This window comes from Streptomyces sp. NPDC052687, from assembly GCF_040678395.1.
GTDB lineage: Bacteria > Actinomycetota > Actinomycetes > Streptomycetales > Streptomycetaceae > Streptomyces.
The window spans coordinates 222618-279972 of record NZ_JBFATR010000001.1; the positions used below are offsets into that span (position 1 = coordinate 222618).

Annotated in this window: 48 protein-coding genes (2 of these 48 only partly in view); 29 read left to right on the forward strand and 19 right to left on the reverse strand. The window is 73.3% G+C overall.

Annotated features, from left to right (window positions below):
- Positions 1-851, reverse strand: partial view of a type I pantothenate kinase gene (gene coaA / locus AB0K92_RS01185; protein ID WP_365918184.1) — the 5' portion only. It extends 118 nt beyond the left edge of the window; only the first 851 of its 969 coding nucleotides appear in the window; the start codon lies at positions 849-851; its stop codon lies beyond the left edge, outside the window.
- Positions 852-1053: 202 nt separating this feature from the next.
- Here coaA and AB0K92_RS01190 point away from each other — a divergent pair, with 202 nt between their 5' ends.
- Complete coding sequence (locus tag AB0K92_RS01190) at positions 1054-2253, forward strand: ATP-binding cassette domain-containing protein (protein ID WP_365918186.1); 1200 nt, start codon at positions 1054-1056, stop codon at positions 2251-2253.
- A complete protein-coding gene (locus AB0K92_RS01195) occupies positions 2250-3077 on the forward strand; it encodes an ABC transporter permease (RefSeq protein WP_365918188.1) in 828 nt (275 codons plus the stop codon). The genes AB0K92_RS01190 and AB0K92_RS01195 overlap by 4 nt, the downstream gene beginning before the upstream one ends.
- Before the next feature lie 68 nt (positions 3078-3145).
- On the opposite strand, the gene AB0K92_RS01200 is transcribed toward AB0K92_RS01195, so the two are convergent.
- On the reverse strand, positions 3146-3556 hold the full coding sequence (locus tag AB0K92_RS01200; RefSeq protein ID WP_365918190.1) for a hypothetical protein: 411 nt from the start codon (positions 3554-3556) through the stop codon (positions 3146-3148).
- A gap of 229 nt (positions 3557-3785) precedes the next feature.
- Here AB0K92_RS01200 and glmS point away from each other — a divergent pair, with 229 nt between their 5' ends.
- Positions 3786-5633 carry a glutamine--fructose-6-phosphate transaminase (isomerizing) gene (gene glmS / locus AB0K92_RS01205; protein WP_365918192.1) on the forward strand — a complete coding sequence of 616 codons (1848 nt, stop codon included), beginning with the start codon at positions 3786-3788 and terminating at the stop codon, positions 5631-5633.
- 41 nt (positions 5634-5674) lie between these two features.
- Here the strand turns inward: glmS and AB0K92_RS01210 are convergent, their stop codons facing one another.
- Positions 5675-7456: an insulinase family protein gene (locus AB0K92_RS01210; RefSeq protein WP_365918194.1), complete on the reverse strand. Its 1782-nt coding sequence runs from the start codon at positions 7454-7456 to the stop codon at positions 5675-5677.
- Between the two features lie 13 nt (positions 7457-7469).
- Positions 7470-8438, reverse strand: a complete 969-nt coding sequence (locus tag AB0K92_RS01215; protein WP_365918196.1) for a hypothetical protein — start codon at positions 8436-8438, stop codon at positions 7470-7472.
- 131 nt (positions 8439-8569) lie between these two features.
- Between AB0K92_RS01215 and AB0K92_RS01220 the strand changes: the two genes are divergently transcribed.
- Positions 8570-8941 (forward strand): holo-ACP synthase, encoded by a 372-nt coding sequence (locus AB0K92_RS01220; protein ID WP_365918198.1) that lies wholly within the window; start codon positions 8570-8572, stop codon positions 8939-8941.
- 70 nt (positions 8942-9011) lie between these two features.
- Here AB0K92_RS01220 and AB0K92_RS01225 read toward each other — a convergent pair whose 3' ends face one another.
- Positions 9012-10181, reverse strand: a complete 1170-nt coding sequence (locus tag AB0K92_RS01225) for a hypothetical protein (protein WP_365918200.1) — start codon at positions 10179-10181, stop codon at positions 9012-9014.
- Between the two features lie 183 nt (positions 10182-10364).
- On the opposite strand from AB0K92_RS01225, the gene AB0K92_RS01230 reads away from it, so the two are divergent.
- From AB0K92_RS01230 to AB0K92_RS01255, 6 genes are all read left to right on the forward strand, one after another.
- The gene (locus tag AB0K92_RS01230; protein ID WP_365918202.1) at positions 10365-11813 is read left to right on the forward strand and encodes an NAD(P)H-hydrate dehydratase; all 1449 of its coding nucleotides are present in this window, start codon (positions 10365-10367) and stop codon (positions 11811-11813) included.
- 361 nt (positions 11814-12174) lie between these two features.
- Positions 12175-13062 carry a L,D-transpeptidase gene (locus tag AB0K92_RS01235; RefSeq protein ID WP_365918204.1) on the forward strand — a complete coding sequence of 296 codons (888 nt, stop codon included), beginning with the start codon at positions 12175-12177 and terminating at the stop codon, positions 13060-13062.
- 52 nt (positions 13063-13114) lie between these two features.
- The gene (gene alr / locus AB0K92_RS01240; RefSeq protein ID WP_365918206.1) at positions 13115-14320 is read left to right on the forward strand and encodes an alanine racemase; all 1206 of its coding nucleotides are present in this window, start codon (positions 13115-13117) and stop codon (positions 14318-14320) included.
- A gap of 148 nt (positions 14321-14468) precedes the next feature.
- Positions 14469-15725, forward strand: coding sequence for an alpha/beta hydrolase (locus tag AB0K92_RS01245; protein WP_365918208.1), 1257 nt, complete (start codon positions 14469-14471; stop codon positions 15723-15725).
- Entirely contained in the window at positions 15691-16215 is a 525-nt protein-coding gene (gene tsaE / locus AB0K92_RS01250; protein WP_365918211.1) for a tRNA (adenosine(37)-N6)-threonylcarbamoyltransferase complex ATPase subunit type 1 TsaE, read from the forward strand. The genes AB0K92_RS01245 and tsaE overlap by 35 nt, the downstream gene beginning before the upstream one ends.
- Before the next feature lie 157 nt (positions 16216-16372).
- Positions 16373-16549 (forward strand): hypothetical protein, encoded by a 177-nt coding sequence (locus AB0K92_RS01255; RefSeq protein WP_365918213.1) that lies wholly within the window; start codon positions 16373-16375, stop codon positions 16547-16549.
- Between the two features lie 41 nt (positions 16550-16590).
- Here the strand turns inward: AB0K92_RS01255 and AB0K92_RS01260 are convergent, their stop codons facing one another.
- Entirely contained in the window at positions 16591-17145 is a 555-nt protein-coding gene (locus tag AB0K92_RS01260; protein WP_365918215.1) for a hypothetical protein, read from the reverse strand.
- A 131-nt stretch (positions 17146-17276) separates the two neighbouring features.
- On the opposite strand from AB0K92_RS01260, the gene tsaB reads away from it, so the two are divergent.
- The 4 genes from tsaB to AB0K92_RS01280 are packed head-to-tail and all read left to right on the forward strand — an operon-like array spanning position 17277 to position 19891.
- On the forward strand, positions 17277-17930 hold the full coding sequence (gene tsaB / locus AB0K92_RS01265) for a tRNA (adenosine(37)-N6)-threonylcarbamoyltransferase complex dimerization subunit type 1 TsaB (protein WP_365918218.1): 654 nt from the start codon (positions 17277-17279) through the stop codon (positions 17928-17930).
- 29 nt (positions 17931-17959) lie between these two features.
- On the forward strand, positions 17960-18535 hold the full coding sequence (rimI, locus tag AB0K92_RS01270; RefSeq protein WP_365918738.1) for a ribosomal protein S18-alanine N-acetyltransferase: 576 nt from the start codon (positions 17960-17962) through the stop codon (positions 18533-18535).
- Positions 18528-19625, forward strand: coding sequence for a tRNA (adenosine(37)-N6)-threonylcarbamoyltransferase complex transferase subunit TsaD (tsaD, locus tag AB0K92_RS01275; RefSeq protein ID WP_166001620.1), 1098 nt, complete (start codon positions 18528-18530; stop codon positions 19623-19625). Before rimI ends, tsaD begins: the two co-directional genes overlap by 8 nt.
- Positions 19622-19891, forward strand: a complete 270-nt coding sequence (locus AB0K92_RS01280) for a hypothetical protein (protein WP_365918221.1) — start codon at positions 19622-19624, stop codon at positions 19889-19891. The genes tsaD and AB0K92_RS01280 overlap by 4 nt, the downstream gene beginning before the upstream one ends.
- A 3-nt stretch (positions 19892-19894) precedes the next feature.
- Here the strand turns inward: AB0K92_RS01280 and AB0K92_RS01285 are convergent, their stop codons facing one another.
- The 4 genes from AB0K92_RS01285 to AB0K92_RS01300 are packed head-to-tail and all read right to left on the reverse strand — an operon-like array spanning position 19895 to position 25383.
- Positions 19895-22207 (reverse strand): glycoside hydrolase family 3 N-terminal domain-containing protein, encoded by a 2313-nt coding sequence (locus tag AB0K92_RS01285; RefSeq protein ID WP_365918223.1) that lies wholly within the window; start codon positions 22205-22207, stop codon positions 19895-19897.
- Positions 22208-22245: 38 nt separating this feature from the next.
- Positions 22246-23136 carry a carbohydrate ABC transporter permease gene (locus tag AB0K92_RS01290; protein ID WP_365918740.1) on the reverse strand — a complete coding sequence of 297 codons (891 nt, stop codon included), beginning with the start codon at positions 23134-23136 and terminating at the stop codon, positions 22246-22248.
- Positions 23137-23155: 19 nt separating this feature from the next.
- Entirely contained in the window at positions 23156-24058 is a 903-nt protein-coding gene (locus AB0K92_RS01295; RefSeq protein WP_166001627.1) for a sugar ABC transporter permease, read from the reverse strand.
- On the reverse strand, positions 24055-25383 hold the full coding sequence (locus AB0K92_RS01300) for an extracellular solute-binding protein (protein ID WP_365918225.1): 1329 nt from the start codon (positions 25381-25383) through the stop codon (positions 24055-24057). Before AB0K92_RS01300 ends, AB0K92_RS01295 begins: the two co-directional genes overlap by 4 nt.
- A gap of 166 nt (positions 25384-25549) precedes the next feature.
- On the opposite strand from AB0K92_RS01300, the gene AB0K92_RS01305 reads away from it, so the two are divergent.
- Complete coding sequence (locus AB0K92_RS01305; RefSeq protein WP_166001631.1) at positions 25550-26599, forward strand: LacI family DNA-binding transcriptional regulator; 1050 nt, start codon at positions 25550-25552, stop codon at positions 26597-26599.
- Positions 26600-27347: 748 nt separating this feature from the next.
- Here AB0K92_RS01305 and AB0K92_RS01310 read toward each other — a convergent pair.
- Positions 27348-28574, reverse strand: a complete 1227-nt coding sequence (locus tag AB0K92_RS01310) for a glycosyltransferase (protein WP_365918227.1) — start codon at positions 28572-28574, stop codon at positions 27348-27350.
- A gap of 254 nt (positions 28575-28828) precedes the next feature.
- A complete protein-coding gene (locus tag AB0K92_RS01315; RefSeq protein WP_365918229.1) occupies positions 28829-30283 on the reverse strand; it encodes a hypothetical protein in 1455 nt (484 codons plus the stop codon).
- Between the two features lie 272 nt (positions 30284-30555).
- Here AB0K92_RS01315 and AB0K92_RS01320 point away from each other — a divergent pair, with 272 nt between their 5' ends.
- Together AB0K92_RS01320 and AB0K92_RS01325 are read left to right on the forward strand one after the other, a co-directional pair.
- Positions 30556-31920 (forward strand): endo-1,4-beta-xylanase, encoded by a 1365-nt coding sequence (locus AB0K92_RS01320; RefSeq protein WP_365918231.1) that lies wholly within the window; start codon positions 30556-30558, stop codon positions 31918-31920.
- A 250-nt stretch (positions 31921-32170) separates the two neighbouring features.
- Complete coding sequence (locus tag AB0K92_RS01325; protein ID WP_365918233.1) at positions 32171-33184, forward strand: LCP family protein; 1014 nt, start codon at positions 32171-32173, stop codon at positions 33182-33184.
- On the opposite strand, the gene AB0K92_RS01330 is transcribed toward AB0K92_RS01325, so the two are convergent.
- Complete coding sequence (locus AB0K92_RS01330; RefSeq protein ID WP_365918742.1) at positions 33173-34378, reverse strand: methyltransferase domain-containing protein; 1206 nt, start codon at positions 34376-34378, stop codon at positions 33173-33175. The genes AB0K92_RS01325 and AB0K92_RS01330 overlap by 12 nt on opposite strands.
- Positions 34379-34480: 102 nt before the next feature.
- On the opposite strand from AB0K92_RS01330, the gene AB0K92_RS01335 reads away from it, so the two are divergent.
- The 4 genes from AB0K92_RS01335 to groL all read left to right on the forward strand — a co-directional run bounded on the left by AB0K92_RS01335 (position 34481) and on the right by groL (position 38715).
- A complete protein-coding gene (locus tag AB0K92_RS01335) occupies positions 34481-35398 on the forward strand; it encodes a polysaccharide deacetylase family protein (protein ID WP_365918235.1) in 918 nt (305 codons plus the stop codon).
- Between the two features lie 254 nt (positions 35399-35652).
- The gene (locus tag AB0K92_RS01340; RefSeq protein ID WP_365918744.1) at positions 35653-36363 is read left to right on the forward strand and encodes a polysaccharide deacetylase family protein; all 711 of its coding nucleotides are present in this window, start codon (positions 35653-35655) and stop codon (positions 36361-36363) included.
- Positions 36364-36661: 298 nt separating this feature from the next.
- Positions 36662-36970, forward strand: a complete 309-nt coding sequence (groES, locus tag AB0K92_RS01345; RefSeq protein WP_071364926.1) for a co-chaperone GroES — start codon at positions 36662-36664, stop codon at positions 36968-36970.
- Between the two features lie 116 nt (positions 36971-37086).
- A complete protein-coding gene (gene groL / locus AB0K92_RS01350) occupies positions 37087-38715 on the forward strand; it encodes a chaperonin GroEL (protein WP_166001643.1) in 1629 nt (542 codons plus the stop codon).
- A gap of 73 nt (positions 38716-38788) precedes the next feature.
- On the opposite strand, the gene AB0K92_RS01355 is transcribed toward groL, so the two are convergent.
- From AB0K92_RS01355 to AB0K92_RS01365, 3 genes are read right to left on the reverse strand one after another with little or no spacing between them, the layout of a single operon-like run.
- Positions 38789-39499, reverse strand: coding sequence for an ester cyclase (locus AB0K92_RS01355; RefSeq protein WP_365918238.1), 711 nt, complete (start codon positions 39497-39499; stop codon positions 38789-38791).
- 56 nt (positions 39500-39555) lie between these two features.
- Complete coding sequence (locus tag AB0K92_RS01360; RefSeq protein ID WP_365918240.1) at positions 39556-40344, reverse strand: SDR family oxidoreductase; 789 nt, start codon at positions 40342-40344, stop codon at positions 39556-39558.
- A 51-nt stretch (positions 40345-40395) separates the two neighbouring features.
- Positions 40396-41088 (reverse strand): MOSC domain-containing protein, encoded by a 693-nt coding sequence (locus AB0K92_RS01365; RefSeq protein WP_365918242.1) that lies wholly within the window; start codon positions 41086-41088, stop codon positions 40396-40398.
- Between the two features lie 79 nt (positions 41089-41167).
- Between AB0K92_RS01365 and AB0K92_RS01370 the strand changes: the two genes are divergently transcribed.
- Positions 41168-42064 (forward strand): LysR family transcriptional regulator, encoded by an 897-nt coding sequence (locus tag AB0K92_RS01370; protein WP_365918244.1) that lies wholly within the window; start codon positions 41168-41170, stop codon positions 42062-42064.
- A 143-nt stretch (positions 42065-42207) separates the two neighbouring features.
- Here the strand turns inward: AB0K92_RS01370 and AB0K92_RS01375 are convergent, their stop codons facing one another.
- Positions 42208-42537, reverse strand: coding sequence for a WhiB family transcriptional regulator (locus AB0K92_RS01375; protein WP_166001650.1), 330 nt, complete (start codon positions 42535-42537; stop codon positions 42208-42210).
- A 379-nt stretch (positions 42538-42916) separates the two neighbouring features.
- Here AB0K92_RS01375 and AB0K92_RS01380 point away from each other — a divergent pair, with 379 nt between their 5' ends.
- From AB0K92_RS01380 to AB0K92_RS01395, 4 genes are all read left to right on the forward strand, one after another.
- Positions 42917-43528 (forward strand): response regulator transcription factor, encoded by a 612-nt coding sequence (locus AB0K92_RS01380; protein WP_003948568.1) that lies wholly within the window; start codon positions 42917-42919, stop codon positions 43526-43528.
- 1538 nt (positions 43529-45066) lie between these two features.
- On the forward strand, positions 45067-45654 hold the full coding sequence (locus AB0K92_RS01385; RefSeq protein ID WP_166001652.1) for a sigma-70 family RNA polymerase sigma factor: 588 nt from the start codon (positions 45067-45069) through the stop codon (positions 45652-45654).
- A 145-nt stretch (positions 45655-45799) separates the two neighbouring features.
- Positions 45800-47305: an IMP dehydrogenase gene (gene guaB / locus AB0K92_RS01390; protein ID WP_365918247.1), complete on the forward strand. Its 1506-nt coding sequence runs from the start codon at positions 45800-45802 to the stop codon at positions 47303-47305.
- A 104-nt stretch (positions 47306-47409) separates the two neighbouring features.
- Complete coding sequence (locus AB0K92_RS01395) at positions 47410-48534, forward strand: GuaB3 family IMP dehydrogenase-related protein (RefSeq protein ID WP_166001656.1); 1125 nt, start codon at positions 47410-47412, stop codon at positions 48532-48534.
- A gap of 114 nt (positions 48535-48648) precedes the next feature.
- On the opposite strand, the gene AB0K92_RS01400 is transcribed toward AB0K92_RS01395, so the two are convergent.
- Both AB0K92_RS01400 and AB0K92_RS01405 read right to left on the reverse strand, forming a co-directional pair.
- Positions 48649-49218, reverse strand: coding sequence for a hypothetical protein (locus AB0K92_RS01400; RefSeq protein ID WP_365918250.1), 570 nt, complete (start codon positions 49216-49218; stop codon positions 48649-48651).
- Positions 49219-49340: 122 nt separating this feature from the next.
- On the reverse strand, positions 49341-50549 hold the full coding sequence (locus tag AB0K92_RS01405) for a nucleotide sugar dehydrogenase (RefSeq protein WP_365918252.1): 1209 nt from the start codon (positions 50547-50549) through the stop codon (positions 49341-49343).
- A gap of 309 nt (positions 50550-50858) precedes the next feature.
- On the opposite strand from AB0K92_RS01405, the gene AB0K92_RS01410 reads away from it, so the two are divergent.
- The 3 genes from AB0K92_RS01410 to AB0K92_RS01420 form a co-directional block, all read left to right on the forward strand.
- Positions 50859-52565: a glycerol-3-phosphate dehydrogenase/oxidase gene (locus AB0K92_RS01410; protein ID WP_365918254.1), complete on the forward strand. Its 1707-nt coding sequence runs from the start codon at positions 50859-50861 to the stop codon at positions 52563-52565.
- Between the two features lie 426 nt (positions 52566-52991).
- Complete coding sequence (locus AB0K92_RS01415) at positions 52992-55010, forward strand: serine/threonine-protein kinase (protein ID WP_365918256.1); 2019 nt, start codon at positions 52992-52994, stop codon at positions 55008-55010.
- Positions 55011-55177: 167 nt separating this feature from the next.
- Positions 55178-57355, forward strand: the 5' portion of a protein-coding gene (locus tag AB0K92_RS01420) for a protein kinase (RefSeq protein ID WP_365918258.1). 708 nt of this gene lie beyond the right edge of the window; the window shows 2178 of its 2886 coding nt (coding positions 1-2178); the start codon lies at positions 55178-55180; its stop codon lies off the right edge, out of view.

Sequence of the window (57355 nt, forward strand, 5' to 3'; positions counted from 1 at the left end):
CGCCACATCGTGCGGGCGTAGTCCAGGGCCTCCTGCTCCGACACCTGGGTGTACTTGCGGAAGTAGGACGAGGGGTTCTGGAAGGCGGTCTCGCGCAGCTTGCGGAACCGGCTGAGGTACCAGCGCTCGATGTCCTCGGCGCGGGCGTCGACGTACACGCTGAAGTCGAAGTAGTCGGCGAGGCCGACGCGGGTGCGGCCGTCCTTGCCGGGCAGGGCGGGCTGGAGGACGTTCAGGCCCTCGACGATCAGGATGTCGGGGCGGCGTACGACCAGGCGCTCGCCGGGCACGATGTCGTAGATCAGGTGGGAGTAGACGGGGGCGGAGACCTCGTCCTTGCCGGCCTTGATGTCGGCGACGAAACGGGTCAGGGCGCGGCGGTCGTAGGACTCGGGGAAGCCCTTGCGGGACATCAGGCCGCGGGCCTGGAGCTCCTTGGTGGGCAGCAGGAAGCCGTCGGTGGTGACCAGTTCGACGCGCGGGTGCTCCGGCCAGCGGGAGAGCAGGGCCTGGAGCAGGCGGGCGACCGTGGACTTGCCGACGGCGACCGAGCCGGCCACCCCTATCACGAAGGGCGTGCCGGACTGCGAGCCCTGTTCCCCGAGAAAGGTGTTGAGCGCGCCGCGCAGGCCGTCGGTGGCGCCGACGTAGAGGTTGAGCAGCCGGGACAGCGGGAGGTAGATGTCCCGGACCTCGTCGAGGTCGATGACGTCGCCCAGACCGCGCAGCTTCTCGACCTCCTCCGCGGTGAGCGGCAGCGGCGTCTTGTCGCGCAGCGCGCTCCACTCGGCGCGGGTGAGGTCGACGTAGGGAGTCGCCTCCGGGCGGGGCCGGTGGGCGCTCCGGGGCATCGGGGAGACCGGAGAGATCACAGTCCATTGTTACGGGAGTACGAACAGAGGGTGAGGTGGGATCCGTCACGCGCGGGGAGGGGCGTCGGCGGGGGCGGCGGGATAGGGAGGAATCGGGACGAACGGGGGAATGTCAGTGGCGTGCGTCACAGTTGTGGGAGAGGTGGGCCAGCCGGGTCCACCGACCCCGAAGGGGTGACCCATGACGGATGCGACGACGTATGCGATAGAGGCGGAAGGCCTGGTCAAACGGTTCAAGGAGACGGAGGCGCTGGCCGGTGTCGATCTGGCCGCCCGCAAGGGCACGGTGCTCGGGCTGCTGGGTCCCAACGGCGCCGGGAAGACCACCGCGGTGCGGATCTTCGCCACCCTGCTGCGGCCGGACGGCGGGACGGCCCGGGTGGCCGGGCACGACGTGGTCCGGGAGGCCGGGGTGGTGCGGGCCACGGTCGGCCTGACCGGGCAGTACGCCGCGGTGGACGAGAACCTGACCGGCACGGAGAACCTGCTGCTCATCGGGCGTCTGCTGGGGCTGCCGCGGCGGGACGCGAAGGCGAGGGCGGCGGAGCTGCTGGAGCGTTTCCGGCTGACGTACGCGGGCGGGCGGGCCGTGAAGACCTACTCGGGCGGGATGCGGCGCCGCCTCGACCTCGCGGCCAGTCTCGTGGGGCGGCCCGGCATCCTCTTCCTCGACGAGCCGACCACCGGCCTCGACCCGCACAGCCGCGGTGAGCTGTGGGACATGCTGCGCGGGCTGGTCGCGGACGGCGCCACGGCGCTGCTGACCACGCAGTATCTGAACGAGGCGGATGTGCTGGCCGACGACATCGTGGTGATCGACAAGGGCCGGGTGATCGCCGAAGGCACCCCCGACCAGCTGAAGTCGCAGGTCGGAGGGCAGGTGCTGGAGCTGCGGCCGGTCCTCGGGCAGGACCTCGCGCGGGCGCACGCCCTGGTGGCGGGGGCGGCCGGGCCGCAGGCCCGGATCGAGGGCGAGACGATCACCGCCCCGGTGAAGGACCCCGAGCTGATGCCGGCCGTCGTACGCGCCCTGGACCGCGAGGGCATCGCGGTCAGCGAGCTGGCGCTGCGCCGCTCCTCCCTCGACGAGGTGTTCCTGGCCCTGACCGGCCACCGCGCGGAGCCGGTCGCCCGCGGGGGCGAGGGCGGCGCGTCGGCGGGCGAGGGCGGCGCGTCGGCGGGGGAGGGCGAGGGCGCTGTCGGCGCGGCCGGCGGGGGCGGCCGGGACGGCAGGGACGTCGGGGACGGCAGGGACGTCGGGGACGGCGCGGACGTCGGGGACGGTGAGATCGAGGACGCGGAGGTGACCGCGCGCGAGGACGAGGGCGCCGCCGGCCGGGAGGAAGGGAACGCGCCGCGGAAGGCGGTGACGCGGCCATGACCGCCACGACGGCCGCCACCGGGACCGTCCCGGCCCCGCCGGTCAGCGCCTCCGGGCGGGTGCGTCCCCTCGCCGCGCTGCGGCAGACGTTCACGATGGCCTGGCGCAGCCTGGTCGCCGTGAAGCACAACCCGCTCGAACTGGTCGACTACAGCATCACGCCGATCATGTTCGTGTTCCTCTTCACCTATGTGCTGGGCGGTCAGATGGCCGGCTCCCCCGACGCGTATCTGAAGTACGCGCTGCCCGGGATCATCGTGCAGAACACGCTGTTCATGACGATGTACACGGCGATGGCGCTCAACACCGACCTCACCAAGGGCGTCTTCGACCGGCTGCGCAGCCTGCCGATCGCCCGTTCCGCCCCGCTGATCGGACGGATCACCGCGGATCTCGCCAAGCACGTCTGGGCCATGCTGCTGATGATCGGCCTCGGGCTGCTGCTCGGCTTCCGGGTCACCGGAGGGCTCGACGGGTTCCTGCTCGGCACGGTGCTGCTGGTGGTGTTCGCCGCGGCCGTGTCGTGGAGCGCGGTGCTGATCGGGATGCTCGCCGGGGACGCGGAGAAGGTGCAGGCCTTCGGCTTCACCCTGATCTTCCCGATCACCTTCACCAGCAGTGCGTTCGTCGTGGTCGACACCATGCCGGGCTGGCTCCAGGCGTTCAGCGACGTCAATCCGGTCACCCACCTGTCCGACGCCTTCCGCGGATTGCTGCTGGGCGGGCCGGTGGCGGAGCCGGTGCTGTGGTCGCTGGTCTGGGCGGCGGGCATCGCGCTGGTGTTCTATCCGCTGGCCATGCGGGCGTATCGGGCGAAGACGTGAGGGGGCGTCAAGACGGCTGTGCAGCACGGGGCGAGCCGAAGCCGGCGCGGCCCCTCGCAGGGAAGAGGTCAGGCCAGCGGATACCGGAACGGACCCGCGACGCCCTCGAAGGCTTCGAGGGTGATCTCCGGGACGAAGACGGAGTCGTCCGCCATGCCCTCGGGCAGGTGTGCACGCATGTCCTCGCGGCACAGGAACGTGCCGCCGGGGACCAGGATGCCCGCACCGAGCCGGTCCGCCAGTGCGATGACGGTCTTCCACACCTCCCCGGCCTGCGGCCGCTCCACCCCGACGAAGTGCTCGTGGACGCCGACCTCGGCCTCGCTGCCGTCCGCGGCGCGGATCCAGAACTCCACACCGTCGTCGGACACCTTCTCCGGCGCGGCGAGCAGCGGCGAGAGGAGCGCCCGGACCACGTCCGGGTCGGGCGCCGCCGGCTCGGCGCGCGAGAACCTGTAGAGACTCAGGGTGTAGCTCATCGCGCCTGCCTCCCTCGTCCGGACGCGCACGCGACCGCACATGACCGCACCTGACGGCGCATGACGGTGCACGTGACCGCCTTGACGTTACGCCAGCGCGAAGGGCGTCCGCATGCGGCCGGACACCCGGTGGCGTTTGCGTGTGGCGTCTGCGTACCCCCGCGGGAATTTCCGATTTCGGGCAGGGGAAGGCGGGTTCGGCGGGTGGAACGGCCGTAGGCTGCCGGGCATGTGCGGAATCGTGGGATACGTGGGGTCGCAGTCGGCGCTCGATGTCGTGATGGCCGGGCTGAAGCGGCTGGAGTACCGGGGATACGACTCGGCCGGGGTCGCCGTGCTCGCGGACGGCGGGCTGGCGGCGGCGAAGCGGGCCGGGAAACTGGTCAATCTGGAGAAGGAGCTGTCGGAGCGGCCGCTGCCGGCCGGCTCCACCGGCATCGGGCACACCCGGTGGGCCACGCACGGCGGCCCGACCGACGCCAACGCCCACCCGCACCTCGACAACGCGGGCCGGGTCGCCGTCGTCCACAACGGCATCATCGAGAACTTCGCCGAACTGCGCGCCGAGCTGGCCGAGCGCGGGCACGAACTGGCCTCCGAGACCGACACCGAGGTCGTCGCCCATCTGCTCGCCGAGGAGTTCTCCTCCTGCGCGGACCTCGCCGAGGCGATGCGGCTGGTGTGCCGGCGGCTGGAGGGCGCGTTCACGCTGGTCGCGGTGCACGCCGACGAGCCGGACGTGGTGGTCGGCGCCCGCCGCAACTCGCCGCTGGTCGTCGGCGTCGGCGAGGACGAGGCCTTCCTCGCCTCCGACGTCGCCGCGTTCATCGCCCACACCCGCGACGCCGTCGAACTCGGCCAGGACCAGGTCGTCGAGCTGCGCCGGGACGGCGTGACCATCACCGGCTTCGACGGCCGCCCCGCCGACGTGCGCTCCTACCACGTCGACTGGGACGCCTCCGCCGCCGAGAAGGGCGGCTACGACTACTTCATGCTCAAGGAGATCGCCGAACAGCCCAAGGCGGTCGCCGACACCCTCCTCGGGCGCATCGACGCCGCCGGCTCGCTCACCCTGGACGAGGTGCGCATCCCGGCGAGCGTGCTGCGCGAGGTCGACAAGGTCGTCATCGTCGCCTGCGGTACGGCCTTCCACGCCGGGCTCATCGCCAAGTACGCCATCGAGCACTGGACGCGGATCCCCTGCGAGGTGGAGCTGGCCAGCGAGTTCCGCTACCGCGACCCGATCCTCGACCCGCAGACCCTGGTCATCGCCATCTCCCAGTCCGGCGAGACCATGGACACCCTGATGGCCCTGCGCCACGCCCGCGAGCAGGGCTCCAAGGTGCTCGCCATCTGCAACACCAACGGCTCCACCATCCCGCGCGAGTCCGACGCCGTGCTCTACACGCACGCCGGACCGGAGGTCGCCGTCGCGTCGACGAAGGCGTTCCTGACCCAGCTGGTCGCCTGCTATCTGGTCGCCCTCTACCTGGGCCAGGTGCGCGGCACCAAGTGGGGCGACGAGATCCGCGGCGTCGTGCGGGAGCTGTCCGAGGTCTCCGGCGCGGTCGAGCGGGTGCTGGAGACCATGGAGCCGGTGCGCGAACTGGCCCGCACCCTCGCGCACAAGGACACCGTGCTGTTCCTGGGCCGCCACGTGGGCTACCCGGTGGCCCTGGAAGGCGCCCTCAAGCTCAAGGAACTCGCCTACATGCACGCCGAGGGCTTCGCGGCCGGCGAGCTGAAGCACGGGCCGATCGCGCTGATCGAGGAGGACCTGCCGGTGGTCGTGGTCGTGCCGTCGCCGCGCGGACGGTCCGTGCTGCACGACAAGATCGTCTCCAACATCCAGGAGATCCGCGCCCGCGGCGCCCGCACCATCGTGATCGCCGAGGAGGGCGACGAGGCGGTCGTCCCGTACGCCGACCACCTCATCAGCGTCCCCGCCACGCCCACCCTGCTCCAGCCGCTGGTCGCGACCGTGCCGCTGCAGGTCTTCGCCTGCGAGCTGGCGACCGCCCGCGGCAACGAGGTCGACCAGCCGCGCAACCTGGCGAAGTCGGTCACCGTGGAGTAGCCGCGGGCCACCGGGCGAGCCGGTCCCAGGGCCCGCCCGGGTCAGTGGCCCCTGCGCCGCGGCTCCCGCAGCAGCTTCCAGCTCACGAACAGCAGCGGCAGCTCCAGCCCCCAGATGCCGACCACCGCGTCCCACTCGGGACGCGCGGCACCGGCCTCGTCGACGGTGACGAGCAGACACAGCAGCCCCCACACCACCGTGAGGGCGGCGGCGACCAGGAACCCGGTCTGCCACGCCCAGGCGGCCGCCCCGCGGCGCCGGGGCGCGCGGCCGGAGCCCTTCGGGCGCTCGCTCGGGCGGGGGATGTCCTCCGGGTCCCGGGCCGGGAGCCGGACCACCGCACTCGCCGGCACGGCCGCGTCGATCGCCGCGATGCGGTCGGGTCCGACACCCCGGTAGAGGGTCGGTTCCACCGACACGCAGAAGCCGTCGTGCCCGGTCAGGCTGCGGGCCCCGTCGGGCCGCGCGGACATCGCCGCGACGGCGTCGTACCGGACGGTCACCGGCCCGCCCGGGGTCAGCAGGCTGACGCCCTCCGCGCCCATCACCAGGGTGACCCGCTCGTCCTCCAGGGAGGCGTGCCGGCTGCCGGTCACGGCGTGCGCCGAGTACTGCGGGGCGAGGGTGAAGCCCGCCCAGTCGGCGCCCCGCCCCGGCACCTGGAGCAGTCCGGAGTCCCACGCCTCGCGGGCCACCTCGCGCAGATCGCCGACGGTGACCGCCGCCAGCTCGGCCCGGTGCTGGTCGGGGGAGAGGATCCGGTGGCCGAGCAGCAGGCTCAGCGCGTACGACGGCAGGGCGGCCGCGCCGAGGTCCGGCACGTCGTACATCTTCAGGATCTTGCCGCGTACGGTGTCCAGCTCGGCCTGCTCGATCCGTCCCGCGCGCAGCCGCGCGAGCGTGTCGACGAACCCGCCGACGACGGCGTCCTGCTTCTGCGGCAGGGCGTCCGCGTACGCGGTCAGGGTCGCGAACCGGGCGTCGCGCGGGGAGTAGTCCGCCTCCGCCGTGTAGGAGTAGCCGCCCTCCTGGCGCAGGTCCTGGAAGAGGGCGCGGCCGAGGACGTCGGCGAAGACGGAGGCGGCGGTGGTGCGGCGCAGCACCGAGGTGAACACGACATGGCCGTCGTCGCCGTGGATGTACGCCGGGGTGACCGGCAGCGCGCTGGTCGCCGCGGGCGCCGGAATCCGGGTGCCGGCGGGGAGGGTGAGGTCCAGGCCCTCGGGGACCCGGTCGCTGGTGATCCACAGCACCGCGTTGTCCCGGGTGAACCGGGTCTGCGCCCAGTGCCGGACCTGGTCGGCGGTGAGGTTCCAGGTGCCCAGCTCGCGGTAGCTGGACAGGCCGTAGCCCTGCGCGCCGTACCGCCACAGCGGCATCTGGGAGTTGACGCCCTGGCCGCGCCCGGCGGCCTCGGTGCGCAGGATCTCCTTCTCGGTCTCCAGCCGGTCCAGCGGCAGATCGCGCAGGGACGCGCAGACGGCGTTCAGGTGCGCGACGACCTCCTGCTCGCTGCCGGTGACGTGGAAGAGGGTGTAGGTGTTGGCGGTGGCGCCGTTGTAGTGCAGGTCCGTCAGGCCCAGCCGGTGCAGCGCGAGATGCTCCACCAGGTGGGTGATGCCGCTGGTGGCGAGGGTCTCGTCGGCGCGGCCCACCCGGAAGAAGAGACCGGCGGTGATCTCGCCGCCCTGCGCCGGGGCGTAGAGGGTGGGGATGCCCTGGGTGGTGGTGTGCGCGACCAGCCCGGAGAGCACGTCGAGGCCCGCGGTGCCCGTGGCGCCCGTGGCGCCGCCGCCCGTGACGCCGGTGATGTCGGTGGTCATGTCTGCCGGCCCCTCAGCTCGTCGCCATCGCGGACTTGCGGTACTTCCTGAACGCGGCCTTCGGATCGGACAGATACGACCACGGGAAGTCGCTGGCCCGGTCGCCGAGGATCGCGAAGTGCCGCTGCGCGTCCTCGAAGTGGCCGCCGAGGGAGAACGCCATCGCGAACGCGCTGTGCGCGCCGATCCAGTGCCAGCCGGGCCGGTAGTCGGGGTGCAGCACCGACACCTGCGCGGCGAACCGCAGATCGTCGCGGACCGGCACGCCCCGCATGTACGCGCCCGCGTCGGGGCCGTCCAGCTCCAGCCAGCGCTCCAGGTGGGCGAGCGCGACCAGGGCACCGGTGTGCGCGCCGTCGGGCGCGGCCGTGGTGGCCTCGCGGGCGAAACCGTGCGCGGCGTCCCAGGAGCCGCCCCACTTCGGGCACAGCTGCTGGAGCAGCTGCGTCTGCGCCGGATAGTGGTGGGGGTGGTGGGCGCTGAGCCGGTCGTAGCGGCGGCGCGCCTCGGCCTGGCCGAGCTGGAGCCCGCGCGCGGTGATCAGCCGTACGGTCCAGGCGGGGGCGTACCACGGCGCTTGCGCGCACACCTCGATCAGGATCTGCTCGGCCTTGCGCAGCCACGCGTGGAACTGCGCGAACTGGTCCTGGGACACATGCTCGGCGCGCAGGTCGCTGCGGATGCCCCAGCCGATGCGGACGTACCGGTCGGCGAGCAGGGTGCGCGGCAGCGGATCGGCCGGGTGCTCGGCGGCGGCCCGCTCCAGCATCGTCTCGACGCCCTCCTCCTCGGCGAGCAGCCCGACGGCGAAGCTCACCTGCTCCGGCGAGTCCAGGGCGGCGAAGTACGCCCGTACGGCGTTCCAGTCGCCGCCGCGGGCGGCGGTGCGCAGCGGGAGGAGTCCGGGAAGGGTGTCGTACGGATCGAAGTACGGCCCCGTTCCGGGCACCGCGCCCGGTATGCCGCTGGTGGTCCTGCTCATTCCTCCGCCCCCTGGCTGTCGCCGGCAGCGCCGGGCGCGCGAACTGGCCCCCCAGGGCGCGCCGGCGTGTGTGTGAAGTCGCCGCAGGCTAGCAGCCCGGAAGGGGCGCGTCCGAGCTTAGGGTGCTGGGCATGAGCATCATCGGAGTCGGTATCGACGTCGCCGAGATCGACCGGTTCGCCGCGTCGCTGGAACGCACCCCCGGTCTGGCCCGGCGGCTGTTCCGGGACCGGGAAATGCTGCTGCCCAGCGGCGAACGCCGGGGCCCGGCCTCCCTCGCCGCCCGGTTCGCCGCGAAGGAGGCCGTCGCCAAGGCCCTGGGGGCCCCGCCCGGACTGCTCTGGACCGACGCCGAGGTCTACGTCGAGGACAGCGGCCGCCCCCGGCTGCGGGTCACCGGGACGGTCGCGGCCCGGGCGGCGGAACTCGGCGTGCGGTCCTGGCACGTGTCGCTCAGCCATGACGCGGGGGTGGCGTCCGCGGTGGTCATCGCGGAGGGCTGAGCGGGGGCGGGGCCGGGCCGGCGCGGAATCCGTGGCAGACGCGGGAATCCGTGTCCGCGCGGAACCCGTGTCAGCAGATGGACTGGGAGCTGTTGACCAGGGTGTTGTTGCGGAAGGTGGTGTTCTCGCCGCAAGGGCTCTCGCGAATCGCGGAGTTGGTCACCGTCAGGTTCTGGATGGTGATGTCCCGGTTGTTCGGGAACTCGGAGCGGGCCGCCAGCCGGATCTCGCCGCCGCCGGTGACGGTGCCGGACTGGGCGGCGAGGGTGACGTTGTAGCAGTTCTCCACGAGTACCGCGTTGTTGCCGGTGTTCGACAGCGTCACCCGGTCGATGACCGCGCCGCCGCTCTCGGAGACGCAGAACACGCCGCGCCCGCCGCCGCGCGCGACGACCTCCCCGACGCGGATGTTCACCGGGTACGAGCTGCCGATCCGGCCGTTGCGGTTGGCCATGCGGAAGGCGGCGTAACCGGTGCCCGTGCCCGCGTTCTCGGCGTCCACCCTGCCCACGGTCGCGTTGACGGTCTGGTTGAGCAGCAGCCCGGACTCGCCGACGTTGCGGGCGGTGACCGTGCCGACGGTGAGGCCGTCGACGCCGTACGTCTCCACCGCGTGGCTGGAGGCGCCGGAGACGTAGACGCTGTCGATGCGGACGTTGCGCGTCCACTGGCTGGTGTCGCCGCGGTTGTCGACACGCACGCCGAGCCCGGAGGACAGGCGCATGTCGATCTGGCCGAGGGTGGCGTTGGTGACGTTGCGCAGGAAGACGCCGTAGAGCGGGGTGCCGGTGACGTTGAGGTGCTGCACCTCGATGTCGCGGGTGCCGCGGGAGTAGACGGGGGCCTGGTCGCCGCTGCCGGTGCCGGTGACGTTGATGGTGCCGCAGACGTCGAGGACCGTGTAGCTGGGCAGGGAGATGCGGGAGCCGGCCGGCATCGACCCGGAGCCGCGCACCACCACCCGCTCCTTGGCGGTGCGCCCGGCGGTCAGGCTGTTCACGGCCGCCTGCACGGCCGCCCGCAGGTCCGTGCCGGTGTGCACGACCGTGCCGGAGCGGCGGACCGTCCACGTACTGCCGTTCAGCACGGCCTCGGCCTGGTAGGAGCCGTCACCGCAGGCGGCGGCCGCGCCGGTAGCCGCGTCGGTGGCGGCCGTGGCGCTCGGGGCGGACAGGGTGCCGGCGGTGGCGAGGAGGGCGGCGGCGCCGGTGGCGGCGAGGAGTGCGGCTCTGCGTCCCATGCGGGTGCGTCCTCTCGTCGAACCGATTCGACTGAATCGATTCATCCTGTGGGGGGCCGGGAGTGTGGCAAGGAGACGCCGGGGCGTCAATGGGTAAGGCGGGTACGGCGGGAAGGATGAGGCAGGAGATCCGGCGAAGCCCGGATCGAGGGCCGAGGGGCGAGCGACGGGAGACTCGGACGCATGCGGACTGCGTACGGCGTGGAGACGGTCAGGGCGGCGGAGCGGCGGCTGATGGCGCGGCTGCCCGGGGGAACACTCATGCAGCGGGCGGCGGCGGGCCTCGCCACCGCCTGCGCCCAGCTCCTCGGGCGGGTCTACGGCAGCCGGGTCGTGCTGCTGGTCGGCAGCGGCGACAACGGCGGCGACGCCCTCTACGCCGGGGCGCGCCTCGCCCGGCGCGGCGCGGGCGTCACCGCCGTGCTGCTCACGCCCGAGCGGGCGCACGCCGGAGGACTCGCCGCGCTGCGGCGGGCGGGCGGCGCGGTCGCGGACACGGCGGCGGCACAGGCGGCGATCGAGCGGGCCGACCTCGTCGTCGACGGGATCGTCGGCATCGGCGGCAAGGGCGGGCTGCGGCCGGAGGCCGTCCCGCTCGCCGAGGCGGCGGTACGGTCCCGGGCCGCCGTCGTCGCCGTGGACCTGCCGAGCGGCGTCGACGCGGACACCGGCGAGGTGCGGGGCGCGGCGCTGCGGGCCGATCTGACGGTGACCTTCGGGACGCACAAACCGGGGCTGCTGATCGACCCGGCGCGCGAGTACGCCGGGACGGTACGGCTCGTCGACATCGGACTCGGGCCCGAACTGCCCGCCGAACCCGAGCTGGAGGCGTTGCAGCACGCGGAGGTGGCGGCGCTGCTGCCGGTGCCGGCGGCGGAGAGCGACAAGTACCGGCGGGGGGTCGTCGGCGTGGCCGCCGGGTCCGCGCGCTACCCCGGCGCGGCGGTCCTCGCGGTCGCCGGCGCGCTGCGGGGCGGGGCCGGGGCCGTGCGCTACGTGGGACCGGCCGGGGACGCGGTCATCGCCCGCTTCCCCGAGACGCTGGTCTCCGACGCCGGGCCGAAGCGGGCCGGACGCGTCCAGGCCTGGGTGGTCGGGCCGGGCGCCGGGGACGACGCGGGGACGGTCGCCGAGGTGCTGGCCGCGGACGTGCCGGTGCTGATCGACGCGGACGGGCTGCGGCTGGCCGACGCCGGGGCGGTACGGGCCCGGAAGGCGCCGACGCTGATGACGCCGCACGCCGGTGAGGCGGCGGCGCTGCTCGGGGTGAGCCGCGAGGAGGTCGAGCGGGCGCGGCTGGCGGCGGTGCGGGAGCTGGCGGCGCGGTACGGGGCGGCCGTACTGCTGAAGGGGTCGACGACGCTCGTCGCCGGTGCGGGAGGCCGGGGGACGGTGCGGGTGAACCCGACCGGGACGCCGTGGCTGGCCACCGCCGGCAGCGGGGACGTGCTGTCCGGGCTGGCCGGGTCGCTGCTGGCGGCGGGGCTGTCGGCGGTCGACGCGGGCAGCGCCGGCGCGTATCTGCACGGGCTCGCCGGGCGGTTCGCGGCGGCGGGGGCGCCGGTGGGGGCGCGGGACGTGGCGGAGGCGGTGCCCCGCGCCTGGCGGGACGTGTGCGGGGACGCCGGCTGAGCCGCGCGCGCCGGCGGGGTGCCTCCGCCGGGTTCTCCGCGTGCCGGCGGGGTGCCTTCAACGGGCTCTGCGCGTGCCGGCGGTGCGCCTTCATCGGCTCTCCGCGTGCCGGCCTGGCGCCTCCGCCGGGCTCTGCGCGTGCCGTTGGGGTGCCTCCGCCGGGCTCTGCGCGTGCCGGCGGGGTGCCTCCGCCGGGTTCTCCGCGTGCCGGCGGGGTGTCTTCAAGGGCTCTGCGCGTGCCGGCGGGGTGTCTCTACCGGGCTCTGCGGTGCGGCGGGAGGCCCGTTCCGCACTGGGCCCAACGAGTGACCTGAGAGCGGGACCCGGTCCGGGGCGTCGGGCCCTGGGTATCCCTGACCGGGTGATCAGCGGAAACGTTGCCGCCCGCGCCGCCCGCGCCGCCGCCCTCGCTCTCGTGGCCGCGGCGCTGCTGCCCGTCGGCGCCGGCTGGGCCGCCCCCGAGCCCCCGGACCCCGCGACGGACACCGCGGGGCAGCTGGTGCCCGGGGTGTACCAGCCGGGGCCCGTGGACACACCCGACCAGGTGCTGGCGCCGCAGGTCCATCAGCCGTCGGTGGCGGAGGACGCGCTGGAGCCGAGTGACGCGCCGCAGGAGGCGTACGCGCTCGTCGAGTACGTGCCGCTGGCGGACGCGGTGGGGCGGGTGGCGTGCAGCGCGCACACGGGCCCGTACCAGCGCGAGGTCGAGACCTGGCTGGAGCTGACGGTCGACGGGGAGCAGTCGGCGGCCGACTGCGAGGCGATCCGGGCATTCCAGGCGGAGCACGGCATCAAGCCGGCCATCGGGTTCGCCGGACCGGTGACCTGGTCCCACATGCGGTTCCTCGCCGTGCGGGACAACCCCAACGCGGCCGGGAAGTGCCCGGTGCGCACCGGCCGGGTCGCCTGTGTCGACCTCGACCGGCAGCTCACCTGGGTGCAGCAGGGCGAGAAGGTCCTCTTCGGACCCGTGCCCGTCCGCAGCGGACGGGCGGCGTACCCGACCCGCACCGGCACGCACACGGTCTACTGGCGCCACAAGAATTACGCCTCGCCCCTCTACAACACACCCATGCCGTACGCACAGTTCTTCAGCGGCGCCCAGGCCTTCCACGCGGTGTACGACACCATCCACACCACGGTCGGGTCCATGGGCTGCGTCAATCTGCGCCTCGGTGACGCGCGCAGGCTGTGGGACGTGCTGAGGACGGGCGACCAGGTGCACGTCTGGGGACGCAGGCCGGGCTAGGGAGTGGCCGCGGTCGCCATGGCCGTCCGGGCCCTCTGAGACACTGGGCGCGATGAGTACGACTGCACATCTGCCGACCGCCCCGCTGCGCGCCCGCGCCGAGATCGATCTGGCCGCGCTCCGCGCCAATGTGCGGGCCCTGCGTGCCCACGCCCCGGGCGCGGCCCTGATGGCCGTGGTGAAGTCCGAGGCGTACGGCCACGGGGCGGTGCCGTGCGCCCGTGCGGCCGTGGCGGCGGGGGCGACCTGGCTGGGCACCGCCACGCCGGAGGAGGCGCTGGTGCTGCGCGCGTCCGGCGCCGTGCCCGCGGACGTGCGGATCCTGTGCTGGCTGTGGACGCCGGGCGGGCCGTGGCGGGAGGCCATCGAGGCCGACGTCGACGTGTCCGTCAGCGGCATGTGGGCGCTGCGCGAGGTCACCGAGGCCGCGAGGATCGCGGGCCGCCCGGCGCGCGTGCAGCTGAAGGCGGACACCGGGCTCGGACGGGGCGGCTGCCAGCCCGGCGGGGACTGGGCGGAACTGGTCGGCGCCGCGCTCGCGGCCGAACGCGACGGCCTGCTGCGGATCACCGGCCTGTGGTCGCACTTCGCCTGCGCCGACGAGCCCGGCCACCCCTCCATCACCGCCCAGCTGGACCTGTTCCGGCGGATGCTGGCGTACGCGGAGGGCGAGGGCGTGCGCCCGGAGGTGCGGCACATCGCCAACTCGCCCGCCACGCTCACCCTCCCCGAGTCCCACTTCGACCTGGTCCGCACCGGCATCGCCCTGTACGGCATCTCGCCCAGCCCGGAGCTCGGCACCCCGGCGGACTTCGGACTGCGCCCGGTGATGACCCTGTCCGCCTCGCTGGCCCTGGTGAAGCAGGTCCCCGGCGGCCACGGGGTCAGCTACGGCCACCGGTACACCACGGCCGGCGAGACCACCCTCGGCCTCGTCCCGCTCGGCTACGCCGACGGCATCCCCCGGCACGCCTCGGGCACCGGCCCGGTGCTGGTCGGCGGAAAGTGGCGGACGGTCGCGGGGCGGATCGCGATGGACCAGTTCGTCGTGGACCTCGGCGGCGACGAGCCGGAACCGGGCGCGCGGGCGGTGCTGTTCGGGCCCGGCGACCGGGGCGAGCCGACCGCCGAGGACTGGGCGCAGGCGGCGGGCACCATCGCGTACGAGATCGTCACCCGCATCGGAACGCGTGTTCCCCGCGTCTATACCGACAGCGAGGCGCCGCAGAACGGCGACGGCGGCGAGCCGCCGAGGTGAAGGGGCGCCGGAACGGGTAACCGGTGAGCGGACCGGCCGGAGGCCCGCCGGCCGGTCCGCCGGCACGGCACGTCAGTGGGTCAGGAAGCAGTCGGTGAGCTGCGGCAGCCGGTCGGTTCGGCAGCGCGTACGTGGTGAGGAGCGGTAGGTGAGCGAGAGCAGCCCGAAGGCCGTCGCGGCCGTCGCGGACGCCGCGGCCGTCGTGTCCGCCACGGCGGCCGGGAACTGGCGCCGGGCGACCGGGTTCGCGGGCGCCGCGATAGGCGTGCTCGCCGCCGGGGCGGCCGCCGGGGTGGCGCTGGAGCGGATGACCGTCGGCCGCGACATGCGCCGCAAGGCCCGTCTCGCCCTGGACGCGACGGGACCGTACGGCGCCGTGCGCGGCACCCCCGGCAAGACGTACGCCGACGACGGCACCGAGCTGTACTACGAGGTCGACGACGTCGAGCCGGACACCGGCGCCGCCGTCGCCCCGCGCCGCCGCCGGCTCTTCGGCCGCAAGGCGCCCGCGCCCGTCACCGTCGTCTTCAGCCACGGCTACTGCCTCGGCCAGGACTCCTGGCACTTCCAGCGGGCCGCGCTGCGCGGGGTGGTGCGGACCGTGCACTGGGACCAGCGCAGCCACGGCCGCTCCGGGCGCGGGGTGGCCCAGCTGGAGCAGCGGGTGCCGGTCAGCATCGACCAGCTGGGGCGGGACCTGAAGGCCGTCATCGACGCCGCCGTCCCCGACGGCCCGATCGTGCTGGTCGGGCACTCCATGGGCGGCATGACGGTGATGGCGCTGGCCGACCAGTACCCGGAGCTGATCCGCGAGCGCGTGGTGGCCGTCGCGCTGGTCGGCACGTCCTCGGGGCAGCTCGGCGAGGTCAACTTCGGGCTGCCGGTCGCGGGGGTCAACGCGGTGCGCCGGGTGCTGCCGGGGGTGCTGCGGGCGCTGGGGCAGCGGGCCGAGCTGGTGGAGAAGGGGCGGCGGGCCACCGCCGACCTGTTCGCCGGGATCATCAAGCGCTACTCGTTCGCCTCCCGGGACGTCGACCCGGCCGTGGAGCGGTTCGCCGAGCGGATGATCGAGAGCACCCCCATCGACGTGGTCGCCGAGTTCTACCCGGCCTTCGCCGATCACGACAAGACCGAGGCGCTGGCGCACTTCGCGGGCCTGCCGGTGCTGGTGCTGGCGGGTGTGGAGGACCTGGTGACGCCCAGCCGGCACAGCGAGGCGATCGCCGATCTGCTGCCGGACGCCGAGCTGGTCCTGGTCCCGGACGCCGGGCATCTGGTGATGCTGGAACACCCGGAAGTGGTCACCGACCGGCTCGCCGACCTCCTCACCCGCGCGGGCGCCGTGCCCGCAGGGGCTACCGTGGGTGGCTATGGAAGCACCAGCGGCACCGCACGACCCGGCTGAGCGCGACTCCTCCGCGCGGCTCACCGTCACCTCCCCCGACCAGATGTACGAGCTGGGCCGCCGGCTCGCCAAGCTGCTGCGCGCCGGCGACCTGGTGATGCTCACCGGGGAGCTGGGCGCTGGCAAGACCACGCTCACCCGCGGCCTCGGCGAGGGGCTGGGGGTGCGCGGCGCGGTCACCTCACCGACGTTCGTGATCGCCCGCGTGCACCCCTCGCTCGGCGACGGCCCGCCCCTCGTCCACGTCGACGCCTACCGGCTGTCCGGCGGGCTGGACGAGATGGAGGACCTGGACCTCGACGTCTCGCTGTCCGACTCGGTGATCGTCGTGGAGTGGGGCGAGGGCAAGGTCGAGGAGCTGACCGAGGACCGGCTGCACGTCGTCATCCACCGGGCCGTCGGCGACACGACCGACGAGGTGCGGCACGTGACGCTGACCGGCGTCGGGGGGCGCTGGACGACGGCGGACCTGAACGCGCTGACGGCCTGAGGACAGCCGGGTCACAGGCCCCGGCACGCTGAACCGCCGATTCCGACAGGGTGTCGGGAAGATATTGCGCCGGGGCGGCCGGACGTGGTCACATGGTATCCCTCGCGTAGTTAGGTCTACCTAACCACGTCCGCCCCCAGGTTCCCAGGAGGCGTCCATGCCGGTCCCGGAACGAGACGAGACCCCGCGCGTGGCCCCCGCGGTCTCCATGCGCGATCTGCTGGCGTCCTGCGCGGCGGCGAGTGCCGTCTCCACGCCGCCCCGCCCGGCGCCGTCCGCCGAGCCCCGCCGCCCGGAACCCGAACGGGTGAGCGAGCACCGCGAAGCCGCGTAGTCCGCCCGACCGGGTGCCGCCCCGTTCGGCCGGGACACCCCCTAGCGGATGACGACGACCTTCTGGCCGATCGTCGCGAACTCCCACATGGCGTTGCCGTCCACGCGGGACTGGCGGATGCCGCCGGTGCGGCTGCGCGGGTCGGGCGACGGCGTGGAGCCGTCCACCGCCGCGCTGAAGCCGATGGTCACGCCGTCGACCCCGGCGAAGCGGACGACGTGCTCGATGGGCGTGCCGTCGGAGCCGGTGATGCGCTTGGAGCGGGACGTGACCGCGTAGACGCCGGGCGACGGGTCGACCGTGCTCGGCATGACCGGGAACGTGCGCAGCACCCTGTTCGCGGGGTCGACCAGCCACACCCGGTCGTCGTCCAGCGAGTACACCACCCGCTCCCCGGCCCCGGAGCCGCCCGGCAGCGCGGTGGGGTGGCGCTTGTCCCGCGGCGCCTTCGTCACCGCCGCCACCGGCGTGCCGGCGGCCTGCGGATGGGCCAGCTCCTCCGGGACGTTCGCCGACGCCTGATAGGCGAGGTACCCGACCGTCACCATCGCCGCCGCCGTCAGCCCGGTGACGAATCCGGCGCTGCTGCTGGCCACGGGCGCCCACCTCCGCGTCGTATGTCCACAAGAATCCAAAGACGTACCGTAATGGGAGGTGACGGTAGCAGCCGGGCGGCGGAGGAACCGGTACTTCCGACACGGGGCCCGGGGAGCCGTAGGCTGTTGGCGTGCTCTTGCTCGCTCTGGATACCGCCACCCCCGCCGTCACCGTCGCCCTGCACGACGGCACGGACGTCATCGCCTCGTCCAGCCAGGTGGACGCGCGCCGGCACGGCGAGTTGCTGCTGCCCGCCGTCGACCGGGTGCTCACCGAGGCCGGGCTCAAGCTCGACGCCGTCACCGGCATCGTCGTGGGCACCGGACCCGGCCCGTACACCGGGCTGCGCGTCGGCCTGATGACCGCCGACACCTTCGGCCTCGCCCTCGGCGTCCCCGTGCACGGTGTGTGCACCCTCGACGGCCTCGCCTGGGCCACCGACCTGGAAGGCCCCTTCGTCGTGGCGACCGACGCCCGCCGCAAGGAGGTCTACTGGGCGCGGTACGCCGACTCCCGCACCCGGGTCACCGACCCGGCCGTCGACCGGCCCGCCGACATCGCCGAGCAGGTCAAGGGCCTGCCCGCGGTCGGCGCCGGAGCGCTGCTGTACCCGGACGTCTTCCCCAGCGCGCACGAGCCCGAGCACGTCTCCGCGGCCGCGCTCGCCTCGCTGGCCGCACGGAAGCTGGCGGCGGGCGAGGAGCTGTCCGCGCCGCGCCCCCTCTACCTGCGCCGCCCCGACGCGCAGGTCCCGAAGAACTACAAGGTGGTCACCCCCAAGTGACCGGCACCCCGACCCCCCGACTGCGCGAGATGCGCTGGTGGGACATCGACCCCGTACTCGAACTGGAGCGCAACCTCTTCCCCGAGGACGCCTGGTCGCGGGGCATGTTCTGGTCCGAGCTGGCCCACGCCCGCGGGCCCGAGGCGACCCGGCGCTACCTCGTCGCCGAGGCCCCGCAGGACCCCGGAAACGGCACGGAGCACGGCGCTGGCACGGAGCACGGCGCCGGGCAGGACGCCAAGGCGCGCGACGGCGGACGGATCGTCGGCTACGCCGGGCTCGCCTGCGCCGGCGAGACCGCCGACGTGCAGACCATCGCCGTCGCCCGCGACCACTGGGGCACCGGGCTCGGCGCCCGCCTGCTGACCGAACTCCTGCGGGCCGCGACCGCGTTCGAGTGCGCCGAGGTGATGCTGGAGTGCCGGGTGGACAACGTGCGCGCCCAGAAGCTGTACGAGCGCTTCGGCTTCGAGCCGATCGGCTTCCGGCGCGGCTACTACCAGCCCGGCAACATCGACGCCCTGGTGATGCGCCTGACCACCCTGCCTGACAGCGGCCCCGCCGCGGGCGCCACCTCCGTACAAGGAACCGAGATCAATGACTGACGAACCTCTCGTCCTCGGCATCGAGACCTCCTGCGACGAGACCGGCGTCGGCATCGTCCGCGGCACCACCCTGCTCGCCGACGCCGTCGCCTCCAGCGTCGACGAGCACGCCCGCTTCGGCGGCGTCGTCCCCGAGGTCGCCTCCCGCGCCCACCTGGAGGCGATGGTGCCCACCATCGACCGCGCCCTGAAGGAGGCCGGGGTCAGCGCCAAGGACCTCGACGGCATCGCCGTCACCGCCGGTCCCGGCCTCGCGGGCGCCCTCCTCGTCGGCGTCTCCGCGGCCAAGGCGTACGCCTACGCCCTCGGCAAGCCGCTGTACGGCGTCAACCACCTGGCCTCGCACATCTGCGTCGACCAGCTGGAGCACGGCCCGCTGCCCGAGCCGACGATGGCGCTGCTGGTCTCCGGCGGCCACTCCTCGCTGCTGCTGTCCTCCGACATCACCTCCGACGTCCGCCCGATGGGCGCCACCATCGACGACGCGGCCGGCGAGGCCTTCGACAAGATCGCCCGCGTGCTGAACCTGGGCTTTCCCGGCGGCCCCGTCATCGACCGGTACGCCCGCGAGGGCGACCCGGAGGCGATCGCCTTCCCGCGCGGCCTCACCGGCCCGCGCGACCCGGCCTACGACTTCTCCTTCTCCGGCCTCAAGACGGCCGTGGCCCGCTGGATCGAGGCCAGGCGGGCGGCGGGCGAGGAGGTGCCGGTGCGGGACGTGGCGGCCTCCTTCCAGGAGGCGGTCGTCGACGTGCTCACCCGCAAGGCCGTACGGGCCTGCAAGGACGAGGGCGTCGACCACCTGATGATCGGCGGCGGCGTCGCCGCCAACTCGCGGCTGCGCGCGCTCGCCCAGGAGCGGTGCGAGAGGGCCGGGATCCGGCTGCGCGTGCCGCGGCCCAAGCTGTGCACGGACAACGGCGCGATGGTGGCCGCGCTGGGCGCCGAGATGGTCGCCCGGGGCCGGGCCGCCTCCGGCTGGGACCTGTCCGCGGACTCCTCGCTGCCGGTGACCGACCCGCACGTCCCCGGTCACCACCACGGCCACGACCACGTGCACGAGGTCAGCAAGGAGAACCTCTACTCGTGACGGTCGCGCTGATGTGGGAGGCGCGGGCGGTCCCCGGCCGGGGCGAGGAGCTGCTGCAGTGGGCCCGCGCCCAGCGGCTGGCCCCGGCCCCGCTGCGGCGGGAGACCTTCCGCGCCCCGCAGGACCGGGTGCTCGTCGTCACCTGGTGGGACGCCGCGTACGACGCCGGCCTGCCCGAACTGCCGGAACCCGCGGGCGACCTGGTCACCCGCGCGGTGCACCGGTGGCGGTTCGAGTCGGTGGACGTCTCCCCGGCCGGGGACTGAGCGTCAGCCGAGCGGCCGCACCCGGGTCTCGCAGCGCAGCACCCGGTCCGGGCCCAGCACCCGCTCCGGCCCGGTCAGGGTCAGCTCCGCGGTGTGCCGTACGTCCGCGCTGGACGCCGCGAGCCGCAGCTGGAGGGCGCCCGGCTCGACCACCCGGCGGCCGGTGCGGTCGGTGAAGGACGACAGCTCGGCGGGGAAGCGGAACGTCACGCGGGCCGCCTCACCCGGCTCCAGCGCGAGGCGCTGGTAGCCGACCAGGCGGACGTCCGGGCGGGTGACCCGGGCGACCGGGTCGTGCAGATACAGCTGGACGACCTCGGCGCCCGCGCGGTCCCCGGTGTTGCGGACGGTGACGGACAGGTCGTAGGAGCCGTCCGTGCCGATCTCCGGGGCGCCGCCGGTGACGTCCTCCCAGGCGAACGTGGTGTACGAGCGGCCGTGGCCGAAGGGGAACAGCGGGGTCGGGTCGAGGTTGCTGACCTCGCCCGCCAGGCCCAGCGGCGGCTGGAGGTACGTCCACGGCTGGCCGCCGGGGTCGCGGGGCACGCTCACCGGCAGCCGCCCGGACGGGTTGACCCGGCCCGACAGCACGCCCGCCACCGCCGGGCCGCCCTCCTCGCCGGGGAAGAAGGCCTGCACCACCGCGCCCAGCCGGCCGTCCCAGCGGCCGAGCGCGTAGGGGCGGCCGGTGAGCAGCACCAGCACGACCGGGACGCCGGTCTCCACCAGGGCGTCCAGCAGCTCCGCCTGCGCGCCGGGGAGCCGCAGGTCCAGCGCGTCGCAGCCCTCGCCGGAGGTGCCCCGCCCGAACAGGCCGGCCCGGTCGCCGAGCACCGCCACGCACACGTCGGCCTCGGCGGCGCGGGCCACCGCCTCCTCGAAGCCGGAGCGGTCCGGGTCGGAGGTGTCGCAGCCGCGGGCGTAGGTGACCTTCGCGTCGGGCAGCTCGCCGCGCAGCGCCTCCAGCAGGGTGGGGATCTCGATGCCCATGGGGACGTCGGGGTGCTGGACGCCCACATGGGAGGGGAAGGAGTAGCAGCCCAGCATGGCCAGCGGGTCGGCGGCGCGCGGGCCGACGACCGCGATCCGGGTGTCCGGGGACAGCGGCAGCAGGCCGTCCGGGTTGGACAGCAGGACCACCGACTCCTCCGCCAGCCGGCGGGCCAGGGCGCGGTTGGCCGCCGAGTCCAGGTCGATCGGGCCGGCCGGCTCGGGCGTCCAGTCCTCGTCGAGCAGGCCCAGCTCGCACTTCTGGGCCAGCACCCGGCGCACCGCGCGGTCGATCAGCTCCTCGGGCACCTCACCCGCCCGCACCGCGGCGGCCAGCGGCTCGCCGTAGCACTTGACCGTGGGCAGCTCCACGTCGATGCCCGCGGCGAGCGCCGCGTGGGCGGCCTGGGCGTCGGAGCCGGCGACCCGGTGCAGGCTCTGCAGGAAGTCGATCGCGAAGTAGTCGGCGACGACCGTGCCGGTGAAGCCCCACTCCTCGCGCAGCAGCTCGGTGAGCAGACCGGGGTCGGCCGAGGCGGGCACGCCGTCGGTCTCGGTGTACGCGGCCATCACCGAGCGGGCGCCGCCCTCGCGCAGCGCGTGCTCGAACGGCGGCAGGGTGACGTCCGCGAACTCCCGCACCCCGGCCCGCACCGGGGCCAGGTTGCGGGCGCCCGCCGAGGACGCGTACCCGGCGAAGTGCTTCAGCGTGGCCACGATGCCCGCCGACTCCAGGCCCCGCACATAGGCCGCGCCGACCGTGCCCACCAGGTACGGGTCCTCGCCGATGGTCTCCTCGACCCGGCCCCAGCGCAGATCCCGTACGACGTCCAGGACCGGCGCGAGGCCCTGGTGGACGCCGACCGAGCGCAGGTCGTGGCCGATGTGCCGGCCCATCTCCTCCACCAGCTCCGGGTCGAAGGAGGCGCCCCAGGCCAGCGGCACCGGATACGCGGTCGCGCCCCACGCGGTGAAGCCCGCCAGGCACTCCTCGTGCGCCATCGCCGGGATGCCGAACCGTCCGGCCTCGGCGATCCGGCGCTGGGCGCGGGCCAGTGAGCGGGCACCGACCTCCGGGTCGACGGGCGCGGTGCCGAACGGGCGGGTGAGCTGGCCCAGACCGTGGGTGATCAGCTCGTCCCACTCCTCGGCGGAGCGTTCGACCACCAGGTCGTGCTGGTGCGGGGCGACTCCGGCGCCGTCCGTGTCCGCGCCCACCCACACGCCGTACAGCTGAGCCGTCTTCTCCTCCAGGGTCATCCGGGAGAGCAGGTCCTCGACACGGGCGGCGGTGGGCAGGGCGGGGTCACGCCAGGGAGTGGACATGGAACTCCTGTCGGTAAGGGAGGTTCGGGAAGGCCGCTTCACTTGCCGCCCACGCCCATCAGGCCGCTCACCAGGGAGCGGCGGGCCACCAGGTAGACGGCGAAGATCGGGATGCCGGAGAGGACGACCGAGGCCAGCAGCGCGGGGACGTTGACCCCGAACTGGCTGACGTAGTTGAAGAGTCCGAGGGTGAGGACCCGGGGGCCGTCCGACTGGGTGAAGATCAGCGGGAAGAGGAAACCGTTCCAGGCCTGGAGCGCGGAGTAGATCACCACCGTGCTGATGCCGCCCTTGGCCAGCGGGATCACCAGCTGGAACAGCATCCGCAGCGAGGAGGCGCCGTCCAGGGCCATCGCCTCGTACAGCTCCTCCGAGATGTCCCGCAGGGTGCCGGTGAGGATCAGCACCGACACCGGCATCGCGAAGGCCGCCGTCGGCAGGATCACGGCGGGCAGGGTGTCGTACAGGCCCAGCTTGGCGATCAGCAGGTACAGCGGGACCACGACCGCCTGCGCCGGGATCGCCACGCCCAGCAGGAACAGCCGGAACGCGGCGCCCGACCAGCGATTTGCCGTGCGGACCGCGACGTACGCCAGCGGCACGGCGAGCACCAGGACCAGGCCGACCACCGCGACGGCGACGATCGCCGTGTTGGCGAGGAGATGACCGAAGCCGCTGTCCAGGACGGTGTTGTAGTTCTCGAGGGTCGGGTCGGACGGCGGCTTGAGCGGGTTGCCGTCCAGGGACTGGTCCTGGCGGGTCAGCGACGCCGAGATCATCGCGTACACCGGGATCAGGACGACGACCAGCCAGATCAGGGCGCCGGCGCCGGCGACCGGGTTGGGGCGCCGGGTCCAGTGCCGGCGGCGGGCCGCCGGCGCGGGGGAGCCGGCGGCGGGCTCCTTCCGGGTCCGGGCGGGACGCGGCAACGTATCGTGTGACACTCCGTCACATCCCTTCGCGGGTACTGCGCATGGAGCCGAAGCCGGTCAGCCGCACCAGCAGCAGGGAGAGCCCGGTGGCCGCCACGACCAGGAAGGACGCGATGGCGCTGGCGTAGCCGAAGTCGTACGACTTGAAGCCCGCCTCGTACATCAGGTACGGCAGGATCGCCGTGTCCGTGCCGGGGCCGCCCTTGGTGAGGATCAGGACCGTCTCGAAGTACGTCAGCGAACCGACGACGATCAGCACGCTGGAGGTGGTGATGGTGTGCCGCAGCTGCGGCAGGGTGATCGAGAAGAACTGGCGGTAGCGGCCGGCGCCGTCGATGGCCGCCGCCTGGTAGAGCACCGCCGGGATCTGGCGGGCGCCGCCCTGGTAGATCAGCGTGTGCAGCGGCATGAACTGCCAGCCGCCGACGAACACGATCGCGAGGAACGCGCCGCTGGAGGAGCCCAGGGTGTCCTTCTGGATGATGCCGAAGTTCGGGTCGAGCAGGGCGTAGAAGAGCACCGCGACGGCCGTCGAGGACAGCAGCAGCGGCACGAAGAAGATCGCGGACAGCACCGCGCGGTTGCGCTGCTTGCCCGCCGCCCAGACGCCCAGAAGCAGCGAGACGACCGTCTGGAAGAGCCAGGAGCAGACGGTGAGCAGGACCGTCAGCCACAGCGACTGGGTCAGGCGCGGGTCGTCGAGCAGCCTGCTCCAGTTGTCGAGGCCGACCGGGCGGGGGTCGCCCAGGCCGTCCCACTCGGTGAAGGACAGGTAGAAGGCCAGCGCCATCGGGACGATCGCGAAGAACGCGAAGAACAACACCCCGGGCAGGGCCCAGGCGGCGTGCGGACGCCCCGCCCGGGCCCTGGCGGGCTTGCTGCCGGCCGTGGGGCCGGCCTTGGTGGCGGCCTTGCTCACTTCAGCCCCTTGCAGGCGGCCACGAACTCGCCCGGCGAGGACTTCCCCGCGAACAGCTTGCCGATCTCGGTGTGCATCTTCGTGCCCAGCTCGTCGCCGAGCGCCTGGTCCCAGGAGAGGGTGAAGGCGGGCGCCTCCTCGACCATCTGGTACTGGAAGCGGGCGTACTCGGGGTTCGGGGCGTCGCCCAGCAGCAGGGCCGCGTTCGACGTCGTGGGTACGTCGCCGTTGGCGACCAGGTCCCTGGCGTACGTGCGGGAGGCGCACTCCTTGAGGAAGGCGACGGCCGCGTCCTTGTTGCGCACGCGGGCGTTGATCGACCAGTAGTTGGTGGGGTTGCCGACGACGTTGCGGGCGTCGCCGGAACCGCCCTCGATCTTCGGGAAGGGCGCCCAGCCCAGGTTCTTCTTCGCGAAGTCCGGGAACTTGCCGAGCTGCGTGGAGTACTCCCACGAGCCCATCAGGTGCATCGCCGCCTTGCCCTTGGCGAAGACGGCGGGGGCGCCGCCGTTGACGTACGACACCGAGGTGAACTTGGAGCCGAAGGCGCCGTCGTCGACCAGCTCCCGGACCATCTCGGCCGCCTTCAGCACGGCCGGGTCGCCCCAGCCCTCGGCGTCGCCGTCCTGGATGCGGCGGAAGACCTTCTCGCCGCCGATCCGGTCGACCAGGTACTCCAGCCACATCAGTTCCGGCCAGATGTCGGAGCCGCCGAGGGCGAACGGGGTGATGCCCGCCCTCTTCAGCTTGGTGTTGATGTCGAGCAGCTGGTCCCAGGTGGTGGGCGGCTGGAGCTTGTGCTCGGCGAACACGGACTTGTTGTAGAAGAGGATCACCGGCTGCATACCGCGCATGGGGACGCCGTAGTGGCGGCCCTTGAGGTCGCCGGCCGCGAGCACCGAGGGCAGGAAGCCCTTCTTCAGGACCTCGTCGTTCTCGATGACGTCGGTCAGGTCGATCAGCTTGCCGGCCTCCACGTACGGCTTGATCGAGCCGCCGCCCCAGTTGAAGAACACGTCCGGCGCGCCGGGCGAGCCCATGGCCGTGCGCAGCTTGGGGGAGTAGTCGGAGCCGGGGATCCGCTCCAGCTTGATCTTCCCGCCGGCCTTCTTGGCGGCGGCCGACTTGTTGAAGCGGTCGACGGCGGCCTGCTGGACCTTCACCGCGTCGTCGCCGTAGACGAAGGCGGTGAGGGTGGAGCCGCCGCTGCCGGAGCCCCCGCCGGAGCCGCAGGCGGACAGACCGGTGGTGAGCAGGGTGGTGGCGCCGGCGCCGAGCACCCAGCGTCTGCTGAACGAACGTCCGCCGTTGGACGTGTACCCCATGGCAGCAACCTCTCGGCTCTCTCACCCACAGCGGCGACGCGGGCACGGTGCAGCGCATTCACGCACGCGGATGGGCGAATGTTTCGGGCTGAATCTCGAATGTTCCGGGAACCTATGGCGCCACACGGGGTCCGTCAAGAGGTCGCGCAGGGATACGATCGCGGGCATGACTCCACCGGAACGCGCTCAAACCCAGACGGCACGGCGGTCGGCCCAGACCGCGACGCTCGCGGAGATCGCCCGCGAGGCGGGGGTGTCCGCGCCGACTGTTTCGAAGGTCCTCAACGGGCGGGCCGATGTCGCGCCGGCGACCCGCAACCGCGTGGAGGAACTGCTGCGCACCCACGGCTACCGGCGCCGCCGGGCCGAGGCCACCCGCTCCCCGCTGATCGACCTGGTCTTCCACGAGCTGGAGAGCGCCTGGGCGCTGGAGGTCATCCGGGGCGTGGAGAACGTGGCGCGGGACGCCGGGCTGAGCGTGGTGCTCTCCGAGAGCGCCGGCCGGCTGACCCCCGGCCGCAGCTGGGCCGACCAGGTCGCGGCCCGCCGCCCGCACGGCGTGATCCTCGTGCTCTCCGAGCTGGACGAGTCACAGCGGGCGCTGCTGACCAGCCGGTCCATCCCGTTCGTCGTCATGGACCCGGCCGGCGACCCCGGCACCGACGTGCCGTCCATCGGCGCCACCAACTGGCAGGGCGGCCTGGCCGCCACCCGGCACCTGGTGGAGCTGGGCCACCGCCGCATCGGCGCGATCAGCGGGCCCAGCCGCATGATGTGCAGCCGGGCCCGCATCGACGGCTACCGCGCGGCCCTGGAGACCGCCGGCCTGCCCGTCGACCCGTCGCTGATCAAGGCCGGGGACTTCCACCACGAGTCCGGCTACCGCCTGGGCCTGGAACTCCTGCGCCGGCCCGACCGGCCGACGGCCGTCTTCGCCGGCAACGACCTCCAGGCGCTCGGCCTGTACGAGGCGGCGCGCGAGCTGGGGCTGAGGGTGCCCGAGGACCTGAGCGTCGTCGGCTTCGACGACCTGCCCGTCGCCCGCTGGGTCGGCCCCCCGCTCACCACCGTCCGCCAGCCCCTGACCGAGATGGCCGAGGCAGCCGCCCGCCTGGTCCTCGAACTGGCCCGAGGCGAGGACGCCACCCCGGCCGCGACCCGCGTCGAACTGGCCACCAGCCTGGTGGTCCGCAGCAGCAGCGCTCGCTTGGCGTGAGACCGCGGGCGCGGCCGGGTGGCCCGCGCGGCGGTCACTGCTAGCGGCGAGCGCGCTCGCGACGAGGTCCGCGCGGACACCGCGCACAGCGCCGCGGGGGCGGGACGAACGCCGCGTTGGGGTGCGGGGGCTGCGGGGGCTGCGGGTGCTGCGGGTGCGGGGGCGGGAGGGTCGGGGCGGTGGGGCGTGCTGTCCGTGCGGGGGCTGGTGGGCCGTACACGCCCGTGCGGGGGCCGGCGGACCGGGTGCGGGTCCGCACGGGGCCGGTGGGGTCCGCGTTCTCGTGCGGGGGCCGGTGGGCGGTGCGCACCCGCGTGCTGCGAGCGGCGCGGAGCAGCGCCGCCAGCGGTGAGCGGGAACCGAAGAATCGGGGCGCACGGGGTGCCGGCGCGGGGCGGCTGCCGTGCCGTCGGCCGGCGTCGGACAGCTGGTCAGCCTCTGTCGTGCGGGTGGGGGACGCTGAGGTCGCCGTAGTCGGACGGAAAGCCACGCTTGGGCGCCCGTGCGGGGGCCGGTAGACCAGGTGGGGCCTCATGCGGGGCGGGCCCGCGTGCCGCGAGCGGCTTGGAGCAGCGGCGCAGAGGCGTGTGGCTTTGTTCAGGACTTCGGGCAGCGTTCGTTCTCGACTTTGGGAGGCGTCCGGGGGACGGTGGCGTTCGAGTTGTTCGCAAGTTTCGGCAGCACCGGATACGGCGGAGTGCCTCGGACGGCCTGGCACCGCAGCACGGTGGTGGAGCATTCCTTGGATTCACCCGGCGCCCCCTGAGCCGATGTGGGTGAGCACTGCGGCGGCGCCGTCCTCTGCTGCGATGCGGTGGGCGAGTTCGGTCGCGCGGCGTCGGTGGGCCGGCTCGGACAGGCAGACCGTGATCGCGTCCCTGAGTGCTTCGGCGGTCAGGTCCTGGAACGGCACAGGCCGGGGGGCGACCCCCAGTTCGTACAACCGAGACGCCCAGAACGGCTGGTCGGCCATGACGGGTACGGCCACAGCGGGCACTCCGGCCCGCAGTCCGGCTCCGGTCGTACCGGCTCCGGCGTGATGGACGACAGCGGCGGTACGAGGGAACAGCCAGTCGTGCGGGACGTCGCCGATGGCCAGGACGTCGTCGCCCCAGCCACTTAGTTCGGCCCAACCCGCCTGCACCACCGCACGCACCCCGGCCCGCCGTACAGCCGCAGCCACCAGCTCACTGAGCCGTTCCCCCTGCCCTGGAGCCATGCTGCCGAACCCGATGAACACCGGCGGCGGACCGGCCTCGAGGAAGTCGACCAGTTCGGCCGGGGGTTGCCACCCGTCCGGCCGCGCGGGCCACCAGTAGCCCGATACTTCCGCCCGCGACGGCCAGTCCCCGGGGCGCGGCACCACCAGCGGGCTGAAGCCGTGGAAGACCGGCCGGATGTCCCCCGATGACGATGACGATGACGCGCCGGCGCCGGGCAGCCCGAGGTGGGCGCGCAGCCGGGTCACGGCGCCCGCGAAGACCCCTTCAGCGCGCCTCACCACGTCCCGACCTGCGGCGAGATTGCCCTCCGGCCCCGGGCCGCCGACGGTGCTGCGTGCGTTGGGCAGCGCAAATGCTCTGGTGGCGAAAGCCGGTACGAGGTACGTGCCGATGACAGGGATGCCGAGCGCTTCGCCGGCCGTCCGGCCGAGCGGCGCCGGACCGGAGGACGTGAGCAGCAGGTCGGCCCCGCCCGCCACGGCTTCCGCCACCCCGTCGGCGAGCCCGTCCGCGTACGTCCTCGTCAGCGCCTGGGCCTCCTCCCGCGACGCCGCCTGGGACCAGTCCCGGATGAGCCCCTGCGGGTCTCCCGGCACAGGCCGGTAGTCGAGACCACATCCTTCGATGAGTGCGGCGAAGGACGCGTGAGCGGCCACGGCGACCTGATGGCCGGCGTCCAGCAAGCGCCGCCCCAGGCCCGTGAAGGGCGCGACATCCCCACGTGAACCGGCAGTGATGATCAGAATCCGCATGCAGCGATTCTCCTCGGCGGATGGCGCCCGGCCACGTCGCCGACCAAGGGGATCCTCAGCGCGCCTCCAGCCCCGGGCGTGTGCTGTCGGTACTCGTGAACATCGAACACCGCCAAGTCGCCGTGCTGCTCAAAGCCGCGTACATCCGCTGTCGAAACTCGTGAACAAAGCCAGGCGTGCGGCAGCCGGAGCCGGGGCGCGCGGGTGCCGGCGCGGGGCGGCTGCCGTGCCGTCGGCCGGCGTCGGACAGCTGGTCAGCCGGTGTCGTCCGGGTGGTGGACGCTGAGGTCGCCGTAGGCCGACAGAGTGCCGGGCAGGTCGCCGGGCTGGTGGCGCAGGGTGGTGTTCAGGAAGGCGAGTGTGGTCGCGGCGACGACGCGTGGGCTGTCGGTGCGGCCCAGGGAGCCGGTCACCGAGGGGAGGGGCGGCAGGTACAGGGGGCCGTCCATGAAGGTGAGGTGGGCGGCGCCGGGGACGGTGAGCCGGTAGCTGGGCGCGGTGTTGCGTTCGAGGGCCCGGGTGAGGCGGGGCAGGTAGCGGGGGTCGGTGTCCGGGGTGATCGCCTGGGTGAGCGCGAGCGCCGGCTGGCGCAGGGTGGGGGAGGCCGGTCCGTGGGGGTAGCCGTCCAGGTCGATGACGGCGTCGAACCGGCGGTCCTGCCGGGCGGCCTGGAGAGCGGCGGCGCCCCCCATGGAGTGGCCGGTGACCGCGGCCCGGCCGGTGTCCAGGCGTCCGGTCAGCGGGCCGGCGCTCTCGCCTCGGTCCAGACGGTCCAGTCGGGTCAGGACGAAGCGGAGGTCGGCGGCCCGGACCGCCGTCCAGTCGGCCGCCAGCTCGTCGTCCTTGTCCCGGTCTCCGGTGGACTCGGTCCTGGTGCGCAGCGTTCGGCCGTCGGCGAGGACGACGGCCGCGGAGTCGTACGGGTGGTCGAGGCCGGCGACCACATAGCCGTGGCTGGCCAGTTCCTCCGCCCAGGCGGTGTTCTGGGTCCGCACCCCGCCCGAACCGGGGGAGAACAGCACGACCGGGAACCGTTCGCCCCCGCCGGCCACCGGGGCGTCGAACACCGCGTGGCTGCGGGCGCGCGGCACGCCGTCGACCAGGAAGCCGGGCAGGCCGACCTGGCGGACGAGGGCGCCGGAGACGGTGCGCGCCTCGTGCTCCGTGCGCCCGAGGTACTGGGCCCGCCGCGCACCCGCGGGACTCTGCCGCGCGGGGTACCAGAGCTGGACCACCACCGTGCGCCGGTCGTGCGGATCGGCGGTGAAGGTCTCGGGGCGCTCCGGGTCGGTCCACTGCATCACCCGGGTGCCGACCGCGAAACGGCCCGTCGGCTCGGGGAACGCGGGCACGGGGAAGGCCCAGGCGGCCACCGGACCCGCGGCCGTCAGCCCGAGGCAGGCCGCCGACCCCGGCAGCGCCACCCACCACCGGGCCCGCCACGCCGGCCGGCCGGTACGGCGGCGCAGCAGGGGGGAGAGGGCGAACGGCAACGCGACGGCGGCGCCTGCCAGCACCGGCAGCAGCTGCCAGCGGATCCCCGTCACGCCCAGCACCACCGCGGACGGCACGAGAACCGCCACCGCCGCGATCGTGACGCGCGGGCGGACGGCGCGGGGAAACCAGCGCGCCGCCACCAGCGCGACGGCACCCAGCAAGGCGAGCAGTTCCGGAGGGGACAGGTACAGCCCCGCGACGATCTCGGTCACCGGGCCATCCTCGGGGCGGCGCCCGGGATGCCACATCGGCCCCGGGTCGCGACCGCATGCGACCGGAGTCGCAATCGAGCAGGCCAGGTGAGGGGTCGCTGTGCGACCTCAGGAGGGAGGGGACTCCTCCTGCGGTCGTATCCCGGCGCGACACCCTCGGGCGGGACCGGAGACCCCTGGCCGAAAGTCGCCGTATTGACGCCCGCCCCTCGCGCCCCAAAACTCCTCCGCAGTCAATCGGTTGTACGACCGAAACTTTCGGAGGCACCCGCATGAGATCTCTGAGAACCGGCTTCAGGCTGGCGTCGGCGGTGGCCGGCGCCGTCGCGACGGTCGGTGCGCTGCTGGTCGCGGCACCCGCCGCGCACGCCGCCGACGTGCCGCTGCGCGACCTCGCGGACGCCAAGGGCAAGGTCATCGGCACCGCGATCGCCGGCTCCCACCTCACCGGCGCGCGCGGCGAGATCGCGAGCCGGGAATTCAACTTCGTCACGCCCGAGAACGCCATGAAGTGGGAGGCGGTGGAGCCCAGCCGCGGCAGCTACAACTGGGCCGAGGCCGACCGGATCGTCGAGTTCGCCCAGGCCAACGGCCAGCAGGTGCGCGGCCACACCCTGGTGTGGCACAGCCAGAACCCGGGCTGGCTCGCAGGCGGCTCCTTCACCCCGGCCGAGCTGCGCACCATCCTGCAGAACCACATCACCACCGAGATGACCCGCTACAAGGGGAAGATCGCGGCCTGGGACGTGGTCAACGAGGCGTTCAACGAGGACGGCACCTACCGCCAGTCCCTCTGGTACACCAACCTCGGCACCGACTACATCGCCGACGCCCTGACCTGGGCCCGCGCCGCCGACCCGAGCGCCGAGCTGTACATCAACGACTACAACGTCGAGGGCGTCAACGCGAAGAGCACCGCCCTGTACAACCTGGTGAAGTCCCTCAAGGAGCGCGGCGTCCCGATCGACGGCGTCGGCCTGCAGGCCCATCTGATCCTCGGCCAGGTCCCCTCCACCCTGCAGCAGAACATCCAGCGCTTCGCGGACCTCGGCGTCGACGTCGCCATCACCGAGCTGGACATCCGCATGCAGCTCCCGGCGACCCAGGCGAAACTCGCCCAGCAGGCCGCCGAGTACAAGGCCGTCATGAACGCCTGCCTCGCCGTCAGCCGCTGCACCGGCGTCACGGTCTGGGGCTTCAACGACGCCGACTCCTGGGTCCCGGACGTCTTCGACGGCTACGGCGCGGCGACCCCGTACGACGAGAACCTCGCGCCGAAGCCGGCGTACTACGCCATCGCCGAGTCGCTCGGCGGAACCGGCCAGCCCGGCCCCGGCCCCGGCGACGGCTGCAAGGCGACGTACACCGTCGTCAACCAGTGGAACAACGGCTTCACCGGCCAGGTGCGGATCGACTGCACGGGCGCCGCGCTGACGTCCTGGAAGGCGAACTGGACGTTCGCGGCGGGCCAGCGGATCTCCCAGGCGTGGAACGCGAACTGCACCCAGTCCGGCACCGCGGTCAGCTGCTCCAACCTGTCCTACAACGGCACCGTCCCGGCGGGCGGTTCCGTGACGTTCGGGTTCAACGGCACCTGGAGCGGGAGCAATCCGGTGCCCGTGGTGACCCTGGGATGACCCAGAGCGACGGAATCTGAGATTTTCCCAAGAAAAGACCCTCTGGCGTTCCTGCTCGTCATAATTCGGACTTACGTTCCTCCCTGTGGCGGGACTTGACGAACACGGGGACGAGGACAGACCGGGGGACGAAGGCGGGCCGGGGGACGAAGGCGGGCCGGGGGACGAAGGCGGGCCGGGGAACGAAGGCAGACCGGAGGACGAAGGCAGACCGGAGGACGAAGGCGGGCCGGGGGCCGAGGGCGGGCCGGTGGGCCGGCGGTCACGAGCGCTGAGGACCGCCGGCCTCGCCCTCGCCGCCCTGCTGGTGCTGTGCGCCGGCGCGGCCGGCTGGGTCTACTGGCAGCTCAGCGACAACATCACCGGCGTCGACATCAACAGCGCCCTCGGCGACGACCGTCCGCCGCGGGCGCTGACCGCCCCGTCGCCCGGCGCCGCCTCCGGCGCCCCGCTGCCGGCCGGCTCGCTGAACATCCTCGTCCTCGGCTCGGACTCCCGCGACGGCGCCGAGAACGGCGCACTGGGCGGCGGTGAGGGCGGCAGCGCCCGCTCGGACACCGCGATGGTCGTCCACCTCGACGCCGGGCGCACCGCGGCGACCGTCGTCAGCATCCCGCGCGACACCCTCGTCACCCGCCCCTCCTGCCCCCTGGCGGACGGCGGAGAGTCGGCCGAGGTGTCCGGGGCGATGTTCAACAGCGCCTACACGGTGGGCGGTCCCGTGTGCGCCGTGAAGACCGTCGAGTCGCTGACCGGCGTCCGGATGGACCACTACGTCGAGATCGACTTCGCGGGGTTCGCCCGGCTCGTCGACGCCCTCGGCGGGGTCACGGTCACCACCGAGGAGGACATCGACGACGACCAGAGCCATCTGCGCCTGGCCGCCGGCACCCACCACCTCGACGGCGAGCAGGCCCTGGGCCTCGCCCGCACCCGCCACGGCATCGGCGACGGCAGCGACCTCGGCCGCATCGAACTCCAGCACACCCTGGTCAAGGCGCTGCTGGCGCGGATCTCTCAGGCGGGCCTGACATCCGACCCGGCGCGGCTCTACGAGGTCGCCGACGCGGTCACCGGCAGCCTCACCACCGACACCGGACTCGACTCGCTGGGCGAGCTGATCGACCTGGGGAGCAGCCTGCGGGACCTGTCGGCGGACCGGGTCACCACGGTGACCATGCCCGTCGTCCCGGCCCCCGCCGACCCCAACCGGGTGGTCGCGGACGAGCCGGAGGCCTCCGAGCTGTGGGCGTCACTGCGCTGAGCGGAGCGGCCCCGGGCCCGAGCGGGCCGGGACGGGATGCCCGAGCAGCATCGCCGGCGCCCCCGCCACCCGGGTGAGGAACACGGTGACCGCGCCGCTCCCGTGCGGCTTGGGCAGCGCCTTGCGCCGCAGCTCCTCCGGTTCGACGGCCGACCCCCGCTTCTTCACGGTCAGCACGCCGACCTCCCGCTCCCGCAGCAGCGCCTTCAGCTTCTTGACGTTGAAGGGCAGGTGGTCGGTGATCTCGTAGGCGGTGGCGTACGGCGTGGACCGCGGCTCGTCGGCCGTGACGTACGCGATGGTCGCGTCGAGCAGCCCGCCGCCGACCTCCTCGGCCACCTCGGCGACCAGATGCGCCCGGATGACCGCGCCGTCGGGTTCGTACAGGTACCGCCCGACCGGACGCACCGCCGGGTCGGGCAGGCCGCGCCCGGTCAGCGTGCGCGGGCCGGGCAGCAGCGTGGCCCGCACCCGTCCCGGCGCGGTGCCGAACCACAGCACCGCTTCCTTCACATCGCCGCCGTCCGAGATCCACTCGGCCTCGGCGGTGTCCGGCACCGCCTCGTGCGGGATGCCGGGCGCCACCTTGAGGGCGGCGTGCGGCGCCCGCAGCGCGGCCTCGACGGCCCAGGACAGCGGCGGCGAGTAGGCCTCGGGGTCGAAGACGCGGCCGCGGCCGCCGCGCCGGGCGGGGTCCACGAACACCGCGTCGTAGCCGGCCGTGTCCACCTCCGTGACGTCCGCCTCCCGCACCTCGATCAGGTCCGCGAGCCCCAGCTCCTCGGCGTTCGCCCGCGCCACCGCCGCTGTCAGCGGATCCCGGTCGACGGCCAGCACCCGGATCCCGGCCCGCGCGAGCGCGATCGCGTCCCCGCCGATCCCGCAGCACAGGTCGGCGACGGAGGTGACGCCGAGGTCCCTGAACCGGCGCGCCCGGTACGCGGCGACGCTCGCCCGCGTGGACTGCTCCACCCCGTCGGGCGTGAAGAACATCCGCCCGGCGTCCTCGGCGCCGAACTTCGCCACCGCCCGCTGCCGCAGCCGCGCCTGCCCCAGCGCCGCCGAGACCAGCTCGGCCGGGTGCTCGCGGCGCAGCCGGGTGGCCACGGCGAGTTCCCGGGCGGGGTCGGTGCCCCGCACCGCGTCGAGGAGGGCGCCGCCCTCGGGGGTGCGCAGCGCGTTCAGGTCGTTCACCGGGTTGTTCACCGGCTCATTGTCGGCCAGTCGGTGGATGGTGTGCCGCCGGCGGCGGTGTCGGCCGGGCGGCGCGGGGGACGGCTGGGAAGATCCGGCACCATGCAACTAGTCGTACAAAATGAAAAAAGCGGGGCATATACCGTGCGTCTCCGCGTCGGCGTCGCCGCGCTCGCCGCCGCGGCCCTCGCCGCGGGCTGCGCCCAGGGCGACGAGGGCACGAAGGCCGGACCCGCCGCCGGACAGCAGCCGACCCACCGGAAGCCCGCGGCCGAGGCGCCGCCCGCGCCCGGCTCGCACGCCGCCCGCGTGGCCGCCGCGAAACGCTGGGGACTGAAGGCCGTGCCGCTCACGGCCCCCGCGCCCCCGGCGAAGAAACCGCGCATCCGCACCCGCGACGGCTTCGAGGTCGACGACCACCGGGAGCTGGACCTCCCGCCGGTCTTCACCACCGTCCCCACCCGCCACAAGATCGTCTTCCTGACCATCGACGACGGCGCCGAGAAGGACCCGGCCTTCCTGCGGATGATGGACGAGCTGAAGGTGCCGTACACCGCCTTCCTCAGCGACTACCTGGTCAAGGAGGACTACGGCTACTTCGAGCGCATGCAGGACCTCGGCGTGCCCCTCAACAACCACACCCTGCGCCACCCCTACCTGCCGGGACTGTCCTACGCCCGCCAGAAGCGGGAGATCTGCGGCATGCAGGACGTCATCGAGGAGCGCTACGGCAAGCGCCCGCGCCTCTTTCGCCCGCCCTTCGGCAACTACAACCGCGACACCCTGCTCGCCGCCAAGGCCTGCGGCATCACGCACGTGCCGCTGTGGAACGAGGAGGTCTTCGTCGACCGCTGGGAGTACCGCGAGTGGGACCGCGGCATCCACCGCGGCGACATCGTCCTCAGCCACTTCCGCGGCCGTGACGACTGGAACGGCACCATGACCGACATGGCCCGCCGTTTCCTCGACAAGGTCACCGCCGAGGGCTACGCCGTGGCCCGCCTGGAGGACTACCTGTGACCCCCTGGCCCCCGGACCACCCCCCGGCCTTACGCCCCCTGCATCCCGCCCTCCCGGCGTCCCGCCGCCTGAGGGCGGCGCTCGCGGACACCTGGCCCCCGACCGGCCGACGCTTGCCCGCCCCGCGCCTCCCGGCGGCCCGGCCCGGGCTCTTGGCGTCGCGGTTTCCGGGGCCTCGGCTCCTGGCGCACCGGCGTCTGCTGCCCCTATTCCTCGGGGTGCTGCTGGTGGCCGGCTGTGCCTCCGGGCAGGGGGTGCGGGGGGCGCCCGGATCGTCTGCGGATCGTGCGGGGGCGTCCGCGCCCGCGTACTTCCGCTGGGGGCTGGAGGCACCCCTGCCCCCGCCCCCGGAGCCGTCCACGCGTCCCGCCCCGCCCGCGCGGGGCCCGCTCCCGGTCGTCGACCGCGTGCCCACCCGCGACAAGGTCGTCTTCCTCACCTACGACGACGGCGCCGAGAAGGACCCCCGCTTCGTCGACCTGGTCCGCGAACTGCGCCTGCCGGTCACCATGTTCCTCACCGACAGCGTCGCCGGCCCCGGCTACGGCCACTTCGCCCGCCTGCGCGCGGTCGGCGCCGGACTGCAGAACCACACCCTCGACCACGCCGCCCTGCGCGGACTGCCGTACGCCGGCCAGCGCGCCGAGATCTGCGGCCAGCAGCGCAAGCTCCACAGCCGCTTCGGCGTCCGCCCCCACCTCTTCCGCCCGCCCTACGGCACGTACGACACCACCACGCTCCGCGCGGCGGCGGACTGCGGCATCCGCGCGGTGGTCCTCTGGCGCGCCACCATGACGACCGACCTGTCCTTCACCACCGGCACGCGCGGCCTGCGCCCCGGCGACGTCATCGCCGTCCCGGCGACGGAAACGCTGTCGCCGACCTTGAAGGAGCGGACGGTACGCCTGCTGCGCCGCATCCAGGAGCAGGGCCTGACCGTGGGAAAGCTGGACGACTACCTGTAGCCCCACCAGCCCGTAGAGGCCGAAGCGGGGGTCCTGGGGGCGGCAGCCCCCAGCGCGGGCGCGCGAAACCCCGGCCTCTGCGCCCCCCGCGTGAAGGAGCGCACCCGGGACGCGCCGCACGGCAATTGGCACTCCGCTTGACCGAGTGCTAATCGCGGTCATAGTCTCGGCTCTGGCACTCCCCCCAGGAGAGTGCCAAACACGCGACGGGCAGGTCCGGCACCCGCGACGACGGATCGACCTGGTCGCCACCTCAGACAGTTAACCCCGTGAGATCTCCGAAGGGGGAGGTCGGATCGTGACGACCGCCAGCTCCAAGGTTGCCATCAAGCCGCTCGAGGACCGCATCGTGGTCCAGCCGCTGGACGCCGAGCAGACCACGGCCTCTGGCCTGGTCATTCCGGACACCGCCAAGGAGAAGCCCCAGGAGGGCGTCGTCCTGGCCGTGGGCCCGGGCCGCATCGAGGACGGCAAGCGCGTCGAGCTCGACGTCAAGGTCGGCGACGTCGTGCTCTACAGCAAGTACGGCGGCACCGAGGTGAAGTACAACAACGAGGAGTACCTCGTCCTCTCGGCTCGCGACGTCCTCGCGATCATCGAGAAGTAAGTCGTCACCTCGACGCACCCAGCTTTGCAGCTGCGCCCCTGGCCCCCGCGACCCTAAGAAGCCGGGCGCCCGGGGCGCAGTCACTTTCACCCACATTCGAGAGGGCTCACGCTGTCATGGCGAAGATCCTGAAGTTCGACGAGGACGCCCGTCGCGCCCTCGAGCGCGGCGTCAACAAGCTTGCCGACACGGTCAAGGTGACGATCGGCCCCAAGGGCCGCAACGTCGTCATCGACAAGAAGTTCGGCGCTCCCACCATCACCAACGACGGTGTCACGATCGCCCGTGAGGTCGAGATCGAGGACCCGTACGAGAACCTCGGCGCCCAGCTGGTGAAGGAGGTGGCGACCAAGACCAACGACATCGCGGGTGACGGCACCACCACCGCCACCGTGCTGGCCCAGGCCCTGGTCCGCGAGGGTCTGAAGAACGTCGCCGCCGGTGCCTCCCCGGCCGCCCTGAAGAAGGGCATCGACGCCGCGGTCAAGGCCGTCTCCGACGACCTGCTCGCCACCGCCCGTCCGATCGACGAGAAGTCCGACATCGCCGCCGTGGCCGCGCTGTCCGCCCAGGACCAGCAGGTCGGCGAGCTGATCGCCGAGGCGATGGACAAGGTCGGCAAGGACGGTGTCATCACCGTCGAGGAGTCCAACACCTTCGGTCTGGAGCTGGACTTCACCGAGGGCATGGCCTTCGACAAGGGCTACCTGTCGCCGTACTTCGTGACGGACCAGGAGCGCATGGAGGCCGTCCTGGAGGACCCGTACATCCTCATCCACCAGGGCAAGATCTCCGCCATCGCGGACCTCCTGCCGCTGCTGGAGAAGATCATCCAGTCGAACGCCTCCAAGCCGCTGCTGATCATCGCCGAGGACGTGGAGGGCGAGGCCCTGTCCACCCTCGTCGTCAACAAGATCCGCGGCACCTTCAACGCCACCGCCGTGAAGGCCCCCGGCTTCGGCGACCGCCGCAAGGCGATGCTCCAGGACATGGCGGTCCTCACCGGCGCCACGGTCATCTCCGAGGAGGTCGGCCTCAAGCTCGACCAGGTCGGTCTGGACGTGCTCGGCTCCGCCCGCCGCGTCACCGTCACCAAGGACGACACCACGATCGTCGACGGCGCCGGCAAGGCCGAGGACGTGCAGGGCCGCGTCGCGCAGATCAAGGCCGAGATCGAGAACACCGACTCCGACTGGGACCGCGAGAAGCTCCAGGAGCGCCTCGCGAAGCTGGCCGGCGGCGTGTGCGTGATCAAGGTCGGCGCCGCCACCGAGGTGGAGCTGAAGGAGAAGAAGCACCGTCTGGAGGACGCCATCTCCGCGACCCGCGCCGCGGTCGAGGAGGGCATCGTCTCCGGTGGTGGCTCCGCCCTGGTCCACGCCTCCAAGGTCCTCGAGGACAACCTCGGCAAGACCGGCGACGAGGCCACCGGTGTCGCGGTCGTCCGCCGCGCGGTCGTCGAGCCGCTGCGCTGGATCGCCGAGAACGCCGGCCTCGAGGGCTACGTCATCACCTCCAAGGTCGCCGAGCTCGACAAGGGGCAGGGCTTCAACGCCGCCACCGGCGAGTACGGCGACCTGATCAAGGCCGGCGTCATCGACCCGGTCAAGGTCACCCGCTCCGCCCTGGAGAACGCCGCCTCCATCGCCTCCCTCCTCCTCACGACCGAGACCCTGGTCGTCGAGAAGAAGGAAGAGGAGGAGGCCGCCGCGGGCCACGGCCACGGTCACGGCCACGCGCACTGACGCACCGCCTCGCAGGAAGGCCCGGCACCCCACGGTGCCGGGCCTTCCCGTTTCCCCTCGCGGGTCTTCGGCGCTAGCGCTCCATCTCGTCCAGGGCGCCCAGCTGCTCCATCAGCCCCAGCCGGTCGTACTCCCACCAGCCCTCGGCGAGCTTGCCGTCCCCGCCGCACCGGAAGACGGTCGTCCCGCTCATCGACACTTCCCTGCCGGTGGCCGGGATGCCGAGGAACTCGCCCTTGTGGCGCCCCTTCCAGAACCACCGCGCGCACACCCGGTCGCCCTCGGCGATCAGGTCCTCGATGCTGAACTCGAAGTCGAAGCCGTCCCGCCAGACCCGCATGTCCCGCCGGACGTGATCCATGCCGATCGCCTCGTCCACCCTCGCCGGGTCATGGTCGTGGTAGTGCTCCGACATGACCTCGTCCAGCGGTGGAGGCTCGCTCCCGGGGGTGGCCATCAGCTCGAAGAAGCGCCGCACCGTGGTGGTGAACAGCTGCTCGTCGCGCACCACGTCCAGATCGGTGAACGTGGGCATCTCGTCGCAGAGCGCGACCATCTCCCGGAAGATCCGGTCCGTCTCCGGAAGCTCGGAATTCCGCATCGCCTCCTCGTACGACGGGAACTCCACGATCTCGATGAAGTGCGACGCGTCGGACCGGTCCTTCCCGATCACGTTGTGCGTCGCCGTCCGTTTCCCCTTGGTCTGCTGGACCCACCTGTCCATCAGCCGGTTCATCTCGTCGAACCGGCTGGTCTTGCAGTCGATCAGCTGTACGAAGGTCATGGTGCGCCTCCGGCCCTCCGGGTCCGGGTGGATCAGCACCATTGTCCCCCTTCGGGCTACCGCTGCACCCGGTGCTGCGGGCCGTACTTGCGGCCCGCCCGCGAGCTGATCCCGCCGAGCACACCGCGCGGCACCAGCTTCGTCGCGCCCATCAGCACCTTGTAGCGCGGGTCCGGGACCGACAGCGTCCGGCCGCGGGCCAGATCCGCCAGCGCCGCCGCGACCAGCTTGTCCGCGTCGAGCCACATCCAGTTCGGGATGTTGTCCGTGCCCATCCCGGCCCGCTGGTGGAACTCCGTCCGCACGAAGCCGGGACACAGCGCCATCAGTCGGACGCCGCTGCCCGCGAGGTCCTTCGCCGCGCCCTGGGTGAACTGCACGACCCACGCCTTGGAGGCGCCGTACGTCCCGCGCGGGACGAAGGCCGCGACGGAGGCGACGTTGACGATGCCGCCCCGCCCGCGCTCGCGCATCGCCTCGGCCGCCGCGGAGGTCAACCGCAGCACGGCCTCGCAGTGCACCTTGAGCATCCTCAGCTCGTCGGCCATCGGGACGTCGAGATAACGGCCCTTGTGGCCGAAGCCCGCGTTGTTGACCAGCAGGTCGACCGGGTTCCTGCGGTCGGCGAGCCGGGCGGCGACCGCCTCGATGCCGTCGTCCTCCGCCAGGTCGGCCGTCAGCACCTCGGCCTCGATGCCGTGCCGGTCGTGCAGTTCGGTCGCCTGTTCCCGAAGACGCTGGGTGTCCCGCGCCACCAGCACGAGGTCGTGTCCGTCAGCCGCCAGCCGCCGCGCGAAGGCGGCACCGATTCCCGCGGTCGATCCCGTAATCAGAGCCGTTGTCATGCGCCAAGGGTAGTGACCCGGACGCGTCGCGTCCGTTCCCGTGACGACCGTTCAGGAACCGTTGTCCGGCATGTCTTTCGCGGCATACGTCCGGGCATACGTCCGGGCCCTCTCCAGAACCTCCGGATGCAGCGCCTCACCCGCCGCGAGCAGCCGCGGCAGCAGCTCCCGCTCGGTGGTGACCGCGCGGAACTGGAGGGCGACCGTCACGTCGTGGTCCGGGCGGTGGACGATCTCGACCGCGTCACCCGCGCGGATCTCGCCCCCCTCGATCACCCGCAGATACGCGCCGGGCGCCGCGCGCCGCGTGAACCGCCTCACCCAGCCGCTTTCACCCAGATGGCCCTGGAAGGTGCGGCAGGGGATCCGCGCGGAGGTGATCTCCAGGACCACCCGAGGGCCGATGCGCCAGCGCTCCCCGATCCGCGCGCCGGAGACATCGATCCCGGAGGTCGTCAGGTTCTCCCCGAACGAGCCGTTGCCGAGCGGCCGGCCCAGCTCGCGCTCCCACACGTCGAGGTCCTCGCGGGCCACCGCGTAGACGGCCTGGTCGCTGCCGCCGTGGTGGACGGTGTGACAGACCGCGTCCCCGGCCAGCCCGCTCGCCCCCATGCCCGCGGACCCGGGCGCCGCCACCCGCACCGGCCCGTCCACCGGCCGCTTGTCGATGCCGGTCACACCGTCCGGATGATCCGAGTACGACACGGTCCGCGGCCGGCCCAGGTTCACTGACAGAAGCCTCATGGCGGCACGCTAGACCCCGGTGACCAAAGTGTCGACGCATTATTCGTCGCCGTATCCAAGCATCACTTATGCTGGAGTGGTGATCGAGGCTCGTCATCTGCGCGTGCTGCGCGCCGTCGCCGCCACCGGCTCCTTCTCCGCCGCGGGGCGCGAACTGGGCTGCACCCAGCCCGCCGTCAGCCAGCAGATGAAGGCCCTGGAGACCTCCGTCGGCACCCCGCTGCTGGTGCGCAGCGGCCGCGAGATGCGGCTGACCCAGGCCGGCGAGGCGCTGGTGCGGCATGCCGCCGGGATCCTCGCCGGGCTCACCGCCGCGGAGGAGGAGGTCGCCGCCATCGCCGGCCTGCGCGCGGGCCGCGTGCGGCTGGTGTCCTTCCCGAGCGGCAGTTCCACCCTCGTCCCCACCGCCCTCGCCGCCCTGCGCGCCGCCCACCCCGGCACCCGGGTCTCCCTGGAGGAGGCCGAGCCGCCGCGGTCCGTGCAGCTGCTGCGCGAGGGCGACTGCGACATCGCGCTGGCCTTCCGGTACGAGGGGGCGGCGGGCGCCGAGGAGTGGGACGACCTGGTCGTCCGGCCGCTGCTCACCGACCCGCTGGTCGGCCTGGTCCCCGAGCGGCACCGGCTCGCCGGCGCGGCCTCCGTGCCCATCGCCGAACTCGCCGACGAGCCCTGGATCGCCGGCTGCCCGCGCTGCCGCGGCCAGTTGGTGGAGGTGTGCGAGAGCGCCGGCTTCACCCCGCGCATCGACTTCGCCACCGACGACTACCCGGCGGTGGTGGGACTGGTGAGCGCCGGTCTCGGCGTGGCCGTGCTGCCCCAGCTCGCGATCGAGTCCGTACGGCCCAGGGGCGCGCGGACGGTGACGCTGGAGCCGGCGGTGCGGCGCGAGGTCGTCGCGCTCACCCTGCCGGACCTGGCGCAGGTGCCCGCCGTGGCCGCGACGCTGGACCAGCTGGGGCGGGCGGCGGCGCGCTGACGCCTCCCCGTGGGCGGGCTTCCCCCGCTCACGAGTGAGCGGCGTCCCCGCTCATGAGCATGAGCATGAACAAGGGCACGCGTGCGCGTGCCCCTCCGGTGTCGTGATCCGTGAACGTCGCCGCTCTGTGCAGAAACGTTCCTTCAATTGTTCGAAGCGGTGGTCTCGCCGGCGGTCGACGCCGACACCAGCCGGTGGCGCGCCCGCCCCATCAGCTCTTCGCGCTCGTCCTCGGTCAACCCGCCCCACACGCCGTACGGTTCCCGCACCGCCAGCGCGTGGGCCGCGCACTGCGCGCGGACCGGGCACCTCATGCAGACCTCTTTGGCCGAGTTCTCGCGAGCGCTCCGCGCCGCCCCACGCTCGCCCTCCGGATGGAAGAAGAGCGAGCTGTCCACCCCGCGACAGGCAGCCAGCAGCTGCCAGTCCCACAGGTCCGCGTTCGGTCCGGGAAGGCGGGAGAAATCTGCCATTGCGTGACCCCTTGCAGCCGTTCTGTGCGGATACGGTGCCCACGACCGTACATCTACGATCTAAGGAGATGAAAATATGACTCATTGCGAATCTAGCCTCAGACACCAGTAGATGGGAAGAAATGGGGCTAAATGGGGCATGGTTGTGATGAAAGCTTGAGAGTCTGCCGTGCGTGTCTGCACCGTGTCCGCGCCCTCACGTAGAGTGCCGAAGATGGCACACGGCCCCGTAACTCTTTCGAGTGACCATCGTTGAGAGGGCGGAGGCGGTCGACAGCACAAGGCCTCGGGCAGGCGTCCGAGACGGTCGACCGCACAGGTGACATTCCGTACCAGCCTGGAGGCTCAAGGTGACGCGCATCAGCTGCGGAGGGCGGCCATGACTTCCGTCCTCGTCTGCGACGACTCCCCGCTTGCCCGAGAGGCGCTTCGCCGCGCGGTCGCGACCGTGCCCGGCGTGGAGCGCGTGACGACCGCGGCCAACGGCGAGGAAGTCCTCCGCCGCTGGGGCGCCGACCGCTCGGACCTGATCCTGATGGACGTACGCATGCCCGGTCTGGGCGGCGTCGAGACCGTGCGGCGGCTGCTGTCCGCCGACCCCGGTGCGCGCATCATCATGCTCACCGTCGCCGAGGACCTGGACGGCGTGGCCCTCGCGGTCGCCGCCGGCGCCCGCGGCTATCTGCACAAGGACGCCTCGCGCGCCGAGCTGCGCGCGACCGTCACCCAGGCGCTCGCCGACCCGACCTGGCGGCTGGCCCCGCGGCGGCTGCGCTCCGCCGAGATGGGCGCCGCGCCGACGCTCACCGCGCGGGAGATCCAGGTCCTGGAGGGCATGAGCCACGGCCGCTCCAACGCCGAGATCGGCCGCGAGCTGTTCCTCTCCGAGGACACCGTCAAGACCCACGCCCGGCGCCTGTTCAAGAAGCTCGGCGCCTCGGACCGCGCCCACGCGGTGGCCCTCGGCTTCCGCTGGGGCCTGGTGCGCTGACCCGCGCCACTTCCCACGAGGACGCTCCTGAACCGCTCCGATCCGGAGCGTCCCGGAACCGCACCGCGCGAGGACGCTCCGGGGAAACCCGAGCGGACCGACTCCGGGGCGGTGCGCGCCAGGGTGCTCCGCCGGGGCCGCGCGGGGGAGCCCGCGGTGGCCCGAACGAGGGTGTTCCAGGGGTCCGAGCGGAGTGACCCCAGAGGGGATGTTCGTCGCTCGGCCCGAGCGGAACGCTTCGTGGGCCGGTCGGCGCCCAACCCAACGCTCCATGGGCGGGTCGGTATGGGGAAGCCCGGCCCGGTCCCAGTCGCGGAGTCCTGGCCTGGTTCCCGGCGAGGGAGTTCCCCGGTCGGTCCGGGCGGATCGCCGCTCGGCCGGAGCGGGTCGGACAAGTCCGAACCGCTCCGAACCGTGGAGGTCCCGGACCGGTCCGAGTCGGGACGTCGCAGGCTGACCCGGGTCGGGGGTTTCGTGGGCTGGTCCTGGCCGGGGGAGTCTCGGCTGGGCCAGGCGAGGCCGTTTTTTCTTGATCGGGTCTGGTGAGGTGCCTCTGGACCTGTCCTGGGCGGTGAGCGCGGGACGGTCCGATCGGGGCGGGCTCGCGTCGGTTTCATCCAGGGCGGCCGGTCGCCCGGTCGTCGGCGCCTCGACGGCGTGCCGCAGGAATCCGCGGGCGCTCCGTACGGCGCGGAACTATCCCCCCGCGTGTCACGCGAGGCGGAGGAGGGAGTCGACGCGATGGGGACCTCCCCCTGCGCCCGCGTCCGCGCTCGGGCCCGCGGTGCGGCGGATCGGCGTGCCGGGCCGATGCCCCGCCGACCGCCGGAGCCCGCCATCGGCCTGGTGCCGGAGCCCGTCGTCGGTCTGGTGCCGGAGCCCGTCGTCGGTCCGGGGTCGGAGCCCGCTTCCGGTCTGGTGCCGGAGCCCGTCGTCGGTCTGGGGTCGGAGCCCGCTTTCGGTCTGGTGCCGGAGCCCGTCCGTGCGCTCGTCGGCGTTTTGTCAGGGGGCGATCGCGGTTTCGCGTGCGTCACGGTTCGTCTCCGCCCCGGCGTCCGCGCCGGGTGCGGTGACGGCCGTACGAGACACCCGAAGGGCGGCGCGCGACGCGCCGCCCTTGGCGTAGTCCGCCCGGGAGGCCGCGAGGGGCGGTCGCGGGGCGGGCCGGCCCCGGGCCCGGCACCTTGTGCGACCCGCCCGGAGCGCCCCCGCGCCCGCGTGGAGCGCTCCTTCGATCGTGTGGTCCGGGCGATGGCGACGCGGCGCGCCGGGCGTCCCGGCCGGGGCGGCGGACACGGCGGGGGAAACCGCTGGCCGCGTGGGGTGCGGGCCGGTGCCCGGGGGCCGGGCGCGGATGCCCGCTGCTTGTTTCGGCGCGGATGCCGCATCCTTGAGGTGTGGAGTTCCTCGGGGACGAGTCGGTCGAGCGGAAGGGGAGGGCGCAGGGGATGAGTTCCGGCGCACCTGCTCATAACGCTTCGGTGCACAACAACGGACGCGGTGCCGCGCGGAGTGCGGCCGCAGGGCACGATGGACCGATGCGCGACGACGAGGCGGTCACGGCCCCCGGGGCGATCGGCGCGCTCGTTCATCGCGCCGTCGACGGGGACGAGCAGGCCACGCATGATCTGCTCGCCCATGTCCACCCGCTCGCGCTGCGCTACTGCCGCACCCGGCTGTCCCGGCTGCCCGGCGACGCCCGGCACTTCGTGGAGGACCTGGCGCAGGAGGTCTGCGTCGCCGTCCTCCTCGCGCTGCCGCGCTACAAGGACACCGGCCGCCCCTTCGAGGCGTTCGTCTTCGCGATCGCCGCGCACAAGGTCGCCGACCTGCAGCGGGCCGCGATGCGCCACCCGGGATCGACGGCGGTGCCCTCCGACGAGATGCCGGAGCGGCCGGACGACTCCCTCGGCCCGGAGGAGCGCGCGCTGCTCAGCAGTGACGCGGAATGGGCCAAGAAACTGCTCGCGAACCTCCCCGAGAACCAGCGCGAGCTGCTGCTGCTGCGGATCGCCGTGGGGCTCACGGCCGAGGAGACCGGCCAGATGTTGGGAATGTCACCCGGGGCCGTCCGGGTGGCCCAGCACCGCGCCCTGAGCCGGCTGCGCGCGCTCGCCGAGCAGTAAGCACCGGCCGCCTGTTGAACCGCCCGGACTTCATTTTCGTACGAACATATGAAGCCCTGGCCCGGCCCCTACCGTGGAATGAGACGGGTTCATCTCCCGTTAGCATGGACATCCGCACCGATCAAGGCCATTTGGGGAAGGTGTCATGACTGCCAACGTCGACGGAGTGCCCGGAAAATTCGCGACACTCGGGCTGACCTACGACGACGTGCTGCTGCTGCCGGGCCCGTCGGACATGGCACCCGACGAGATCGACACCGCCTCGTACGTCTCCAAGAACGTGCGGGTGAACATCCCGCTGCTGTCCGCCGCCATGGACAAGGTCACCGAGTCCCGGATGGCGATCGCGATGGCCCGCCAGGGCGGCGTCGGCGTGCTGCACCGCAACCTGTCCATCGAGGACCAGGCCAACCAGGTCGACCTGGTGAAGCGCTCCGAGTCCGGCATGGTGACCGACCCGATCACCATCCACCCGGACGCCACGCTCGCCGAGGCGGACGCGCTGTGCGCGCGGTTCCGCATCAGCGGTGTCCCGGTCACCGACGGCGACAAGAAGCTGCTGGGCATCGTCACCAACCGCGACATGGCCTTCGAGACCGACCGCACCCGCCGGGTGCGCGAGGTCATGACGCCGATGCCGCTGGTCACCGGCAAGGTCGGCATCTCCGGCCCGGACGCCGTCGAGCTGCTGCGCAAGCACAAGATCGAGAAGCTGCCGCTGGTCGACGACGAGGGTGTCCTCAAGGGCCTGATCACGGTCAAGGACTTCGTCAAGGCGGAGAAGTACCCGAACGCCGCCAAGGACGCCGAGGGCCGGCTCATCGTCGGTGCCGCGGTCGGTGTCGCCGGTGACGCGTTCGAGCGCGCCCAGGCGCTGATCGAGGCGGGCGTCGACTTCATCGTCGTCGACACCGCGCACGGCCACTCCCGCCTGGTCGGCGACATGATTGCCAAGATCAAGTCGAACTCCTCCGGCGTCGACGTCATCGGCGGCAACGTCGCCACGCGGGACGGCGCCCAGGCCCTGGTGGACGCGGGCGCGGACGGCATCAAGGTCGGTGTCGGCCCCGGCTCGATCTGCACCACCCGCGTGGTCGCCGGCGTCGGCGTCCCGCAGGTCACCGCGATCTACGAGGCCGCGCAGGCGGCCCGCGCGGCCGGTGTCCCGGTCATCGGCGACGGCGGCCTGCAGTACTCCGGCGACATCGCCAAGGCCCTGGTCGCGGGCGCCGACACGGTGATGCTCGGCTCGCTGCTCGCGGGCTGCGAGGAGTCCCCGGGCGAGCTGCTGTTCATCAACGGCAAGCAGTTCAAGTCGTACCGCGGCATGGGCTCGCTGGGCGCCATGCAGTCCCGCGGCGACCGCAGGTCGTTCTCCAAGGACCGCTACTTCCAGGAGGGCGTCGCCTCCGACGAGCAGCTGATCCCCGAGGGCATCGAGGGCCAGGTGCCCTACCGCGGTCCGCTGTCCTCCGTCGTCCACCAGCTGGTGGGCGGCCTGCGCCAGTCGATGTTCTACGTCGGCGGCAAGACCGTGCCCGAGCTGCAGGAGCGCGGCCGGTTCGTGCGGATCACCTCGGCGGGCCTCAAGGAGAGCCACCCGCACGACATCCAGATGACGGTCGAGGCGCCGAACTACAGCCGCAAGTAGTTCCCCAGGCTCGTCAGGGCGGCTCCGGAACTCCGGGGCCGCCCTTGTCGTACCGGTCGGGGATACTGGAAGGCGCTGAAACGCATCAGGGAAAGGCCACACACGTGACTGAGATCGAGATCGGGCGCGGCAAGCGCGGCCGCCGGGCGTACGCCTTCGACGACATCGCCGTCGTCCCCAGCCGCCGTACGCGGGACCCGAAGGAGGTCTCGATCGCCTGGCAGATCGACGCCTACCGCTTCGAGCTGCCCTTCCTGGCGGCCCCCATGGACTCGGTCGTCTCGCCGGCCACGGCCATCCGGATCGGCGAGCTGGGCGGCCTCGGCGTGCTCAACCTCGAGGGCCTGTGGACGCGGTACGAGGACCCGCAGCCGCTGCTGGACGAGATCGTCGGCCTGGACGCCGAGACGGCGACCCGCCGCCTCCAGGAGATCTACGCCGCGCCGATCAAGGAGGAGCTGATCGGGCAGCGCATCAAGGAGGTGCGCGACTCGGGCGTGGTCACCGCGGCCGCGCTCTCCCCGCAGCGCACCGCCCAGTTCTCCAAGGCCGTGGTGGACGCGGGCGTGGACATCTTCGTCATCCGCGGCACCACGGTGTCGGCGGAGCACGTGTCGTCCTCGCACGAGCCGCTGAACCTGAAGCAGTTCATCTACGAGCTGGACGTCCCGGTGATCGTCGGCGGCTGCGCCACGTACACCGCCGCCCTGCACCTGATGCGCACGGGCGCGGCGGGCGTGCTGGTCGGCTTCGGCGGCGGCGCGGCGCACACCACGCGCAACGTGCTGGGCATCCAGGTGCCGATGGCGACCGCCGTGGCGGACGTGGCGGCGGCCCGCCGGGACTACATGGACGAGTCCGGCGGCCGGTACGTGCACGTGATCGCGGACGGTGGCGTCGGCTGGTCCGGTGACCTGCCCAAGGCGATCGCCTGCGGCGCCGACGCGGTCATGATGGGCTCCCCGCTGGCCCGCGCCACCGACGCGCCCGGCCGCGGCCACCACTGGGGCATGGAGGCCGTCAATGAGGAGCTGCCGCGCGGCAAGAAGGTCGGCCTCGGCACGGTCGGCACCATCGAGGAGATCCTCACCGGTCCGTCCCACACCCCCGACGGCTCGATGAACTTCTTCGGCGCCCTGCGCCGCGCCATGGCCACCACCGGCTACAGCGAGCTGAAGGAGTTCCAGCGGGTCGAGGTCACGGTCGCGGACTCGCAGCACAGCCGCTAGTCCCGGCACCGCTGCCGCTGCCGCTGCCCGCTGGCGCAGGTAGCCAAGGGCTTCGAGGTACGCGGAAGGGCCCGTCCACGCCGGTGGACGGGCCCTTCGCGTGCCGCGGGTGGCTCAGAGGGCGGCCTTCTTCGCGCCGGAGAACGCCGCGAAGGCGCCGATCGCGAAGAACAGGAAGGTCATGGCGTCGGCCGACTCCTTCCAGGCCTCCGTGATGACGGCGAAGTGCTCGGTGAACATCTCGGTGGCGGAGATGCCGGCGATGTCGGCGGCGATCACGCCGAAGCCGATGAGCTGGCCGACGTAGACCGCGCCGAGCGAGAGCAGCGCGCTGACCACGGGCAGCGCCGGGTTCCCGCCGCCGACCTTGCCCGCGGCGAAGCCGACGAGGAAGCCGACGCCGATGGCGGCGTAGCCGATCTCGTACTCGGTGGCGCCGACGATGGCGCCGTAGATCCCGGCCGTGACCAGGGCCACGAGGACGGCGGTGACCACGCCGAGGACGACGTTGCCGCCGCGGCCCGCGCCGACGGGCGCCGGGGGCACGGCACCGGGCTGCTGGGCGAACGGGCTGCCGCCGCCGCCCTGCTGCTGGGCGAACGGGTTGCCGTCGCCGCCCTGCTGCTGGGCGAACGGGTTGCCGTCGGCCGGCTGCTGAGGCTGCGGCGGAACTGACTGGGTCATGACAGGAATCCCCCCACGGGACGGGTGTGCGAGCGGTCCCCGCACGGCTGTGCGACGGGGACGCCGAAGATTAACAGGCGCACCCGTTTCGGCCACCAGTGAATTCTTTGGCCTCACGGCCCTCAGAGCCGGTGCGCCGCGCCCGTCGGGGTCGCCCCGCGGGTGTCCAGCAGGAGCTGCGCCTTCACGGACAGGCCTTGGAGGTCGTAGGTGCGGTGGTGCTGGAGGAGGATCGTGAGGTCGGCGTCGGCCGCCGCCTCGTAGAGGGTGTCCGCGCGGGGCACCGGGCGGTCCAGGACGCTCCAGGACGGCACGTGGGGGTCGTGGTAGCTGACGGACGCGCCCAGCTCCATCAGCCGTACGGCGATCTCCCGCGCGGGGGTGCCCTGCTGGTCGCCGAGGTCGGGCTTGTAGGTCACGCCGAGCAGCAGCACGCGCGCGCCGCGCGCCGACTTGCCGTGCTCGTTGAGGAGGGCGGCGGCGCGCTGGACGACGTAGCGCGGCATCTGCTCGTTGACCTGCCGGGCCAGCTCCACCATGCGCAGGCCGCGCCCCGCCTGCCCGATGAGGTCCTGGGGGACGGCGTGGCCGCCGACGCCGGGGCCGGGGCGGAAGGCCTGGAAGCCGAACGGCTTGGTCTCCGCGCAGCGGATGACGTCCCACAGGTCGACGCCGAGGTCGTGACAGAGCACGGCCATCTCGTTGACCAGGGCGATGTTGACGTGCCGGTAGTTGGTCTCCAGCAGCTGGACCGCCTCCGCCTCGCGGGTCCCGCGCGCGCGGACCACCTTGTCGGTGAGCCGGCCGTAGAAGGCGGCGGCCGACTCGGTGCACGCCGGGGTGAGGCCGCCGATCACCTTGGGGGTGTTGGCGGGGGTGAAGGCGCGGTTGCCGGGGTCGACCCGGCTGGGCGAGTAGGCCAGGTGGAAGTCGCGGCCCGCGCGGAGCCCGGATCCCTCCTCCAGCAGGGGGCGCAGGAACTCCTCCGTGGTGCCCGGGTGCACGGGCGACTCCAGGATGACCGTGGTGTGCGGGCGCAGCCGCGGCGCCAGGGTGCGGGCGGCCGTCTCCATCTGGCTCAGGTCGAGCCCGCCGTCCGCGGCGCGCGGGGTGGGCGGGCAGATGACCGCGGTGCGCACCCGGCCGAGTTCGGCGGGGCCGACGGCGTGCCGGAAGCCCCCCGAGAGCATCCGGCGCAGTTCGGCGGGGCTGAGCGAGCCGGGCTCCGGGCCGGTCCGGTAGCCGACGGTGGGGATGCCGGCGGCGACGGCGGCCTGAGCCAGCGGAAGGCCGAGCGGGCCGAGTCCGATGACGGCGAGATCTGCGGGCATGGCGTGGGCCGTCCTTCCCAGTAACCGAAGCGGGACAGGTGCGCAAGCCCTGTGGACAGAACGAGCGAGCGCAATGTCAGACTAGGAGTAAATATGACCGATGTGCGGTATTGGGCGGCCGAGTTTCGACGAGTGTTTCCGTGAGCGTTTCCGTGGGCGTTTCCGTGAGCGTTGTCCACAGGCTGTGGCCGCGTGGTGGCTGAAGTCGGGCATCCCGGTCAGAATTTGAGCAGAGGCATACGTGAGGGCATACCGGACCGGGTGCGCCCACGGGTGCGGCCGACGCGACACGATGAGCGGGAGGCAGCGGTGAGGACAGGGACCCTGGGGCCGGCGCAGCGCGCCGAGTCGCTGGCATCGATGGCCGAGCACGAGCTGGACCTGCTGGTCGTGGGCGGTGGGGTGGTGGGCGCGGGCACGGCGCTGGACGCCGTCACCCGCGGTCTGTCCACCGGTCTGGTCGAGGCCCGCGACTGGGCGTCGGGCACGTCGAGCCGGTCCAGCAAGCTGATCCACGGCGGACTGCGCTATCTGGAGATGCTCGACTTCGCACTCGTGCGCGAGGCACTGAAAGAGCGCGGCCTGCTGCTGGAGCGGCTCGCCCCGCACCTGGTCAAGCCGGTCCCGTTCCTCTACCCCCTCCAGCACAAGGGTTGGGAGCGGCTGTACGCCGGGTCGGGCGTCGCGCTCTACGACGCGATGTCCATGGCCCGCGGGCACGGCCGCGGCCTGCCCTTGCACCGGCACCTGAGCCGCCGTCACGCCCTGCGCGTGGCGCCCTGCCTGAAGAAGGACGCCCTCGTCGGCGCGCTCCAGTACTACGACGCGCAGATGGACGACGCCCGCTTCGTGGCCACCCTGGTGCGCACCGCGGCGGCCTACGGCGCGAAGGCCGCCAACCGCGCGCGGGTCACCGGCTTCCTGCGCGAGGGCGAACGGGTCGTCGGCGCGCGCGTGCAGGACGTCGAGGCGGGCGGGGAGTACGAGGTCCGCGCCAAGCAGATCGTCAACGCCACCGGGGTGTGGACCGACGACACCCAGGCGATGGTGGGGGAGCGCGGCCAGTTCCACGTCCGCGCTTCCAAGGGCATCCACCTCGTCGTGCCCAAGGACCGCATCCACTCCACCACCGGGCTGATCCTGCGCACCGAGAAGTCCGTGCTGTTCGTCATCCCCTGGGGGCGGCACTGGATCGTCGGCACCACGGACACCGACTGGGACCTCGACAAGGCCCACCCCGCCGCCTCCAGCGCCGACATCGACTACCTGCTCGAACACGTCAACTCCGTCCTCGCGGTGCCCCTCACCCGCGACGACGTGGAGGGCGTCTACGCGGGCCTGCGCCCGCTGCTGGCCGGCGAGTCCGACGCCACCAGCAAGCTCTCGCGCGAGCACACCGTCGCCCACCCGGTGCCCGGCCTGGTCGTGGTGGCGGGCGGCAAGTACACGACGTACCGGGTCATGGCCAAGGACGCGGTCGACGAGGCGGTGCACGGACTCGACCTGCGGGTCGCCGAGTGCGTCACCGAGGACATCCCGCTGCTCGGCGCGGAGGGCTACCGCGCGCTGTGGAACGCGCGGGCGCGCATCGCCCAGCGCACCGGGCTTCATGTCGTACGCGTGGAACACCTGTTGAACCGGTACGGCTCCCTGGCCGAGGAGGTGTTCGACCTCATCGCCGGCGACTCCTCGCTGGGCGAGCCGCTGCCCGGCGCCGAGGACTATCTGCGCGCGGAGATCGTCTACGCCGCCTCCCACGAGGGCGCCCGGCACCTGGACGACGTCCTGACCCGGCGCACCCGCATCTCCATCGAGACCTTCGACCGGGGCACCCGCTGCGCCCGCGAGGCCGCCGCACTGATGGCCCCCGTGCTGGGCTGGGACAAGGACCAGATCGAACGCGAGGTCCAGCACTACGAGAAGCGGGTCGAGGCCGAACGCGAGTCGCAGCGCCAGCCGGACGACCAGACGGCGGACGCGGCGCGCCTGGGGGCGCCGGACATCGTGCCGCTGTAGGGGGCGCGCCGGAGGTCGTTCCGGTGCAGCGGGCGGCGGATCTGTGCCGGTGCGGGCGGGCGGCGGGGTGCGTGCCGGTGTGGTGCGCGCCGGAGGACGTCGCGTTGTTGTGGTCGTCGTCAGGTGTCGAGTCGTCATGGTCCACACGGGGGTCCCGCGCCGCTGCGGGCCTCGGCGTTCGCTGTGCTGCGAACGTCTTCTGAGGGGGCCTCAAGTCGGCGTATCTGGGACGTTTCCCCGCCGCGCGGCTACTGTTCCACTCGAACGAGTGTCACGAATCGGGATCTCTGTTCGGAACCGGCTCGTTCTACGGGTGCGGGGACAGAACCCCGCAGTGAGCGACGCCGTGAGCCACCCTGGGCGTCGGGCACTTGTCGGGTGAGGGACAATGGAGCCTCTGTCAGGGCGGGTTGCATGAGGGGACGCATGTCGGAGGCGGAGCGGGCGGGGACATCTCGTCAGGAGACTCGTCAGGACAACAGCGAGCGTCTCCTCGCCGGTCGGTACCGGCTGGGAGACGTGCTCGGCCGCGGAGGCATGGGCACGGTCTGGCGCGCCGTGGACGAGACCCTGGGCCGGACGGTCGCCGTCAAGGAGCTGCGGTTCCCGTCGAACATCGACGAGGACGAGAAACGCCGGCTGATCACGCGCACGCTGCGCGAGGCCAAGGCCATCGCGCGGATCCGCAACACCAGCGCGGTGACGGTCTACGACGTGGTCGACGAGGACGACCGCCCGTGGATCGTGATGGAGCTGGTCGAGGGCAAGTCGCTCGCCGAGGTGATCCGCGAGGACGGCCTGCTGGAGCCGCGGCGCGCCGCCGAGGTCGGCCTCGCCATCCTCGACGTGCTGCGCTCCGCGCACCGCGAGGGCATCCTGCACCGCGACGTGAAGCCGTCCAACGTGCTCATCGCCGACGACGGCCGGGTCGTGCTCACCGACTTCGGTATCGCCCAGGTCGAGGGCGACCCGTCCATCACCTCCACCGGCATGCTCGTCGGTGCCCCCTCGTACATCTCCCCGGAGCGCGCCCGCGGCCACAAGCCCGGCCCCGCCGCCGACCTGTGGTCCCTCGGCGGGCTGCTCTACGCGGCGGTGGAGGGCACCCCGCCGTACGACAAGGGGTCCGCCATCGCCACGCTCACCGCGGTGATGACCGAGCCCCTGGAGGAGCCGAAGAACGCGGGCCCGCTGCGGGACGTCATCTACGGCCTGCTCACCAAGGACCCGGCCCAGCGGCTCGACGACGCGGGCGCGCGGGCCATGCTCAAGGCCGTCATCAACGCGCCGGCGGCCGCCGGCGCGGAACCGGCCGACGCCACCAAGGTCGTCCCGCTGCCGGCCCAGCCGGGCACCCCGGCCACCGGTGGCGGCAGGCGCGGCGAGGAGGCGGCCGAGCGGCTGCGCGGCGCCCTGCGCTCCGCGCGCAAGGCCGCGGCGGGCACGGGCGTCGCGGCGGCGAACCACGGCGCCTCCGGCCCCGGCACCGGCACCCCCGCCGCCGGAGCCTCCGCCCCGGCCGCAACGACCAGCCCGACGACCCAGACACCGGGCCACGCCGGCACGGGCAACACCACCGCGAACGGCCGCGGTTCGGGCTGGCCCGTGATGACGCCGCCGCCGGACATGCCCGCGCGTCCCGTGCCCCGGGCGCCGCTCACCGACGTCGTGCCCCGGCGGACCCTGGTCGTCATCGCGGTCGCCGTGGTCGTCGCGGTGCTCGGTGTCGTCCTGGCCCTGACGCTCGGCGGCGACGACGACGGCACCAACCAGTCCAAGGACGCCGGGAAGACGGCCTCCGCGGGTGCGAGCGCGGACGCCGGCACCAAGGGCGACCCGAGCGGCGGTGTGCGCACCGACGGCTCGGCGACCGGCTCGGCCGGCTCCACGCCGGACGGCACGCCGGGCGCCACGGCGAGCGACGGCGGGGCCGGCGCGGACGACTCCGGGAAGGAGTCCGGCAAGGAGACGGGCAAGGACTCCGCGAGCGGCTCCGGCAAGGACGACGACATCGCCGCCGAGTCCACCCACCGGGGCGGGCAGGGCTACTCGATCGGCCTGCCCGAAGGCTGGAAGTACCGGTCGTCGGACGTGGCGGGCGACCGCTTCACCGGCCCCGACGGACAGAAGCTCCTCATCGGCTGGACCAGCGCGCCCAAGGACGACCCGGTCGCGGACTGGAAGAACCAGGAGCGCTACATGGTCCGCGCGCAGTACGACCGGATCCGGATAGAGCAGGTGGACTACCGGGGCTGGAACACGGCCGACTGGGAGTTCACCTACGTCGACGGCGGCACCAAGTACCGGACGATCGACCGAGGTTTCGTGGTCGACGACGACCAGGGCTACGCGTTGATGTACACGGCGAAGGCCGCCAAGTGGGACAGCGAGCTGCGCGAAATCACCTGGCGGACCTTCACGAAGACCTTCGAACCCAAGGTGTGACCGGCCCCGGGACCGGTTCGCGGACCTGATATCTCGCATCCCCTCCGTACGGCTTGACTCCGGCACGTATCGTGAGTGCTTGCGAACCGTACGCATCCGGAACCGGCGTATCCGGAACCGGACACCGGACGAACGGAACCGACAGCAGGGCGGCCGGGGGAGGCAACGTGGACGACTATGCGGGACGGGTCCTCGCCGACCGCTACCGCCTGCCGCTGCCCCCCGCCGACGAGTACGAACTCACCGAGACCCGCGCCTTCGACACCTACAGCGGACAGGAAGTCCTCGTCCGGCAGGTGCCGTTGCCGGAGGTCGTCGAGGCGGAGGTGCTGGACGCCGACGGGCTGCCCGACGGCTTCACGGCCCGCGACCGCTCCACCCGGCGGCCGGGCGCCGCCGCCGGACGGACCGGCGGGGGAGTGCGGCGGCCCGCGGACCCGGCGGTGCGCCGGGCGGTGGAGGCCGCGCAGGCCGCGGCCCGCATCCCCGACCATCCGCGACTCGACCAGGTCTTCGACGTGTTCGCCGAGGGCGGCTCGCTGTGGATCGTCAGCGAGCTGGTTCCCGCGCGGCCGCTGGCGGCGCTGCTCGCCGAGAAGCCCCTGACTCCCTACCGGGCGGCCGAGGTCGCCTCCGACGTCCTGATGGCCCTGCGGGTCCTGCACGCCCACGGCTGGGTGCACCGCAACATCACCGCCCGCACGGTCCTCGTCTGCGACGACGGCCGCGTCGTGCTGACCGGCCTCGCGGTCGGCGCGGCGGAGGAGGCGCTGTGCGGGTACGACCCGGTGCCGCCGCCCGAGGACGGCCCGGAGGGCGAGGGCGAGGGCGCGGGGGACGGCCACTGGGGCGCCGATGCCGGTCCTGCCGGTGGCGGGCCCGCCGCATCCGCCGCGGACGCGTACGGAGGCCCGGCCGGCGGGTCGTACGGAAGCTCGGCCGGCGGAACCAATCCTGGCCCGGCCGGAGGCGCGTACGCAGGCCCGGCCGGCGGGACGTTCGCGGGCCCCGCCGGAGGCGGGCACGCCGGCCCCGGCGCGGGCGGGCACATGGGTCCCGCGGGCGGCCTGGCGGGCGGTCTGGCGGGCGCGGATCCCGAGGCCGCGCGGCGGGCCGCGATCGAGGCGCGGGCGGCCGGCGGGCTGCCGGGCACCGAGCAGACCGACGGCAGGGGAACGCCGCGCGGACCGAGAACTCCCGAGAGCGGCGACGACATCAGGGCCGCGCGGGCCGGGGCGATCGCCGCGTACCGCGCAGGAGCACGCGCCGCCGCCCGGGTGCAGGAAGCCCGGCACAGCGGCACCGCCGCCCTTCCCGGCGCCCGCCCCGCCCCCGACGACAGCCGGTCCGCACCGGCACCGCGGCCCCACTCGGGCGCCCCGGACGCCGCCCCCCGTACGCCCGGTGACGCCGCCGCCGACGCCCCTCCGCCGGGCCGGATGGCCGACCCGTACGGCGTCCGCGCCACCGCCCCGTGGCACGGCGCGTCCCCGCGCCCCGGACAGCCGGCGGACGGCGGCCACTCCCAGGACCACCCCCACCGGCCCGGCGACCCCCACCGGCCCGGTGCCACCGCGTCCCGGCCGGGCCCGCCCGCCCTCCCGGCGAGCGGTGCCTACGGCCCGGGCAGGCCGCAGCCGGGCGTCCCGGCGCAGTACGGCGGCCCCCGCCCGCCGGCCGACGACCGGACCCTGCCCGCCCCGCAGAGCGGCCGTACGGGGCTCCCCTCCGGCAGTGGCCCGGAGCAGCCCGGCGGAAGCTGGGACGACGCCGCTGCCGGAGTGCCCGCCCGCCGGGGACCGGCGACCGCGCTCGCCGCCGAGCGGGCCCGGCAGGCCCGCATGGCCGTGGTGGGCCCGGTGACCGAGCGCTGGGCGCCCGAGCAGGCCGGGCCCGTGCACGAGAACTGGCAGCTGGCACCGCCCATCGGGCCCGCGACCGACCTGTGGGCGCTGGGCGCGCTGCTGTTCCGCGCCGTCCAGGGCCACGCGCCGTACCCCGAGGAGTCGACGGCGGAGCTGGTGCAGATGGTGTGCGCCGAGCCGCCCGCGTACGCCGAGGAGTGCGGACCGCTGCGCCCGGTCGTCGAGTCGCTGCTGCGTCAGGACCCCACCGAGCGACTGGACTTCGAGGAGCTGCGCGGCTGGCTGCGCTCCCTGGTGCGTTCGGCGCCCGAGCCGGAGGCCGGGGTGCACGTGGTGGCCGCGCCGCCCGCCGGCACCGGCCGGCTGCCGGTCGTACGCCGCCGCGGCGAGCTGGTGCGCAGGCGGCGCGCCGGGCTGCCGGTGCACCACGGGCGGCACAAGCGGGGCAAGGAGAAGGAGCGTTCACCGCGCAGCCTCGGC

Excerpts from the sequence above, each read along its gene's own strand:
- AB0K92_RS01190 (WP_365918186.1), top strand. The coding sequence starts at position 1,054 with ATGACGGATGCGACGACGTATGCGATAGAGGCGGAAGGCCTGGTCAAA.
- AB0K92_RS01195 (WP_365918188.1), top strand. The coding sequence starts at position 2,250 with ATGACCGCCACGACGGCCGCCACCGGGACCGTCCCGGCCCCGCCGGTC.
- AB0K92_RS01200 (WP_365918190.1), bottom strand. The coding sequence starts at position 3,556 with ATGAGCTACACCCTGAGTCTCTACAGGTTCTCGCGCGCCGAGCCGGCG.
- glmS (WP_365918192.1), top strand. The coding sequence starts at position 3,786 with ATGTGCGGAATCGTGGGATACGTGGGGTCGCAGTCGGCGCTCGATGTC.
- AB0K92_RS01210 (WP_365918194.1), bottom strand. The coding sequence starts at position 7,456 with ATGACCACCGACATCACCGGCGTCACGGGCGGCGGCGCCACGGGCGCC.
- AB0K92_RS01215 (WP_365918196.1), bottom strand. The coding sequence starts at position 8,438 with ATGAGCAGGACCACCAGCGGCATACCGGGCGCGGTGCCCGGAACGGGG.
- AB0K92_RS01220 (WP_365918198.1), top strand. The coding sequence starts at position 8,570 with ATGAGCATCATCGGAGTCGGTATCGACGTCGCCGAGATCGACCGGTTC.
- AB0K92_RS01225 (WP_365918200.1), bottom strand. The coding sequence starts at position 10,181 with ATGGGACGCAGAGCCGCACTCCTCGCCGCCACCGGCGCCGCCGCCCTC.
- AB0K92_RS01230 (WP_365918202.1), top strand. The coding sequence starts at position 10,365 with ATGCGGACTGCGTACGGCGTGGAGACGGTCAGGGCGGCGGAGCGGCGG.
- alr (WP_365918206.1), top strand. The coding sequence starts at position 13,115 with ATGAGTACGACTGCACATCTGCCGACCGCCCCGCTGCGCGCCCGCGCC.
- tsaE (WP_365918211.1), top strand. The coding sequence starts at position 15,691 with ATGGAAGCACCAGCGGCACCGCACGACCCGGCTGAGCGCGACTCCTCC.
- AB0K92_RS01255 (WP_365918213.1), top strand. The coding sequence starts at position 16,373 with ATGCCGGTCCCGGAACGAGACGAGACCCCGCGCGTGGCCCCCGCGGTC.
- rimI (WP_365918738.1), top strand. The coding sequence starts at position 17,960 with ATGCGCTGGTGGGACATCGACCCCGTACTCGAACTGGAGCGCAACCTC.
- tsaD (WP_166001620.1), top strand. The coding sequence starts at position 18,528 with ATGACTGACGAACCTCTCGTCCTCGGCATCGAGACCTCCTGCGACGAG.
- AB0K92_RS01285 (WP_365918223.1), bottom strand. The coding sequence starts at position 22,207 with ATGTCCACTCCCTGGCGTGACCCCGCCCTGCCCACCGCCGCCCGTGTC.
- AB0K92_RS01300 (WP_365918225.1), bottom strand. The coding sequence starts at position 25,383 with ATGGGGTACACGTCCAACGGCGGACGTTCGTTCAGCAGACGCTGGGTG.
- AB0K92_RS01305 (WP_166001631.1), top strand. The coding sequence starts at position 25,550 with ATGACTCCACCGGAACGCGCTCAAACCCAGACGGCACGGCGGTCGGCC.
- AB0K92_RS01310 (WP_365918227.1), bottom strand. The coding sequence starts at position 28,574 with ATGCGGATTCTGATCATCACTGCCGGTTCACGTGGGGATGTCGCGCCC.
- AB0K92_RS01320 (WP_365918231.1), top strand. The coding sequence starts at position 30,556 with ATGAGATCTCTGAGAACCGGCTTCAGGCTGGCGTCGGCGGTGGCCGGC.
- AB0K92_RS01335 (WP_365918235.1), top strand. The coding sequence starts at position 34,481 with ATGCAACTAGTCGTACAAAATGAAAAAAGCGGGGCATATACCGTGCGT.
- groL (WP_166001643.1), top strand. The coding sequence starts at position 37,087 with ATGGCGAAGATCCTGAAGTTCGACGAGGACGCCCGTCGCGCCCTCGAG.
- AB0K92_RS01355 (WP_365918238.1), bottom strand. The coding sequence starts at position 39,499 with ATGACCTTCGTACAGCTGATCGACTGCAAGACCAGCCGGTTCGACGAG.
- AB0K92_RS01360 (WP_365918240.1), bottom strand. The coding sequence starts at position 40,344 with ATGACAACGGCTCTGATTACGGGATCGACCGCGGGAATCGGTGCCGCC.
- AB0K92_RS01365 (WP_365918242.1), bottom strand. The coding sequence starts at position 41,088 with ATGAGGCTTCTGTCAGTGAACCTGGGCCGGCCGCGGACCGTGTCGTAC.
- AB0K92_RS01375 (WP_166001650.1), bottom strand. The coding sequence starts at position 42,537 with ATGGCAGATTTCTCCCGCCTTCCCGGACCGAACGCGGACCTGTGGGAC.
- AB0K92_RS01380 (WP_003948568.1), top strand. The coding sequence starts at position 42,917 with ATGACTTCCGTCCTCGTCTGCGACGACTCCCCGCTTGCCCGAGAGGCG.
- AB0K92_RS01385 (WP_166001652.1), top strand. The coding sequence starts at position 45,067 with ATGCGCGACGACGAGGCGGTCACGGCCCCCGGGGCGATCGGCGCGCTC.
- guaB (WP_365918247.1), top strand. The coding sequence starts at position 45,800 with ATGACTGCCAACGTCGACGGAGTGCCCGGAAAATTCGCGACACTCGGG.
- AB0K92_RS01400 (WP_365918250.1), bottom strand. The coding sequence starts at position 49,218 with ATGACCCAGTCAGTTCCGCCGCAGCCTCAGCAGCCGGCCGACGGCAAC.
- AB0K92_RS01405 (WP_365918252.1), bottom strand. The coding sequence starts at position 50,549 with ATGCCCGCAGATCTCGCCGTCATCGGACTCGGCCCGCTCGGCCTTCCG.
- AB0K92_RS01415 (WP_365918256.1), top strand. The coding sequence starts at position 52,992 with ATGTCGGAGGCGGAGCGGGCGGGGACATCTCGTCAGGAGACTCGTCAG.